The 55,266-nt window shown below is 44.3% G+C and carries 63 protein-coding genes, 1 pseudogene, 1 riboswitch and 1 other annotated feature (2 of these 66 only partly in view); of the genes and pseudogenes, 21 read left to right on the plus strand and 43 right to left on the minus strand.

Features of this window, described 5'->3' with window-relative positions:
- Nucleotides 1-546: the end of an ATP-dependent helicase gene (locus RKD52_RS16410; RefSeq protein WP_454100549.1), read on the plus strand. It extends 1,713 nt beyond the left edge of the window; only the last 546 of its 2,259 coding nucleotides appear in the window; its start codon lies beyond the left edge, outside the window; it ends in the stop codon at nt 544-546.
- A gap of 37 nt (nt 547-583) precedes the next feature.
- Here RKD52_RS16410 and RKD52_RS16415 read toward each other — a convergent pair whose 3' ends face one another.
- The 5 genes from RKD52_RS16415 to RKD52_RS16435 all read right to left on the minus strand — a co-directional run bounded on the left by RKD52_RS16415 (nt 584) and on the right by RKD52_RS16435 (nt 2,089).
- A complete protein-coding gene (locus tag RKD52_RS16415) occupies nt 584-838 on the minus strand; it encodes a stage VI sporulation protein F (protein WP_029282521.1) in 255 nt (84 codons plus the stop codon).
- 141 nt (nt 839-979) lie between these two features.
- A complete protein-coding gene (locus RKD52_RS16420) occupies nt 980-1,114 on the minus strand; it encodes a YjcZ family sporulation protein (RefSeq protein WP_081414023.1) in 135 nt (44 codons plus the stop codon).
- Nucleotides 1,115-1,209: 95 nt separating this feature from the next.
- The gene (locus RKD52_RS16425; protein WP_454100550.1) at nt 1,210-1,488 is read right to left on the minus strand and encodes a hypothetical protein; all 279 of its coding nucleotides are present in this window, start codon (nt 1,486-1,488) and stop codon (nt 1,210-1,212) included.
- A 45-nt stretch (nt 1,489-1,533) separates the two neighbouring features.
- Entirely contained in the window at nt 1,534-1,677 is a 144-nt protein-coding gene (locus RKD52_RS16430) for a hypothetical protein (protein ID WP_158001587.1), read from the minus strand.
- An 88-nt stretch (nt 1,678-1,765) separates the two neighbouring features.
- The gene (locus RKD52_RS16435; RefSeq protein WP_454100551.1) at nt 1,766-2,089 is read right to left on the minus strand and encodes a hypothetical protein; all 324 of its coding nucleotides are present in this window, start codon (nt 2,087-2,089) and stop codon (nt 1,766-1,768) included.
- A 212-nt stretch (nt 2,090-2,301) separates the two neighbouring features.
- On the opposite strand from RKD52_RS16435, the gene RKD52_RS16440 reads away from it, so the two are divergent.
- On the plus strand, nt 2,302-3,015 hold the full coding sequence (locus RKD52_RS16440) for a BMQ_0737 family morphogenetic spore coat protein (protein WP_454100552.1): 714 nt from the start codon (nt 2,302-2,304) through the stop codon (nt 3,013-3,015).
- 105 nt (nt 3,016-3,120) lie between these two features.
- A complete protein-coding gene (locus RKD52_RS16445) occupies nt 3,121-3,918 on the plus strand; it encodes a hypothetical protein (RefSeq protein ID WP_454100553.1) in 798 nt (265 codons plus the stop codon).
- Between the two features lie 92 nt (nt 3,919-4,010).
- Here the strand turns inward: RKD52_RS16445 and RKD52_RS16450 are convergent, their stop codons facing one another.
- Entirely contained in the window at nt 4,011-4,361 is a 351-nt protein-coding gene (locus tag RKD52_RS16450) for a DUF1360 domain-containing protein (RefSeq protein ID WP_454100554.1), read from the minus strand.
- Nucleotides 4,362-4,513: 152 nt separating this feature from the next.
- On the opposite strand from RKD52_RS16450, the gene RKD52_RS16455 reads away from it, so the two are divergent.
- Genes RKD52_RS16455 through RKD52_RS16465 form a run of 3 tightly spaced genes read left to right on the plus strand, consistent with a single transcriptional unit; the run spans nt 4,514 to nt 5,587 of the window.
- Complete coding sequence (locus RKD52_RS16455; protein ID WP_454100555.1) at nt 4,514-4,789, plus strand: hypothetical protein; 276 nt, start codon at nt 4,514-4,516, stop codon at nt 4,787-4,789.
- A 20-nt stretch (nt 4,790-4,809) separates the two neighbouring features.
- Nucleotides 4,810-5,358: a HipA family kinase gene (locus RKD52_RS16460; RefSeq protein WP_454100556.1), complete on the plus strand. Its 549-nt coding sequence runs from the start codon at nt 4,810-4,812 to the stop codon at nt 5,356-5,358.
- A 1-nt stretch (nt 5,359) separates the two neighbouring features.
- Complete coding sequence (locus tag RKD52_RS16465; RefSeq protein ID WP_454100557.1) at nt 5,360-5,587, plus strand: hypothetical protein; 228 nt, start codon at nt 5,360-5,362, stop codon at nt 5,585-5,587.
- Nucleotides 5,588-5,629: 42 nt separating this feature from the next.
- On the opposite strand, the gene RKD52_RS16470 is transcribed toward RKD52_RS16465, so the two are convergent.
- Nucleotides 5,630-6,712, minus strand: a complete 1,083-nt coding sequence (locus tag RKD52_RS16470) for a glycosyltransferase (protein WP_454100558.1) — start codon at nt 6,710-6,712, stop codon at nt 5,630-5,632.
- A 202-nt stretch (nt 6,713-6,914) separates the two neighbouring features.
- Here RKD52_RS16470 and RKD52_RS16475 point away from each other — a divergent pair.
- The 3 genes and pseudogenes from RKD52_RS16475 to RKD52_RS16485 form a co-directional block, all read left to right on the plus strand.
- Nucleotides 6,915-8,204: pseudogene (locus RKD52_RS16475) on the plus strand (UDP-glucose dehydrogenase family protein); the annotation flags it as partial.
- A complete protein-coding gene (locus tag RKD52_RS16480) occupies nt 8,201-9,157 on the plus strand; it encodes an NAD-dependent epimerase/dehydratase family protein (RefSeq protein ID WP_454100559.1) in 957 nt (318 codons plus the stop codon). The pseudogene RKD52_RS16475 and the gene RKD52_RS16480, both read left to right, overlap by 4 nt.
- Nucleotides 9,154-10,296 carry a glycosyltransferase family 4 protein gene (locus tag RKD52_RS16485; RefSeq protein WP_454100560.1) on the plus strand — a complete coding sequence of 381 codons (1,143 nt, stop codon included), beginning with the start codon at nt 9,154-9,156 and terminating at the stop codon, nt 10,294-10,296. Before RKD52_RS16480 ends, RKD52_RS16485 begins: the two co-directional genes overlap by 4 nt.
- A gap of 108 nt (nt 10,297-10,404) precedes the next feature.
- Here the strand turns inward: RKD52_RS16485 and RKD52_RS16490 are convergent, their stop codons facing one another.
- Genes RKD52_RS16490 through RKD52_RS16500 form a run of 3 tightly spaced genes read right to left on the minus strand, consistent with a single transcriptional unit; the run spans nt 10,405 to nt 13,423 of the window.
- Nucleotides 10,405-11,160, minus strand: a complete 756-nt coding sequence (locus RKD52_RS16490; protein WP_454100561.1) for a hypothetical protein — start codon at nt 11,158-11,160, stop codon at nt 10,405-10,407.
- Between the two features lie 13 nt (nt 11,161-11,173).
- A complete protein-coding gene (locus RKD52_RS16495; protein ID WP_454101253.1) occupies nt 11,174-12,241 on the minus strand; it encodes a CotS family spore coat protein in 1,068 nt (355 codons plus the stop codon).
- A 48-nt stretch (nt 12,242-12,289) separates the two neighbouring features.
- Nucleotides 12,290-13,423: a glycosyltransferase family 4 protein gene (locus RKD52_RS16500; RefSeq protein WP_454100562.1), complete on the minus strand. Its 1,134-nt coding sequence runs from the start codon at nt 13,421-13,423 to the stop codon at nt 12,290-12,292.
- A gap of 616 nt (nt 13,424-14,039) precedes the next feature.
- Between RKD52_RS16500 and RKD52_RS16505 the strand changes: the two genes are divergently transcribed.
- A complete protein-coding gene (locus tag RKD52_RS16505; protein ID WP_454101254.1) occupies nt 14,040-15,125 on the plus strand; it encodes a CotS family spore coat protein in 1,086 nt (361 codons plus the stop codon).
- A 66-nt stretch (nt 15,126-15,191) separates the two neighbouring features.
- On the opposite strand, the gene RKD52_RS16510 is transcribed toward RKD52_RS16505, so the two are convergent.
- From RKD52_RS16510 to mgtE, 13 genes are all read right to left on the minus strand, one after another.
- Nucleotides 15,192-15,611: a CotO family spore coat protein gene (locus tag RKD52_RS16510; protein ID WP_454100563.1), complete on the minus strand. Its 420-nt coding sequence runs from the start codon at nt 15,609-15,611 to the stop codon at nt 15,192-15,194.
- A gap of 78 nt (nt 15,612-15,689) precedes the next feature.
- Entirely contained in the window at nt 15,690-16,139 is a 450-nt protein-coding gene (locus RKD52_RS16515) for an SRPBCC family protein (RefSeq protein WP_454100564.1), read from the minus strand.
- Nucleotides 16,140-16,163: 24 nt separating this feature from the next.
- Nucleotides 16,164-16,751, minus strand: coding sequence for a putative glycolipid-binding domain-containing protein (locus tag RKD52_RS16520; protein WP_454100565.1), 588 nt, complete (start codon nt 16,749-16,751; stop codon nt 16,164-16,166).
- 26 nt (nt 16,752-16,777) lie between these two features.
- Nucleotides 16,778-17,227, minus strand: coding sequence for a GNAT family N-acetyltransferase (locus RKD52_RS16525; protein ID WP_454100566.1), 450 nt, complete (start codon nt 17,225-17,227; stop codon nt 16,778-16,780).
- Between the two features lie 167 nt (nt 17,228-17,394).
- The gene (fabI, locus tag RKD52_RS16530; protein ID WP_369732251.1) at nt 17,395-18,168 is read right to left on the minus strand and encodes an enoyl-ACP reductase FabI; all 774 of its coding nucleotides are present in this window, start codon (nt 18,166-18,168) and stop codon (nt 17,395-17,397) included.
- Nucleotides 18,169-18,255: 87 nt separating this feature from the next.
- Nucleotides 18,256-19,272: a thiazole biosynthesis adenylyltransferase ThiF gene (locus tag RKD52_RS16535; protein WP_454100567.1), complete on the minus strand. Its 1,017-nt coding sequence runs from the start codon at nt 19,270-19,272 to the stop codon at nt 18,256-18,258.
- Nucleotides 19,273-20,040: a thiazole synthase gene (locus RKD52_RS16540; RefSeq protein WP_454100568.1), complete on the minus strand. Its 768-nt coding sequence runs from the start codon at nt 20,038-20,040 to the stop codon at nt 19,273-19,275.
- A 3-nt stretch (nt 20,041-20,043) separates the two neighbouring features.
- Nucleotides 20,044-20,247 (minus strand): sulfur carrier protein ThiS, encoded by a 204-nt coding sequence (thiS, locus tag RKD52_RS16545; RefSeq protein WP_369732247.1) that lies wholly within the window; start codon nt 20,245-20,247, stop codon nt 20,044-20,046.
- Nucleotides 20,244-21,359: a glycine oxidase ThiO gene (thiO, locus tag RKD52_RS16550; RefSeq protein WP_454100569.1), complete on the minus strand. Its 1,116-nt coding sequence runs from the start codon at nt 21,357-21,359 to the stop codon at nt 20,244-20,246. The genes thiS and thiO overlap by 4 nt, the downstream gene beginning before the upstream one ends.
- Entirely contained in the window at nt 21,343-21,963 is a 621-nt protein-coding gene (locus tag RKD52_RS16555) for a thiamine phosphate synthase (protein ID WP_454100570.1), read from the minus strand. Before RKD52_RS16555 ends, thiO begins: the two co-directional genes overlap by 17 nt.
- A complete protein-coding gene (gene tenA, locus RKD52_RS16560) occupies nt 21,960-22,646 on the minus strand; it encodes a thiaminase II (protein ID WP_454100571.1) in 687 nt (228 codons plus the stop codon). The genes RKD52_RS16555 and tenA overlap by 4 nt, the downstream gene beginning before the upstream one ends.
- A 68-nt stretch (nt 22,647-22,714) precedes the next feature.
- Nucleotides 22,715-22,823: riboswitch (TPP riboswitch) on the minus strand.
- Nucleotides 22,824-22,905: 82 nt separating this feature from the next.
- Nucleotides 22,906-24,759 carry a monovalent cation:proton antiporter family protein gene (locus RKD52_RS16565; RefSeq protein ID WP_454100572.1) on the minus strand — a complete coding sequence of 618 codons (1,854 nt, stop codon included), beginning with the start codon at nt 24,757-24,759 and terminating at the stop codon, nt 22,906-22,908.
- A gap of 22 nt (nt 24,760-24,781) precedes the next feature.
- Nucleotides 24,782-26,146, minus strand: a complete 1,365-nt coding sequence (mgtE, locus tag RKD52_RS16570) for a magnesium transporter (RefSeq protein WP_454100573.1) — start codon at nt 26,144-26,146, stop codon at nt 24,782-24,784.
- A gap of 279 nt (nt 26,147-26,425) precedes the next feature.
- Between mgtE and RKD52_RS16575 the strand changes: the two genes are divergently transcribed.
- Both RKD52_RS16575 and prpE read left to right on the plus strand, forming a co-directional pair.
- Entirely contained in the window at nt 26,426-27,601 is a 1,176-nt protein-coding gene (locus RKD52_RS16575) for an FtsW/RodA/SpoVE family cell cycle protein (RefSeq protein ID WP_454100574.1), read from the plus strand.
- A gap of 121 nt (nt 27,602-27,722) precedes the next feature.
- Nucleotides 27,723-28,466, plus strand: coding sequence for a bis(5'-nucleosyl)-tetraphosphatase PrpE (gene prpE, locus RKD52_RS16580; RefSeq protein WP_454100575.1), 744 nt, complete (start codon nt 27,723-27,725; stop codon nt 28,464-28,466).
- Nucleotides 28,467-29,048: 582 nt separating this feature from the next.
- On the opposite strand, the gene RKD52_RS16585 is transcribed toward prpE, so the two are convergent.
- The 4 genes from RKD52_RS16585 to RKD52_RS16600 all read right to left on the minus strand — a co-directional run bounded on the left by RKD52_RS16585 (nt 29,049) and on the right by RKD52_RS16600 (nt 31,863).
- Nucleotides 29,049-29,942 carry an RluA family pseudouridine synthase gene (locus RKD52_RS16585; protein ID WP_454100576.1) on the minus strand — a complete coding sequence of 298 codons (894 nt, stop codon included), beginning with the start codon at nt 29,940-29,942 and terminating at the stop codon, nt 29,049-29,051.
- Nucleotides 29,943-29,949: 7 nt separating this feature from the next.
- The gene (locus RKD52_RS16590; protein WP_282034824.1) at nt 29,950-30,744 is read right to left on the minus strand and encodes an NAD kinase; all 795 of its coding nucleotides are present in this window, start codon (nt 30,742-30,744) and stop codon (nt 29,950-29,952) included.
- Between the two features lie 21 nt (nt 30,745-30,765).
- Complete coding sequence (locus RKD52_RS16595) at nt 30,766-31,401, minus strand: GTP pyrophosphokinase (RefSeq protein WP_454100577.1); 636 nt, start codon at nt 31,399-31,401, stop codon at nt 30,766-30,768.
- A 78-nt stretch (nt 31,402-31,479) separates the two neighbouring features.
- Complete coding sequence (locus RKD52_RS16600; protein ID WP_454100578.1) at nt 31,480-31,863, minus strand: UPF0738 family protein; 384 nt, start codon at nt 31,861-31,863, stop codon at nt 31,480-31,482.
- 131 nt (nt 31,864-31,994) lie between these two features.
- Between RKD52_RS16600 and RKD52_RS16605 the strand changes: the two genes are divergently transcribed.
- From RKD52_RS16605 to RKD52_RS16625, 5 genes are all read left to right on the plus strand, one after another.
- On the plus strand, nt 31,995-32,585 hold the full coding sequence (locus tag RKD52_RS16605) for a CYTH domain-containing protein (protein WP_454101255.1): 591 nt from the start codon (nt 31,995-31,997) through the stop codon (nt 32,583-32,585).
- 14 nt (nt 32,586-32,599) lie between these two features.
- Nucleotides 32,600-33,238, plus strand: a complete 639-nt coding sequence (locus RKD52_RS16610; protein WP_454100579.1) for a lytic transglycosylase domain-containing protein — start codon at nt 32,600-32,602, stop codon at nt 33,236-33,238.
- Between the two features lie 196 nt (nt 33,239-33,434).
- On the plus strand, nt 33,435-33,845 hold the full coding sequence (locus RKD52_RS16615; protein WP_454100580.1) for a globin domain-containing protein: 411 nt from the start codon (nt 33,435-33,437) through the stop codon (nt 33,843-33,845).
- Entirely contained in the window at nt 33,842-34,717 is an 876-nt protein-coding gene (locus tag RKD52_RS16620) for a ClpXP adapter SpxH family protein (protein WP_454100581.1), read from the plus strand. The genes RKD52_RS16615 and RKD52_RS16620 overlap by 4 nt, the downstream gene beginning before the upstream one ends.
- A gap of 375 nt (nt 34,718-35,092) precedes the next feature.
- Nucleotides 35,093-35,269, plus strand: a complete 177-nt coding sequence (locus tag RKD52_RS16625; RefSeq protein ID WP_454100582.1) for a hypothetical protein — start codon at nt 35,093-35,095, stop codon at nt 35,267-35,269.
- Nucleotides 35,270-35,314: 45 nt separating this feature from the next.
- Here RKD52_RS16625 and pepF read toward each other — a convergent pair whose 3' ends face one another.
- The 5 genes from pepF to mecA form a co-directional block, all read right to left on the minus strand.
- Entirely contained in the window at nt 35,315-37,132 is a 1,818-nt protein-coding gene (gene pepF, locus RKD52_RS16630; RefSeq protein ID WP_454100583.1) for an oligoendopeptidase F, read from the minus strand.
- An 81-nt stretch (nt 37,133-37,213) separates the two neighbouring features.
- Nucleotides 37,214-37,408: a hypothetical protein gene (locus RKD52_RS16635; protein ID WP_454100584.1), complete on the minus strand. Its 195-nt coding sequence runs from the start codon at nt 37,406-37,408 to the stop codon at nt 37,214-37,216.
- A gap of 21 nt (nt 37,409-37,429) precedes the next feature.
- The gene (locus RKD52_RS16640) at nt 37,430-38,605 is read right to left on the minus strand and encodes a competence protein CoiA (protein ID WP_454100585.1); all 1,176 of its coding nucleotides are present in this window, start codon (nt 38,603-38,605) and stop codon (nt 37,430-37,432) included.
- Nucleotides 38,606-38,699: 94 nt separating this feature from the next.
- Nucleotides 38,700-40,223, minus strand: a complete 1,524-nt coding sequence (cls, locus tag RKD52_RS16645; protein ID WP_454100586.1) for a cardiolipin synthase — start codon at nt 40,221-40,223, stop codon at nt 38,700-38,702.
- Nucleotides 40,224-40,309: 86 nt separating this feature from the next.
- Nucleotides 40,310-40,981, minus strand: a complete 672-nt coding sequence (gene mecA / locus RKD52_RS16650) for an adaptor protein MecA (RefSeq protein ID WP_454100587.1) — start codon at nt 40,979-40,981, stop codon at nt 40,310-40,312.
- A gap of 322 nt (nt 40,982-41,303) precedes the next feature.
- Here mecA and RKD52_RS16655 point away from each other — a divergent pair, with 322 nt between their 5' ends.
- Nucleotides 41,304-41,978, plus strand: a complete 675-nt coding sequence (locus RKD52_RS16655; RefSeq protein WP_029282607.1) for a TerC family protein — start codon at nt 41,304-41,306, stop codon at nt 41,976-41,978.
- A 24-nt stretch (nt 41,979-42,002) separates the two neighbouring features.
- Here the strand turns inward: RKD52_RS16655 and spxA are convergent, their stop codons facing one another.
- Nucleotides 42,003-42,398: a transcriptional regulator SpxA gene (gene spxA / locus RKD52_RS16660; RefSeq protein ID WP_029282609.1), complete on the minus strand. Its 396-nt coding sequence runs from the start codon at nt 42,396-42,398 to the stop codon at nt 42,003-42,005.
- 260 nt (nt 42,399-42,658) lie between these two features.
- Nucleotides 42,659-43,237, minus strand: a complete 579-nt coding sequence (locus tag RKD52_RS16665) for a GNAT family N-acetyltransferase (RefSeq protein ID WP_454100588.1) — start codon at nt 43,235-43,237, stop codon at nt 42,659-42,661.
- 119 nt (nt 43,238-43,356) lie between these two features.
- Here RKD52_RS16665 and RKD52_RS16670 point away from each other — a divergent pair, with 119 nt between their 5' ends.
- Nucleotides 43,357-43,542: a hypothetical protein gene (locus RKD52_RS16670; protein ID WP_454100589.1), complete on the plus strand. Its 186-nt coding sequence runs from the start codon at nt 43,357-43,359 to the stop codon at nt 43,540-43,542.
- Nucleotides 43,543-43,834: 292 nt separating this feature from the next.
- Here the strand turns inward: RKD52_RS16670 and RKD52_RS16675 are convergent, their stop codons facing one another.
- From RKD52_RS16675 to RKD52_RS16700, 6 genes are all read right to left on the minus strand, one after another.
- Nucleotides 43,835-45,037 (minus strand): putative glycoside hydrolase, encoded by a 1,203-nt coding sequence (locus RKD52_RS16675; protein ID WP_454100590.1) that lies wholly within the window; start codon nt 45,035-45,037, stop codon nt 43,835-43,837.
- Between the two features lie 161 nt (nt 45,038-45,198).
- Nucleotides 45,199-46,137, minus strand: coding sequence for an ABC transporter ATP-binding protein (locus RKD52_RS16680; protein ID WP_454100591.1), 939 nt, complete (start codon nt 46,135-46,137; stop codon nt 45,199-45,201).
- A 3-nt stretch (nt 46,138-46,140) separates the two neighbouring features.
- Nucleotides 46,141-47,184, minus strand: a complete 1,044-nt coding sequence (locus RKD52_RS16685) for an ABC transporter ATP-binding protein (protein WP_369732223.1) — start codon at nt 47,182-47,184, stop codon at nt 46,141-46,143.
- Nucleotides 47,185-47,202: 18 nt separating this feature from the next.
- Complete coding sequence (opp3C, locus tag RKD52_RS16690) at nt 47,203-48,225, minus strand: oligopeptide ABC transporter permease (protein WP_454100592.1); 1,023 nt, start codon at nt 48,223-48,225, stop codon at nt 47,203-47,205.
- Nucleotides 48,225-49,151, minus strand: a complete 927-nt coding sequence (gene opp3b / locus RKD52_RS16695; protein ID WP_426863965.1) for an oligopeptide ABC transporter permease — start codon at nt 49,149-49,151, stop codon at nt 48,225-48,227. The genes opp3C and opp3b overlap by 1 nt, the downstream gene beginning before the upstream one ends.
- A 146-nt stretch (nt 49,152-49,297) precedes the next feature.
- Nucleotides 49,298-50,995 carry a peptide ABC transporter substrate-binding protein gene (locus RKD52_RS16700; RefSeq protein WP_454100593.1) on the minus strand — a complete coding sequence of 566 codons (1,698 nt, stop codon included), beginning with the start codon at nt 50,993-50,995 and terminating at the stop codon, nt 49,298-49,300.
- Nucleotides 50,996-51,411: 416 nt separating this feature from the next.
- Between RKD52_RS16700 and RKD52_RS16705 the strand changes: the two genes are divergently transcribed.
- Both RKD52_RS16705 and trpS read left to right on the plus strand, forming a co-directional pair.
- Complete coding sequence (locus RKD52_RS16705; protein ID WP_454100594.1) at nt 51,412-51,771, plus strand: DUF3899 domain-containing protein; 360 nt, start codon at nt 51,412-51,414, stop codon at nt 51,769-51,771.
- Nucleotides 51,772-51,818: 47 nt separating this feature from the next.
- Nucleotides 51,819-52,033, plus strand: a binding site (T-box leader).
- 54 nt (nt 52,034-52,087) lie between these two features.
- Nucleotides 52,088-53,077 carry a tryptophan--tRNA ligase gene (trpS, locus tag RKD52_RS16710; RefSeq protein WP_454100595.1) on the plus strand — a complete coding sequence of 330 codons (990 nt, stop codon included), beginning with the start codon at nt 52,088-52,090 and terminating at the stop codon, nt 53,075-53,077.
- Between the two features lie 46 nt (nt 53,078-53,123).
- Here trpS and RKD52_RS16715 read toward each other — a convergent pair whose 3' ends face one another.
- From RKD52_RS16715 to opp4C, 3 genes are all read right to left on the minus strand, one after another.
- A complete protein-coding gene (locus tag RKD52_RS16715) occupies nt 53,124-53,609 on the minus strand; it encodes an STAS domain-containing protein (protein WP_454100596.1) in 486 nt (161 codons plus the stop codon).
- Nucleotides 53,610-53,766: 157 nt separating this feature from the next.
- Nucleotides 53,767-54,513 carry a YjbA family protein gene (locus tag RKD52_RS16720; protein WP_369732216.1) on the minus strand — a complete coding sequence of 249 codons (747 nt, stop codon included), beginning with the start codon at nt 54,511-54,513 and terminating at the stop codon, nt 53,767-53,769.
- A 318-nt stretch (nt 54,514-54,831) separates the two neighbouring features.
- Nucleotides 54,832-55,266, minus strand: partial view of an oligopeptide ABC transporter permease gene (gene opp4C / locus RKD52_RS16725; RefSeq protein ID WP_454100597.1) — the 3' portion only. Its footprint extends 483 nt past the window's final position; 435 of the gene's 918 nt are visible here — the last part of the coding sequence; its start codon lies off the right edge, out of view; its stop codon occupies nt 54,832-54,834.

Raw genomic sequence — 55,266 nt, forward strand, 5'->3', positions numbered from 1 at the left:
CCGTTTCAAAAAGCAAAAATCAAGAAAATTGTTCCGCTGTTTAAAAAGCTCCGTCTGATGCGGCCGGCAGCTGCCATAGATGTCATTGAAAAGGAAATGGGCTTTTCTGATTTCCTGAAAAAACGCGGAAATGAAGGCAACGCCATTGAAAAGGGCTCAGATGACCTGAAGGATGTCAGAGTGCTTGCCGGGAAGTTCGAGACGATTGCAGAGCTTCTTGAACATGCAGATCATATGACCGCAAAGTCAAAAGAGTGGCGGCAAAAACGGGATTCCCATGCGGTTCAGCTTATGACAGTGCACCGTGCAAAGGGGCTTGAGTATGAGCATGTCTATATTTTAGGCGCCGTTGACGGCGGACTGCCTCATGACTTTGCCCTTGATGCCTTCCGAAAAGGGGATGAAAAGCCGATTGAAGAAGAACGCAGGCTCATGTATGTAGCGATAACACGAGCGAGGACGTCTCTTGCCGTTTCCGTGCCCCAGTACAGAAGAGGGCGCAGAGCGATACCTTCAAGGTTTATCAGAGGGCTGATTACTCCTTAAATACGCAAAAAGACCTCTCACGCGAGAGGTCTTTTCGCTATTTCTTATTGATCATTTTTGAGATTGTGCCGAAATCAAGTTTTTCTTTGCCGTTTACGATGCTGTTTACAATTTTGTCTTCCATTTCTTTATTAACCGGCTTGTTGGCAATTTGGGATACACGGCGGATGACGCCTCGAACTGTATTTTCATCTTTGAAGTTGGCGTTTTGAAGGGAATTGGCAAGATCAAGAACTTCCTTCATGTTTACACCTGTTTTCTTTTCAAGGTTTTTAAAGAAGTGATTATCCATTTTTGCTGCCTCCTTTATGATGATATATCCTATGAAACTGATTCTTGTGTGTGCCTATCTTTTTTGATAATCGTTTTAATCAGTAAAAAGAGGAAAGTACGGACTCTCGCCCGTACCTTCTGCTCAGTTAAAGCTGTTCAATTAGTTGTAGAAAGAAGCACCTACGATGATCAATAGGATGAACAATACTACGATCAGTACAAATGTTGAACCGTAGTAGCCGCCACCGCCGTAACCGCCGCCGTAACCACAGCCGCCATAATATCCGTAACCCATATCTTAGCCACCTCCCTCTGCCTTTCGTCTATACATCATATGTCAGACAGCTTTGAATGGCTGGACATATTCATCAGGCAATATGCGGAAATTTACTATTTAGGGCGTTTTTCCTGATCTGACATCCATCTTTCTGCATCGATTGCCATCTGTTCCATCCGCTTCTCAAATGAATCAGCCGTTCGCTCGAGGGAACCAAGATCCTTTTCCTTTTGTCCCATCCATTGTGAGTGTTTTTTCTGGATGTCATCATGACGGCCGTACAGATTATCCATAAACTTTTCAAATTCACCGCTCAGCTTGCTCATTTCCTTCACCTCTACCCCCAGCCTATTCCCGCCGACTATACACTGTTCGCAAGAGATCATAGACAAAATAAAAGCCCCCTGAGAGCATCAGGGGACGTTTATTTGTTTCCATTAATCTTTTACAACAATTTTTTTCTTGCCGCAGCCGCAGCCTGCTTTTTTGCCGCCGCTTAATTGCTGCTGACTGTATTGGGAAGAGCCATGGTACACGGCACTGTTTACTTTTGGCGCTTTTGAGCTTTTTTTATAAATCATGCTGATCCTCCCTTTGCTGTTCCTATTTCTACATTATGTCAGAAGAAAGGGCTTTGACTTCAGCGAAAGTACCAATCTTGCTTGAAGCCTATTCTTCTGTCTTTTTATTGTCTATTGCCGCCTGGTTTTTCAGATTGCTGATAAACCAGGAATCATAGTATTTATCCGCATGGACTGCATCATATTCTTCTTCGGAGTTCTTGTTTTTCTTTAAAAGTTCAAATAGAACAAGGTTTTCTCCTTCTAGCAGAGATACCTTTTCCTTCAATTCTTTATTTTCTTTAAGAAGCTCCTGATAAGAACCGTCATCTTCATAGTCAAGCAGCTGTGCCCTTGTATGGGAAAGCTCTCTCTGCAAATAAGTAATTCTTGCTTTAAGGGCTTTGATGTTTTCCGTCTGCTGATTTGTCACATTCCTCTCCCCCATCCATATATTGAATTATTCCCTTACTAATATGAAATTCAGCCAGCAGGCGAATTATGCAGGAAACTGACATTCACCTAAATTTCCGCTCTTATCACGGCACACAAATTGGGAAAAAACATACTATACATTAGTCCCGACACCTAATGTATCTGTTCATTAAAATGGACGGGAGAAATTAAGATAGGAGGAAAACAACAGTGAGTCATTCCAGAAAAGAAAAAGAAAAAGTATGCATCAAAACACGCAAAGTGTATGACTGGGTTACACGTCCAGTGGACCTGCCGCTAATCAGTGTAAATGACTGCGATCTAGATAATTTGTTTGACTGCGATGGCAAGACAGACGACATCTGTAAATTTCTTAAGAAAAAGGGACGTTCTAAGGACGTTACAGTGAACTGCTTCCTAAGCGATAAAGACGGACACCGCATCGAAACAGGCGACGACAGCAAATCATTCCTTTGCATGGAAATTTCACCATATGACAAACGCACAGATGTAACAGTAAACCTTCCAAATGGTGATGAAGTAACGCTGCAAAAAGTAAAAGTTCTTGTAAAAGGGTTTGTAACAGTTGAGCTTCTTGACGCAAATGACGATGTCATCTGTGAATCAAAAGCGATTCCGTTTGCAACTGCTCAAACATTCATCCTTTGCGCTCCAGAAGGAACTGAGCTTGAATGTCACGTAAACTACTTCGAATGTGACGCAACATTAGTCTGCACAGACGTATTCTCTCAGCTTGATGTATCCATTACATTCTGCTTAGACGTACAAATGGAAGCTGATGTGAAACTTGAAGTAGAAGCTAAAATCTGCAAGCCTCGCGAAGAGCTGACAGAAGCAATCAATGTATGTGACATGAAAGACAAATTCCCGCCGCAATGCCCTGATATTTTCCCAGTGCACTAAAAACATAAGATGGCTGTTCTTAAACAGCCTCTTATTTTTTTTGGTTTGATTTGCTCCTTTTCTTCATACATATGCAGTAGGAAGTTCAGAAAGGAGTTTCACGCCATGAAAAAGCAGGATAGCCAAAATGCAGGTGAACGCACGCTGCAGCTGCAGCAGCAAATCCTCCACTACCGTTCTGAACTGAGCCGTATGCAGCAGCTTGTGAACGAGGCAGACAATCAAGTGAAAAAAGAGCTGATCCGCAACCAGTATCTACAGGAAAAGCTGAATGAGGCTCTTCACACTCATACTGATCAGTTTGAAAAAGAAGTGTTCAGGCTGGAAAAAAAAGTTCTGACGCTTGAGGTTTCGCTTGAGGAAGAAAAAAAACGGGCAGCTGATCTCCGGAAAAAACTGCTCATGCAGGAAGAACAGGCAAAACCCGCTGTCATTGAGCCGGTCATCGGGGCATCCGCCCACTTTCAGGCTTCCGTTCTCCTGCCAAAAGATGACGATGAGCCATTGACTGTTTTCGGGGATTTTGTGATAAAAAACATCGGAAATCAGCCCCTTCAGCAGCCGGTCATCTGCTTGCAGATTACGCCTGTTTCCTACGGTTCACTAAGCGGAAAAATCATTCTTCAGCGTAAGATGGAGGACACGAACCTATTTGATGACGCACCCGGACCTCTCTGGAGGCATGTTCATGAAAATTGGCGGGAACGCGTGCGGACAGACGGCCAATACTGGCTGAAACCCCTAAAAGAAAATCTGGTTGAGCCCGGCCAGACGCTCGTCTTTTCAAGTTTTGAAATTTCCTTCCCTTTCCCTCCTGAACGCGCGGCAGCGGTAAACGGATTTGTTTATGCAAAAGAGCTCCCAAATGGAATTCCTTCACTGAATAAAATAAGCATACAATAGCCGGCCGGGAATCCGCCGGCATTTTTTATACAGAAGCGGCAAACAACAAAACAAAAAAGAGCCTCCTTAAAAAGACTCCTTTCCGGATTCTATTAAAAAATCAGTTTTTCAATAATGGATTCAACAATCGCTGCACACCCGGCAATTGCAAGAATCAAAATGAGCGGTGAGGCAAGATCAGGCATGTAAACATAGATTCCGTACAGGAAGGCCGATGTCCATATGCCGGTGCACCAGTAGCAGCTGAGCAATTCACCGATCCACTTCTGAAGGCCCGTTCCCTTTATTTCAATATAGGCAACCGTACTGCCATCGGGAAGCGTTTCTTCTGCTTCCCTGTGAAAAGGACGTCTGATGAAGGCCGTTATTTTATCGTATACAAGCAATCTTGTAAGCCTGAAGCCCGCAAGAAACAATAATAGAAAATCGATCCATGCTATCATAGATGTCTCCTTTTCTTCAAGCGAATGATGTTACATTTTATGAGCTGCTTTAGTGTTTATGCCGAAGTTATCTGTTTACTGGTCAAATATCCATACTTTCCGGTGCTTACCTACATATACTGTTTAGTAAATGGACGTTTGAGGAGGATATTATGAGAAAAGTATTGTTTTTCAACAATGAAAGTCAGGATGATATTTCTATGAAGCTTGCAAAACTTGCAGCAGGCGACGAAGTGAATGTCCACGCCGGAGAAAAAGTCTATTATGAGGCAGCCTTTGAATCTTTTGATGAACAATCCGGCACAGCCTCTTTCTTAATTGACCGCTTTTATAAAAATGGAGGAGAAAGCGTTTCTTTTGATCTGGATGAAATCACCGGCATTGAAATGCCTCTCGGAGATGAAACGGTCGGAAGCGAAGACGAGTAATCGCTTAAGGGGGATGGGATATGTCTCACCAGGGGGTTCAGCCTGTCAAATACGTAAAGACACTTGAAGGAAATTATGCTCATCTGTTTCAGTTCACTGATGATGGTATGTATGTTGTGAAATTTTACAAAGTGCGGGAATATCGGAAAAGGGAAGTTGTGAATGAATGGCTTGCGGCAAAGCTCGGGGAGATTCTCGGGCTTCCCGTCTTGCCCGTTGCTGCAGTAGATATGCCTCAAAAATCACTTCAGGAAATCCCCGAAAGCAGCCGGGGAACGTACCGGGCGGGAACACATCTCGCCATTCCTTATTTGAATCGGGCGAAATCCTATCTGGATCTTCATCAGCCCCAAGCGTCCTTAAATGTGCTAAACGCAAATGACCTTGCCGGCATGCTTATTTTTGATCAGTGGCTGAATAACAACGACAGAAGCCGCACGAATATTCTTTTTGAAGAAAAGAAGGATAATAGCGTTTTCTTTTGGATGATTGATCATGGCAGGTGTTTTCCCGGCATGTACAGCTGGGATGTGCAGACTCTTTCAGGATCCGCCTGTCTACCGGGTTGATATGCCTGTTTACAAATGGGCCAGTTCTCTGCTCCCTGATGCTGATCCGCTGCATGAATTTGCAGAAAAAATTATGCAGATGAACAAACAGAAAATAGCTGAAATCATTCACGCCATACCTGAAAATTGGGAAGTGACAGAACGGGAAAAAGAATTGCTGACGGCTTTTTTAACACGCAGGGATATCTCTGACCTTCCAGATTTAGTGATTGGGGCAAACCGGAGCTGATTAAATGAAAACGCAAATAAACGCAGCCTCCGGTCTGCGTTTTCATTTGCTCATCTTCAAAAACCGCTCATACATTTCGTGCTGTCTGATCAGCTGCTTCCTTAAATCGAATTTCTCCTCAATGACCGCTCTTGCTGCATGTGTATACTCTGCCCATGCATCACTTGACCGCAGAAAGGAAAGCATTCCGTCTGCAAGCTGCTGCACATTTCTTTCCTCAATTAGATACCCCGTCTTCAGATGCGCAATCAGTTCGGGTATTCCTGCATGTCTGGTAGAAATGACCGGGAGCCCGATTGCCATTGCCTCTTTAAGAGCATTAGGTATTCCTTCAACGTCACCGTTTGGAGCCACTTCGCTCGGCAGACAAAATAGATGGGCTTTTTTCAACTCTTCCGCAATGTCATACAGGCTCATTTTCCCGGGAAGCGTAACCGCCTCTTCCAGATTCAATTCTCTTATCAGCGCTTCAAGGTTCAGCCGTTCTTTCCCGCCGCCAATAATTTTTAGCTTTATCTTCGGAAATAGGTCATGGGCTTTTTTAAAAGCACGAATCAGTGTTTCATGGCCCTTTTTTTGGACTAGCCTTCCGACCGATATCATGACAAATTCGCCGTCCTCAGGCGGAATCCGTTTTTGAAACGGGAACACATCCAAATCGATTCCTCCGTAAAGCACATTCATCTTACCCTTTGGCACCCCAAGCTTCAGAAGCTCGTTTCCAAGGTATTCGCATACAGGAACAAACAGGCTGCTGTAAGCAACCATCGTCCGGTAACGAGAAAAGTTCTTATTATATAACACCTCACTTTGAGAAGATCCGTCTGATCCCCGAATGCTGATAATAAAAGGAAGCTGCTGCTGCATGGCAAGCGGAAACACATCCACTGCATGCTTTCCGTGATGTGCATGGATGGCGGCTACTTCCTGTTCCTTGAAAAAAGTCGCCAAATCTGAAATTTCATTCAGATTATAGAAATGGTCCATTGGAAACTCGGTATCTTCCTTTCTCTGAAAAGGCCCGATGACAATTGACCGGTATTTTCCCTGATAGACCATCTGATTGTAGATAAACCGCTGATTGACCTTCACATCTTCCATAAGATAGTGCGCGATCGTTTCCATCTGGAACGTTTCACTCCTCCTCTTAAGTGCACAGCTGTGCCTCTTCACTCATCTTTTATGCTGTCAGCCTATTCATCTATGGACTTTGGTGCATATTGTCCAGAGAAAAAGCACCCATTCACAAGTTTTTATCCTGATTCAGTAACGTTTTATGCATGTTTCATAATAGGTTATGGGAGAAGGTTTTTAGAAAGGGGTTTCTACTATGAATGTGTGCGTGATTGGTGCAGGCTATGTGGGCCTGACAACGGCAGCCGTTCTTTCAAGTCTTGGCCACCGGGTATCATGCATCGACCAGGATAAAAAGAAAGTCACCATGCTGCAGGCCGGAAGGATACCCATTTATGAACCTGGACTTCAGGATCTGATTGAAGAAAATAAAAACAGGCTCCGTTTTTCTGATGATCTCGCTTCAGGTATAAACCAGGCCGACATAATCGTTCTGGCAGTCGGAACACCTTCCCTTCCAGATGGCAGCTCAAATTTAAGCTTTCTTTATAAAGCGCTGGCAGATGCTGCTGCAAACATTGCAGCCTATAAATTAATCCTCATTAAAAGTACTGTTCCACCGGGAACGAACCGGGCTGTTCTGAACTCACTCAGAGAAAAAGGCTACGGCCCTGATCTTCTTGACATTGTTTCTAATCCCGAATTTTTAAGAGAAGGATCTGCCCTGAAGGATATGCTTTTCCCCGACAGAATGGTCTATGGACTATTTGAGGAAAATGAGCGGGTCCTGCAGCTGCTGAAACAGCTGTACGCAGGAATTGATGCTCCTGATGTAGTCACGAACTATGAAGGGGCTGAACTGATCAAATACGCATCCAATGCCTTTCTTGCCGCAAAAATCAGCTTTATCAATGAAATCTCAAGAGTATGCGAAAAATATGGAGCGGATATTACGCATGTGGCGAGGGGAATCGGCCTTGACAACCGGATTGGACCTGCTTTTTTGCAGGCTGGAATCGGCTACGGAGGTTCGTGTTTTCCGAAAGATCTTCAGTCATTAAGCTACACAGCTAAAAGCAGCGGCCTGGAACCGCTTATTCTTGATGCTGTTCAATCAGTAAATGCAAGCCAGCTGACAATATATATTGAAAAACTGAAATCACTTTTTCCGGCATTCCCGGCTGTGAAGACCGCAGTTTTAGGTATTGCCTTTAAACCTGAAACAGATGATATCCGCGAATCTCCCGCTGCAGCACTGATTCATGCCCTGAATAAAGCGGGGTGTGAAGTATCTGCTTATGATCCGAAAGCAGCTCTTCCTGAACACTTGAGCGGCGTGAAACAGACCAGTGATCCGTACGATGCGGTTACAGGAGCAGACATCGTGATTCTTGCAACGGACTGGCAGGAGATCAAGAATCTTGACTGGCAGCGGGTTAAACAGCTCATGAAAGGCGAGACGCTTCTGGATGCGAGAAATTGCCTTGTGCCGGAAGTGATACGCGCAGCAGGACTTACCTACGAAGGAGTTGGGCGCCTATGAACATTCTTGTAACCGGCTGTGCAGGCTTTATCGGATCTCATTTATGCGAAAAACTGCTGGAAAATGAGGCAAATACCGTTACCGGCATTGATTGCATGATCGGACCTGTGCCGGAACCTTTAAAACACATAAATCTGCACAGCCTTTTAACCCATCCCCGGTTTCAGCTCATTAGAAAATCAATCATGGAAATTGACTGCAAAAAGCTAATAGAAAAAGCGGATGTAGTCTATCATCTGGCCGGAATCCCCGGGGTTCGTTCAAGCTGGGGAAAAGATTTTAATCCTTATGCAGAAAATAATATTCTGGCAACGCAAAAACTGCTGGAAGCGGCAAAAGATACATCACTTAAAAAATTCATCTACGCCTCTACCTCCTCCATTTACGGATACAAACATGGAAAGGTCTCTGAGGACGCAATGCCTGATCCGCTTTCCCCCTATGGCGTCACAAAGCTTGCGGGTGAGCACCTGTGCTCTGTCTACAAAAACAATTTTGGAGTTCCTGCTGTGATTCTCAGGTATTTTACCGTCTACGGTCCGCGGCAAAGACCTGATATGGCCTTTCACCGCTTTTTTAAGCAAATCATGACAGATCAGCCGCTTACTCTGTTTGGGGACGGTTCTCAAACGAGGGATTTCACTTATATAGATGATTGTGTAAAAGGAACGGCTGCTGTGATGCATGCTGATCATACAATTGGCAAGATCTTTAATATCGGGGGAAAAGAAAGGGCATCTGTGATTGACCTGATCAGAGAGATAGAGCTGATTACAGGCCGGAAAGCAGATATTCATTTCCTGGATGCGGCAATCGGCGAACCGAAACACACCCATGCAGATATTGCTCTTGCAAAAAATGTGCTCGGCTATTCCCCGGATGTGCCACTGAAAGAGGGGCTGCGAAAAGAATATGACTATATGAAACGCATCCTGCATGGGGATCCGCTATGAAGATCGCCTTTATCTGCACAGAAAAACTGCCGTCCCCTGCTGTAAAAGGGGGTGCCATCCAGCTTATGCTCGATGGCATTCTCCCTTATTTCAGCAGGAATCACGACGTTACGGTCTACTCCATTACAGATCCTCTGCTGCCTGATTCAAATGAACATAACGGAATACAGTATATCCGGTTTCCAAGACCAGCCTTTCACGAACAAACAGCCAACGATATCGAAGGCAAATTCTTTTCTCATATTCACGTCTTCAATCGGCCGGGCGAACTGTGGCGATACAAACAAGCTTCTCCGAAAAGCAAGCTGTTTGTCAGCCTTCACAACGACATGTTTTCCACAAGAAAATTGAAGCGGGAGCAGGCGCTTGAGGCATTGAGCATGTGCGACGCCATTACGACAGTCAGCGAATATATCAAGAGGACGGTCACTTTCCGCTATCCGGATGCAGAGGCTAAATCACACGTGGTTTATTCAGGCGTTGATTTCTCTTCCTTTTTGCCAAGGGAATCAGCGGAAGGAGAACAAAAACGAGCTCTCTGGCGCGAGAAATACGGACTGAACGGAAAAAAAGCCATTCTCTTCATTGGCAGGCTGAGCAGAACGAAAGGTCCTCACCTGCTGATCAGAGCGATGAAGCAAGTGATCCGGGAACACCCCGATTCCGTTCTTGTCATCGTTGGAGGCAAGTGGTTCAGCGAAGACGGCATCAACGACTATGTTCAGTTCCTGTACGATGAAGCAGCTAAATTAGGCAATCATGTACTGTTTACAAAATACATTCCATCCGAAGACATTCCTAACATCCTGCTCATGGGTGACCTTCTCGTCTGCAGCTCCCAGTGGCATGAACCGCTTGCCCGGATTCATTACGAAGCCATGGCAGCAGGCCTTCCGATCATTACAACCGACCGCGGAGGCAATGCGGAAGTGATCAATCATCATGTGAACGGCCTCATCATCCAAGAATACGACCAGACAAATGCCTTTGCTGAAGCCATCTCGCAGCTGCTTGCTGACAGCACCGGCGCCGTTTCTTTAGGGAAAAACGGAAGGCAGTATGCTGCGAAGAACTTTACGTTTCAGCATACTGCGGCAAAACTTGAAACCATCTATGTGAACGCGCAGAAATTCGGCTGAGAGCCGTTTTTTTTTGCATCCATTTTCAACTGCTTTTCCACCAGGACATGAACACAACTAAGAAAAAAAGCACACCATGATGATGTGCTTTTTTTGAAATCGTTCTTCTTACATAAATAACACTCTATTTTTTCTCGTTGAGCTGCGGTGTTTTGATTTTCTCTTCGATCTGAACCGTGACTCCTGCTTATCATCTGATTCACTTTCGCTGCTGAAATGCTCCTTCTTATTGAGCGCGCTGAACATCTCAATTAGACTCATGGAGGTATTGATTGTGTTCTGAACTTTTTCTATTTGATCTTGTAAAACAGTATCTGACATTGAAATGATGTCTGCTACTGCTTCCTGTGTTTCTTTCTGAATAGCTGCTATAGGAACGGCTGCTTCTGCTTCCGGCGTTTCTTTCTGAATAGCTGCTATAGGAACGGCTGTTTCTGCTTCCGGCATTTCTTTCTGAATAGCTGCTATAGGAACGGCTGTTTCTGCTTCCGGCATTTCTTTCTGAATAGCTGCTATAGGAACGGCTGTTTCTGCTTCCGGTGTTTCTTTCTGCATAGCTGCTATAGGAACGGCTGCTTCTGCTTCCGGTGTTTCTTCCTGAACGGCTGCTGCGGCCAGGTCCGTTTCTGAACGTGCCAAGACGTATGCTTCCTGCGGCTTTCTCGTCTTTATGGGAAGTTCGATCAGTTCAACGTCTCCCGTTGGCGGCTCTGCTTTGCGGTACTTATTCTGCGAAAGAAACGTTTCCGGATCTTCGAGCATCGTTTCATACTCTGCAGCACTCCATCCCATCGGCCCGGGAGGAGAAAAAGAGAAGTTTACAAGCTCGACTTTAGGAATCTCCTGAAATTCATTTGTACTCATTGTATCACCCTCCCTACGCCTTTATCTTAGAATAGAATTCTTCAAAGTTAGATAGAAATGCCTGTTTGGACTGTTCAACAGAAACGATGTTCTGCAGGGCCCAGATATATTTTTCATCCGACCATGAAGTCTTTTGTCCAAGAAAATATTTATGGACAATAGAACAATAGAGATGAGGGAACTTCAAATCGGTCCACAGCACTTTGTACTGATCTTTCGTCAAAGGATGAATGCTGTCATAGGTTCTCAAAAGTTCAATGACAAGTTCTGAATCCCAGACTGACATCTTTTTCATCATTTTATTTAAGATGACTCTCAGATCTCTTGACGGCAGATCAGATGTAATCGAGTGCAGTTCTTTCATCGAAAGGCCGTCTTCTGTTTCAATGAACCTGGCAAGCGTAAAATCCTGCTGGCAGAACATTCTTGATTCGATGCATTCAAGCGTCCATTGATCGTACTGACCTGCATCAAGTTCCTCGAGTGCCTGTTTTCCCCGCAGAATCATGTCATCGATTGTTTCAATAACCATTTTTGAAAAAGGATCCTGAAGCCATGTCTGTTCTGCATCCGGATCAATTACAGCAGGCGCCGGCAGATTATTTTCCTGGTCGGATTTAAGAGCCAGCATTTTATTGCCTTCAAGCTCCTGAAGCTTCCATCTGAAAAGCTTATGCCATTTGCCTAGTCTGCTTCTCTTTTTGCTCATCTCATCCGGCATATATCCTTGTGACGTATGGTGGAACGTTCCAATAAACTCCATAATGTTAAGCATCTGCGCTTTATCATAGTAAAGTACTTCTTTCCCCTGCTGCAGGTCATAAAGGACATAGGCGGATTTTCCGGCGCCAACACAAATGGCACCCGCTCTGGTCCGGTGAATTCGGGCGATCGGCAGTCCTTTTTCCTGCAGATGTTCATGTGCTTCTGCAATAAGCAGCATTCTTGCAGGCTTCATCACAACGCGTTTTAAAATTTTTACACCCTGGGCGGTTTCAACCTTCCACGTTGTTCTTCCGCTTTTATTTGTCAGCAGGGTGATCGACTGCACCTCAAACGGGTATAAATTCATAATGTTCATTTGCAGTTCATGCTGATTGACTTCTGTATCCAAAATGCTTCCCCCTCTCTATCTTCTATTCTCATATACACTGAGCAAATTGCCTGATACATTGCTCCAGCTGAAATCCCGCTCCACTTTTGAACGGCCGTATTTCCCCATGTCATTCCGCTTGCCCTGACTGTCCAGAAGAGAAATAATGGCTTGTGCGTAAGCATCGGGATTTTCAAAATCCTTAATAACATTGCCGTTTCTGCCCTCATCGATCACTTCAGGATTTCCTCCGCGGTTGCTCGTAATAATCGGCAAACCACATGCCATTGCTTCATAGTGGACACGTGCAAGCGGCTCCTGCCACTGCGAAGAGCAGACAAAAATATCGGACATGGCGTAAAGAGTCGGAATGTTTTTCGGCTGCACAAACTGAATAAACTGAACATTTTCAGGATACATGGCGCCAAGCGTATACAAATGCCTTACATAGTTATTTACTTCATTATCCCCGAACCATTTTGATCCGATAAAGACCATCACTGTGTCCGGATGCTTCTTTAAGATTTCAGGCATGGCCTGCAGAAGAATATGAGGGCCTTTTACCTTGCTCAGCCTTCCTACAAACAAAATCACTTTCTGGTTTTTCAAATTCAGCTCAGAGCGGACTTTTTCTTTCAGCCTGCGCCCTTCAGTCGTCCAGTCCGGAAAATAAGTCTTTAAATCCACTCCGGAGTAAACGGTTTTCACCTTGCCTTTTGCCTGTGGAAAACGGTCTGTAATCGTTCGTCCGATATAGTCGCTTACCGTCACAATCTGCGACACAGCTGCAATACAAGCTTTTCCTTCTTCATCAGACATTTTTTCAACAGCGAACATCTCGTTGTGTACGCTTAAGATCCAGCGCGCGTTTGGTGCTGCTGCCTGCAAAACAGGTACCCACGCCGGCCTGTTGCATAAGTGAATCACATCATACTTCACATTTTTCAAGTGCGCGCCAAGCGAAGATAAATACTCGCCTTCAGCAAATCGGATGTATTGAACCCCGTTCCGTGTTTCCTGATCAGGAAGATCCTGATGAGTAATGGAAAGTATAGTCACGTCATGCCTTTGAGCAATAAGAGGAGCAATGGCATCCAGATAAATCTGTATCGCTCCCCCTTTTATCGCGGGAACAGGAAGTTTTTCTGTTGCGATTAATGCAATCTTCATACGTTACCTCCATTCATCTAGTAAGCCCTTATCCTAAAATACGGAAACACAGGAGGCTGTGTGCCTTTCTCTGTGGAACTATTTTAAAAAAGGCGGAATCCCTATTAAGCTGAATCATTTTTAAAAAAGGACAGCTCATCAATAAAACGCCGGCATTTACCCCATGACAAAAACCGGCTTTGTTTCATAGTCTATGAAATAAAAGGATGGGATGGTGACCATATTGGAGGAAAACAAAAACACAAGATTCTCGAAGTCTTCAGAGGGAACGGTCAATGTTTTTTCACTCATTGACCGTAAAAACACTCCGCAGCGGACGGTAACTCCAGAAGAAAAGGCGGAACCTGGTGTTGAGGAAGAGCAGCTGATGACCGAGAGAAAAAGAAAAGGACAGAAAAACAAAGGAAAAAGCAAATCCAGAAAGAACGCCATGCTGCAGTTTTCTCCAGAGTCAGAAGAAGATGTACCAAAGGCGGAAGTTCAGAAGGAATCTATGCAAAAGAGCAGCATGACTGCAGAGAACGTCTCCCCTGCAGCAGAGGAAAAACCAAAGCAAAAAAAAGAAAAAAAGAAAAAAAACGCTTTTCCGCTTGAGGCGGCTAAAAGTAAAACCGTAATGGAACCCAAGAAAATAAAAGCGGAGAACAAGGAAGAAAAAGAAGAAGAAGACGTGTATGTGATGTCTCCTGAAGAGGAAGCAAAGCTTGTTAAACTCGCTGAATATATTATCACAAGCTGGGACGTGTCTGTCGACCGGATAGAAGTTATTCAAGGCGGCCAAATGGCCCTCGTATGGAAAATTCATACTCCAAATGGACCCGTCTGTCTTAAGAGAATTCACCGCCCGGAGAAAAAAGCTCTTTTTTCCATCAATGCTCAAAACTACTTAGCAGAAAAAGGCGGAAGGGTTCCCGGCATTATACGAAACAAAAACGATGTGCTTTTTACTAAACAGGGGCCGTTTTTGTTTGTTTTGTATGACTGGATTGAAGGCGGAGTATTTGATTTAGCCGTTGATCCGGACCTTGAAGTGGTCATGAAGGGTCTTGCTGAATTTCATCTTTGGTCAGAAGGCTATCATCCGCCTGAAGGGATCCCTGTCTTTAAGAAGCTCGGACGCTGGCCGAACCATTACATTAAAAGGTGCCAGCAGCTTGAGTCATGGAAGCTCATCGCACAAAGCACTCCAGACAATCCTTTTTCCCAGCTGTATCTTCAGGAGATTGATTACTTTATCCAGCAGGGACGGGAAACGCTTGACCGTCTGATGAACTCCAAGTATGTTCCGTGGATTGAACAGCAGTCCGCTAACCCTACTCTGTGCCACCAGGATTACGGGGCAGGCAATACGGTGCTCGGAAATGATGGTAAAATATGGGTAATTGACCTTGATACAGTCTCATATGACCTGCCGATCCGCGACTTGCGCAAAATGATTATCCCTCTCCTCGATACAACAGGCGAGTGGGATGAAGCGAGATTTCAGCTGATGATGAATGCATATGAAAGCGTCAACCCGCTGACTGACGAACAGAAAGAGGTTATGTATATCGACATGCTTTTCCCGTATGAAATGTACGACATTGCCCGGGAAAAGTTTGTCAGAAAAACAGATATGCTGCCGGAAGAACTTGCTCAGGCATTTGAGTACGAAAGAATTAAGGAAGCACATTTGAATTCCATGATCAAGTCAGGACAATAGCATGGCAAAGGGCGCCGGAAACGGCGCTCTTTTTTGCAATAAAAAAAGCGTCCCGGCAGGACACTTTTATAAGCCTTTCAGCGTAATAGACTGAATGTCTTCAAGCTTTACTTTTTCACCGTTTATTGTTGCGCAGTTATCTTTAAAATCTGTTACCTTGCCTATATAGGTCTGCTTATTGGTGGAGATGCTGCAGTTTAGTCCCGATAAGCGTTCCGGCAAATGAAGAAGCAGCTGCAGTTTTTCCTCGTTTGATAAGTCATTGAAGGAATGCAGGGGCTTTGAGAGTTTTTGCTCTTTTTGAACCGGCGCATCTTTTTTTGCTGCCTCATTCGCTGCAGGCTCTGCAGGCACAGGAGCAGCCGCTTCGGCCGGCGGATTTTTTCTCATCACATAGGTTTTCTGCATGGACGTTAGCACTGGCTCAAATTCCGGCTGAACAATATACAGCAGCGGGGGATTTTTCACAGATTGATGTTTTTTCAACAGGCTTCCCTCCCGGTTTAAATGCTTTACAAGAAAGTATATGCGGGGTACCAGGGTTTATGATTATAAAGGGGCTGACTATTCGCTTTGCTTTTGTGCTTCTATCGCTTTTTTCAGATGTTTCAAATGATCGCCGTCTTCTTTTTTCATGATTTTCGCAAAGACAGGCTTGATCAGTTTCATTTTGAACGTCTTTGCAGTGATTTCGCACACAAAGCGGATGACAGTCTGATTTCCCGCCTTGGTAAATGTGTAGTGATACTCGGTTTCCATTCCGTTCATTTCACTTTTTACGGAAAATTTTGCACTGGGTACGTATTCTGTAAATTCAATAACAGCAGATGCCCGTCTTCCTCTTATTTCCCGCGTTTCCCTGTACTGTGTTCCTTTTGCAGCAGGCCCGTCTGTCAGCTTTTCAACTTTTATCACGTTTTCCATGAACTGCAGAGCATTCTCCGGATTTGCTGCGAATGCAAATGCTTCTTCAATTGGGGCTTCAACGGTTACTTCATCATGAAATGCGCTCATTGTTGGTCCTTTCTATGCGGGTTTTTATCTTATTCTATCAAACTCTCCTGCTGGGATGTCTGACTTGCGTATAAATAAATCCGGATATTCAAGTACAAAACCATCAGTGTCTACATAAATCAAAGACTCAAAATCCCGGCACTGATAGGCAAATGTTCTCGTACTGTCTATCTGTTCAAGAAACGTGTACGTTTGTGATACTTTAAATAAGCGCAATTGGGGAACATCCACATAGACCATTTCAAAATTCCTTTTCTGGCCAGGCTCCCACTCATTCCGGTTAATCGGGAGAGAATTAGTAAAAGGTGTGACGGAAAGATCTACATCGATTGCACCGTTTAACTCCCCTATTTCCTTTCTATCAGGCCGAAACCAGCGTCCTTCACCGTCTGAAAGGATCTCGAGTTCTCCTGCGCCGGAAGCCGCTATTTTCACGTTCCTTGTCCGCCAATTTGAGTCCAGTTCTACAGCATAATTGACATGAAAAAGGACATTTCCCTCTTCATAAGTAACTTTTCCATATCCGCGAAAAAGCCCGCCTTCGCGAGCCAAACTGAAATGCTCTGTCCCAGACGAGTCTATCTTGTTCCAACTAACAGCTTGCTGCTGCATGTTCTTCCCCCTCTGCAGTTATTCATTTATACATTCTTTTCAAAAAACGTTAAGGAGATCTGTTCATTTACAATGACTTCTTTCACTTTCTGAAATCCATTCTTTTCGTAAAATCTTACTGCCGGCGTATTTTTTGAACCAGTTGAAACGCTGATTCTTTTTATCCCTTCCTGTCTTTCAGCATAATGCAGCAGGCTCTGGGCAATTCCTTTTCGAAAGTAGTCAGGGTCTACAATCAAACGATGGATATCCATTTCTTCATTTTCTATTTTCATAGCTAGTGCCCCGCATAGCTTATTTTCTGAAAAATAGCCATAGAAGCATTCTCCGCATCGCTGCAGGGTATCAATTGTATCTTTTAATGGAGGTATGTCATAAGAGCCAATTAATTTTGCCTCAACTTTATAAGAAGGGATTTGAATCGTTAAAACTTCTTCAGCTGTTTTTTTATCTGTTATATCCATTTTTATAATCATGTCTATCACCCATTCAATTGATTAGCTCGGCTGTTTCCATTTTATCACAATTCCCCATTAGCAAAGGTCATGCTGCCGGATTAAGCGAAATTGTTTGTACCGAACGCTCATGTTATAAAAAAGAACACAAAAAAGCCTCCCGCACACATGCAGGAAGCTCTGATCTTTTATCCAAGAATATGATAGCCTGAATCAACATGAAGGTTTTCTCCGGTCATGCCGCGTGCAAGGTCACTGAACAAAAACAGCGCAGTGTCGCCGACTTCTTCAGGAGTCGTTGTGCGGCGGAGCGGGGCACGCTCTTCAATGTCCTTAAGGATTGAGTTGAAGTCGCTGATGCCTTTTGCTGAAAGAGTGCGGATTGGTCCCGCTGAAATGGAATTCACTCGGATGCCGTCTTTTCCAAGGTCGCTTGCAAGGTAGCGCACGCTTGCATCAAGCGACGCCTTTGCCACACCCATTACATTGTAATTCGGAAGAACTCTTTCTCCTCCAAGATACGTAAGTGTGACGATGCTGCCGCCTTCTGTCATCAGGCCTCTTGCCGCTTTTGCAACAGCCGTGAGGGAATAGGAGCTGATGTTGTGGGCAAGCAGAAATCCGTCACGAGTCGTATTCATGTATTCTCCGCTTAATTCTTCTTTATGGGCAAACGCGATACAGTGCGCAATGCCATGAATAACGCCGACTTCATTTTTAATCGCTTCAAAACATGTTTCAATCTCCGCATCGTCTGTCACATCGCACGGCAGAACGATCGAATCGCTGCGGTCAAGCGTCTCAACGAGATCACGCACTGATTTTTCAAGACGTTCCCCTGCATATGTAAAAATAAGACGCGCTCCCGCTTCGTGAAGAGAACGTGCAATTCCCCAGGCAATGCTTCGTTTATTTGCGACGCCCATTACGACAACATTGCGTCCAGCTAATGATAAGTTCATTTGGAATCCTCCCGATTAATACATGTTATTAGTACCTGGTTATAATTATAGCATGTAATTGAAGCGGGAACAATCTCGCGTTGCTTTCTAACCCAAATACTTCTGATAAATCTTCCTTGCTTCAGCCGGGTCTTTTGTGCCGTGAATAAGCGCCCGGCCGTCACGAAAAACAACCACCCGGTTTTCACCTGCCTGAAAAGAGAGCAGATACGGATTGGCCGTTATCTTTTGGGCCGCACGTTCCAGCTGTTTGGCGAGACTTTGAAAATCAAGGCTTCGGGCTTCTGCGGGCCTGATCTGAACTGTATCCCTTCCGCATAGAACGGATGCTTTTGCGCTCTTGTCCCAGGTCAGATATGGATAGAGAGGATCTTCTCCGCACGAAGGACACGATGGACTTTTCACTTTGGCAACGCTGATTTTGCTGAATTGATTACGCCAGACATCAAAGGAAAGAAGCTCTCTTCTCATCGCTGATTTTTCTCCTGTCAGCCACTTCAACACCTCTGCCGTCTGGTAAGAAGCCGTGATTTGAACGGCAGGACTGATAATTCCCGCCGTATCGCACGTCTGGCCTTCCATCGGAATCTGCTTAATCAGACAGCTCAGGCAGGGACCCTCCCCCGGTATAACTGTATAGGTCAGCCCGTAGCTTCCGACACATGCCCCGTAAACCCAGGGAATTCCCTGCTTCAAAGCAGCATCGTTGATCAGCATGCGGGTTTCAAAATTATCCGTCGCATCCAAAATCATATCCGCATCATGACAGTAATCAAAGATGGAATCCGCCGTCACATCATCAATAACGCCCCTGATTTTCACCTCACTGTTGATGGAGGCAAGTCTCCGTTCAGCAGCTGCTGATTTCGGCATCCGTTCTTTTGCATCCTGCTCTGTATAGAGCTGCTGGCGCTGAAGGTTGCTCCACTCGACGTAGTCACGGTCAACGATTGTGATTCGGCCAACGCCTCCCCTGACAAGCATTTCAGAGCTGGCTGTGCCGAGTGCACCGGCTCCAATGACGAGCACATGACTGTTTATGATTTCTTTCTGGCCTTTTTCCCCAATAGGGGCGAATAGTTGCTGTCTTGAGTACCGTTCCATTTACGTTGTGATCATTCCTTCTTCAGGACTGCTTGCAACAGCATAGGATTTAACAGGGATACGGCCTGCTTCATAACTCAGCCGTCCCGCTTCGACCGCAAACTTCATGGCTTTGGCCATTTTCACGGGATCTGCTGCTCCGGAGACAGCCGTATTCAGGAGCACGCCGTCAGCACCAAGCTCCATCGCTTTCGCTGCATCAGCGGCAGATCCGATTCCTGCATCCACAATAACCGGCAAGTCAGTCTGTTCGATAATAAATGTGAGATTGAGTGGATTGATGATTCCCTGCCCTGATCCAATTGGGGATGCCCCGGGCATGATGGCGTGGACGCCTGTCTCTTCAAGTCTTCTGGCAAGTACAACGTCATCAGAAGTATAAGGAAGAACGATAAATCCTTCTTTTACGAGTTCTTCGCTTGCTTTAAGCGTTTCCACCGGATCCGGCAGGAGTGTTTTCTGACACCCAATCACTTCTACTTTTAACATATCACACAGACCTGAAGCTTTAGCGAGCTTTGCAATTCGGACGGCTTCCCCGGCCGTTTTGGCGCCTGCCGTATTGGGAAGCAGTGTGTATGCGGTCAAATCAAGCTTCTCAAGCAAGTCTGGCTGAGACGGCTCGAATACATTCATCCTGCGGACAGCAAACGTCAGGATCTCCGCTTCTGACACTTCTGCCGCTTTCTTTTGAATGTCAAAAGACGGATATTTCCCTGTTCCAAGCAAGAGCCGTGATTTAAACGCTTTCCCTGCAATTTTTAACATGTGTCATCCTCCTCCTACAAAATGAACCATTTCAAGAACATCACCGTCATTTAAAATTGCGCGATGATAGCATTCCTTATCAAGGATTGTTTCATTATGCTCAATCATGACCGTTTTATGGCTCAGCTGATAAAATGCCAGAAGATCTTCAATTGTCTTTATGTGCGAATCCAGCTCAGCTGTGCTGCCGTTCAATTTGATTTTCATGATTTCACCTCTGTCCGCCGGTTTAATCCAAACTCTCTTTCATACTCTTCCTTGACCGGGCGATTCAAAAACAAATCCCTTACCATTTCGCCTGTTTTCGGAGCCAGCAGAATGCCGTTCCGGTAATGTCCTGTTGCCGCATAAAGATTTTTCATTCCTTCATGCTTAAAAATATAAGGTTTTTCATCCTGTGTTCCCGGTCTCAGTCCTGCCCATGCTTTTTGGAAAACACCCTTTTTTATGCACGGCATAATGGAAACAGCCTTCTCCATCAAGGAAGCCATCCCCTGAATTGTAGGCTCTGCCTTCCAATTCCCCTCTTCCATCGTCGCGCCGATGATGATGCTCCCGTCAGATTTTGGGACAAGATAGCAGCTGTCATGAAAGACCGTTGACGCTAAACGGAACCCATCCGGCATGATGGAAAGACATTCGCCTTTAACAGGATGAACAGGAGCTGAGATGCCTAATTCCTTAAACAGCTGGCCGCTCCATGTCCCGCCCGTAATCACAAGTGCTTCACAATAATGAGTCTCTCCTGCAGCTGAAACTTCATAGTGAGAAGGCTCTGCCCGCTGTATACGTCCCGCTGCAGCTCCTTCAAGTATGGTTCCTCCGTTTATTTGTACCGCCCTTGCCAGCGCCCGGCAAAGAGCGGAAGGGGAGACCTGGCCGTCTTTTGCAATGAACAGGCCGCCTTGAAGATCCTCTGTCAGGTTGCTTTCTTTCTTTAGGACAGAATCCCTTGAGAGCCACTCAACATCCGGTTCTTTCCCTGCTCTATCCCTAAGGGAAGCAGCTTCCTCAGCCGTCATGGCAAGTTTCAGCATCCCATTGTAAACAAGCTGAATATCTATGCCTGTTTCCTCAAGTAATTCGGCTGCAAGCCTAGGATAAAGAGCCGCGCTCTCTTCGGCAAAACGGAAAAAGGCATCTGCCCTTTCCGTTTCTGTATGAGCCCCAAGCATGCCTGCTGCAGCGGATGATGCCCCGCAGCCGATCTTCCCTTTTTCAAATACAGTTACTTTCATACCTGCCTTTGACAGAAAATAGGCAGACATCAGGCCGATGACTCCTCCCCCGACAATTCCAGCATCATAAAATGTCCTCAACCGCCGTTCCTCCTTTCAGCTTTCGTGCAAGCTCTTTTGCCGCCTCCACGGGTTTGTCTGCTGAAAACACATAAGACATGGCTGCTGCTCCTGCGATTCTCAGCTTTTTCAGTTCCGGCAGCACACCAGGAGTGATTCCTCCAATTGCATAGACAGGGATGGATACAGATTCGCAGACTGTTTGAAGAAAAGAAATTCCTTTCGGCTCAAGACCGTTTTTTGAATTTGTCTGAAAAACATGTCCGGCAATCAGCCAGTCTGCTCCTTCTTTCTCCCTCTCGATTGCCTCTTTTGCTGAATGAACTGAACATCCCGCCCCGAGGTAAGGGTAGTGCTCTTTAACAAACTTCACAGGCAGCCCATGTGACGGAAGCTGGACTTTTGCCAGTCCCGACCGCACCGCTGCATCCACCCTGCCGTTCATGATCAGTTTTGATTTTGGAACCCCGCTGCTCGCAAGAAGCTCAACCAGCTCCACCAGTTCATCAGCTGACATCTTTTTTTCCCTTATATGAATGGCATCCGCAAATTTATGTACGTCTGTGATGATGGAAACCAGTGATTCTGCAGAATGCCTTCCATCCGTTACAAAATGAAGCTTCACTTTTGAAGCTGCAGCGAGTCTGCACGGCCCCACGCTTCAAGGTTTTCAGCCATATCCCAGAAGCGGTATTCATACATGGAGCTGATCAGGAAGTGTTCTTTCATCATCATGCGCTCATGCGCGCTTGCTTTTTCGGCCAGTTCATCAAAACGGTTCACCTGTTCAAGGACAAGCTCTTTAAACCAGTCGCCATGATAGGTCTCAATCCATTTTTCATAGACGGCATCATCAGGCTCACAATCCTTCAGACGCTCTCCCACTTCGTAATAAAGCCAGTAGCACGGCAGCAGCGCAGCTATGATTTCACCGAGATTTCCGGTCGCGACTGCGCGGTACATATGAGACGTATAAGCATATGCTGTCGGCGCCGGTCTAAATTCCTCGCGTTCTTTCTCTGTAATTCCGAGCAATTTTGAAAACTGCTGATGAAGGGAAAGCTCTGCTTCATAGGTTCCCTGAGAATGAACGGACATTCTGAACGTCGTATGCAGATCCGGGGCCATTGCACCGGCAAACGCCTGCACTTTTGCAAAGTGGGTCAAGTAATACGAATCCTGCATCACATAAAATTTGAACTTTTCTTTCGACAGCGTCCCGTCACCGATTCCTTTTACGAAAGGATGGTGAAAGCTCCCTTCCCACCACTCGTTTGCGTACTCCCTGCATTCTTTTGAAAATAGCATGACGTCTCCTCCATTTCTTTTTTAAACAGCAAAAAACCACTTTTCGCATAGAAAAGTGGTGTATGAAATAGACCCTTACACCACTTCCCTACGCTGGTGTTAACCAGATCAGGTTCTGAGGGTCTCGGTGGCAAACTCCGATCTCAGCCCTTCTGAAGGGCTCCCCTAGCGGTTTATCGTATAAAATTTTCTGAATGTTTTACATGCCCATCATACCACGATAAAAATATCTTTCAAGGCTTTTTCAGGAAATTCCTGCTTAATTTTTGTGAAACTCAAGCTCCTGCCTCAGTTCATCGATATACTCGGATGATCCCGTCAAAATCAGAAGATCTCCCCGTTTCAGCTCCGTATCGCCGTGAGGAACAATGGACTCATTCTCCCGGAAAATCCGGACAAAAATGACATCTCCCGTGAACGGGAAGCTTCTGAGAACCATGCCGTCATAACGTCTGTTGTTCATTTTGATCTGATAAAGGGCAGATTCGCTGTGCGTCAGGATTTTCATGATGCCCGGCGCTTCGATCAGGGCTCTGAGCAGCGTTTTGGTCGAGAGCAGAACAGAGAACACATCAATGTTCTTTGCTTTCAGCTGCTCATCAAGCAGGGGCGAAGCAATACTTGCAATGACCCTGTCGACTTCAAGCTCTTTTGCCATCAGGGCTATTTCCGCATTCGCATCCTCATCGCCTGTTGCTGCAATCAGAATATCCGATTCAAATACCCCTTTTTCCTGAAGCGTCTCAATCGAATAATCTTCAACCTCTTCGATTTGAAAAAGAGATTCGGCAATCTGCTGTTCGTTTTTATCAACATGCGTATGATAGATGATGGTCTCATACAAGTTCGGATTCAGTTCTCTTGTAACAGGCAACGTCATTTGGTTGGCCCCTATGAACGCAACCTTCAGTCTTTTCTTGGAACCAAGCTTTTCCGGGAAAAGCTTTTTAAATCCAATCGGCGTAAAGATGCTTGTCAGAACTGCCGTCAGAATGAGCGCCCCGGACATCTGCGAGTCAATAACATTCACCCGTTCTCCAATCGTCGCTGCGGCGATAACAAGCGACAATGTGGATGTAAGCAAAAATCCAGCAGCAAGAGTCGTTTTCGTATCGTACCATCTTTTTAAAAGATAAATCGGCACAACTTTTGATATCAGCAGCGCGATAAACAACAGCGGAATCAGCATAAGAATTTTAGGTTCTTTAAACAGCGACCAAATATCAAGGTCCACTCCAACCATGACAAAGAATATCGGAATCAGAAAGCCGTACCCGAACGAATCCATTTTCTGAACCATTTCCTTGTTCGGGGAAAGAAGAGATACGAGCACGCCTGCTAAAAAGGCGCCGAGAATGTTTTCTGCACCAATCGTTTCTGAAAGCGCAACAAGCACAATAATCAGCGTAAAAACAGCTCTTGTCCCAATTTGAATCGTGCCTTTAGAAAGCGTCTCGATAAACGATCTGCTCTGAAAGGTTTTGCCGATAAAATAAAGGGCAACACCAGCTCCGAACAAAATGAGCATCAGCCACATATTCGTATTTTCCCCGCCATAAATCGACGCAAAAACAGCAAGCAGAATCATCGTCACCAAATCGGCAATGACGGCGACAAGAAGAATAATCTGTCCGATGTTCGACTTCATGATGCCTGCATCCTTAAGCGTCGGCACGACCACCCCGAGTGAGATGGTCGAGATGATCAGCGTCATCAGGAACGCATTTTCAATAAATCCGATCAGAACAAACAGATAAGAGAGCAGCAGGGAAAGAATAAAAATGCCGACAAAAACAAGAAAAGAGACAAGGAACGTATTCGGCGCCTCTTTTCCGGATGGCAGCACCTCTTTTTTCCTGCCCCCGATAAATGCTGTGAAATCAATTTCAAGACCGCTCAGAAACATGAGAAAAATAAATCCGAGCATAGACAGCGTTTCGAGCCACATATCCTGCTGAACAAGGTCAAACCCGCTTTTGCCGATCACAATACCCATAATTATTTCTGCTACGACGACCGGCATCACTTTTATTTTGAAGCGGTGCAGTATGAGCGGAGTGATAAAAGCTGCGAGCAGGACAATAACAAGTGATGAAAAAGAAGCTCCGTGCAAGGTTTTTCCCTCATTTCTGTAGTTAGATTAAGTACTGCATAAACATAGTGGCCATTCCAAAATAAATAAGGATGGAAATAATGTCATTAATCGTTGTAATAAACGGGCCGGATGCAACGGCCGGGTCGACCTTCAGCCTGTGCATGATAAGAGGCACAAACGCTCCGGCAATTGTCGCGACAGTCAGCGTGGCAAGAATGGATACTCCGACAAGCAGACCAAGATACAGATCCTGTTTCCAGAAATACACGACGCCCGTTACAAGAACTCCGCAGACAGCACCGTTAATCAAACCTGTTCCCGCTTCCCGTACAATGATTTTGAAGTTTCCTCCTTCTTCATCCCCCATGGCAATTCTGCGGACGGCAACTGCCAGTGCTTGCGTGCCTGTATTTCCGGCCATTCCGGCAATTAATGGAATGAAGACAGCAAGAATTGCTACCTTATCAAGGGTCTCTTCAAACTGCCCGATCAGATTGGCCGTCAGCATCCCGAGAAATAAAAGAATCACGAGCCATGGCAGTCTTTTTTTAGCAGCGGAAAGAGGACCTCTGTCAATAGAGTCCACATCCGAAACCCCTGCGAGCTTGGAATAGTCATCAGATGCTTCTTCATCAATAACGTCCACGATATCATCAACCGTAATAATTCCAAGAAGGTGATTTTGAAAATCAACAACCGGCAGCGCAAGAAAGTTGTAATCCCGCATTTTCCGGGCAACTTCTTCCTGGTCTTCCCCAACACTGACGGAAAACACACGCTCACTCATGATTTCGCCAATCATCACATCGTCGTCACTCACGATTAAATCTCTGAGAGAGATAACTCCCGCCAGGTGCTTATCTTCATCAATGACATACAGATAATAGATGGTTTCAGCATCAGGAGCCTCATGCTTAAGGATATGCATCGCCGATTTGACGGTTTGATTCGCCTGAATCGCGATAAATTCCGTCGTCATGATACTTCCTGCTGTAAACTCTTCATAATGAAGGAGCTCGCGGATTTCCTTCGCTGCTTCATCGTCCATAATGGTCAGGTAGCTTGCAACCTGATCTTTGTTGAGCTCATTCAGAACATCTACCGCATCATCCGCATACATGTGCTCAAGCATTTGCGAAGCAAACCTTGGATCCATTTCTGACAGATACATTTCGTAGTTGTATTCTTCATCTTCGATATTTTCAAACAGGGCAGCCATCTCTTCAGGAGACAAATACTGATAGACCCTTGAACGCTCTTCCTGTTCGAGCTTTACGAACATTTTTGCCTGGTCATATGGATGCTTCTCCAAAAACAGCGAGCGAAAACCGTCAAAGTCTTCATTCTCTAATGCTGTCACGAGCGCTTCTGTCTCAATGACAACTTTTTCTTTTTCTTCTGACATAAAGAATCTCCTCCTCTCCCTGTCGCTAAATCACCGGGAAATCAAAATGTCATGAAATTGTGATACAAATCGTCTATTCGCTGTGAACATGCGCCGGTACGGCATTCTGCAGTCTTCACAACCGTTTTTTCATTGTGATAAGGTATCATGTTTTTGACTGATTTACAAATGAATCCTTTGCAAAACCGTCAATTTTCGCTAAGATTGTAAAAGATGATTTTCGCTTGCAAGCTAAGCACAAACCATATAATGACTGAAAGTACAAGAAAGGGATCCCGTATGAACACAGATAAATCCCCACAGCAGCAATTAGATTACACGCTGATTTTTATTATGTTTTTAATGGCACTGACCAGTGCCGTCGCCATAAGCAGTGCCCAGCCTACTTTACCCGAAAAATTGCAGAATATAAACTTTGCGTTTCTGCAGCTCAGATGGTACATCATCGGTATTATCGCCGTCATTGGAACGATGATTATCGACTTTGACCGCTTCAAGCAGCTCTCATGGTATTTATATGGATTCGGGATGCTTTTGCTCATCGGCCTTGAAATTCTTCCGCCGCCGATTGTAGAGCCGATCAAAGGCGCGACAAGCTGGTACACACTGCCCGGAATCGGAAACTTCCAGCCTTCTGAATTAATGAAGATCTTCATGATTATTGTGCTCAGCAGAATTATAGCAGATCACAGGGAGAAATACGCAACCAATACTGTGAGAGACGACTTGCTCCTATTAGGTAAAGTATTTGCAGCAGCCGCACCTCCCATACTCCTGCTGATGAGACAGCCGGATACAGGGATGACGATGGTTTTTTGCGCCATCATCGGATCACTGATCCTCGTTTCTGGCGTGAAATGGAAAATCATTCTCGGCTTCGTTTTTTCAGGTGCTGCCGTTTTTGCCATGGGAGTCGGCATCTATTTTGCCTTCCCGAGTTTTTTCAACACGTATATTCTTGATACGAACTCGTACAAGCTGGACCGGATTTACGGCTGGCTGAACCCTTATGAATACTCTAACGATATCGGATTTCAGCTGATTAAATCGCTCCTTGCCATCGGCTCCGGAGAATTATACGGCAAAGGCTATCAGCAGCTGGAAGTATACCTGCCTGAAGGACATACGGACTTCATCTTTGCGATCATCAGTGAACAGTTCGGTTTTATCGGCGGAAGTATTGTCATATCTCTGTTTTTCCTTCTGATCTACCGGATGGTTCACATCGCACTTGAAAGCAACGACCCGTTCGGCAGCTTTCTTTGCACGGGCGTAATCGGCATGATCACATTCCAGGTTTTCCAGAATGTCGGCATGACCGTCGGCCTCCTGCCGATTACAGGACTTCCGCTCCCTTTCATCAGCTACGGAGGAAGCTCGCTTGCCACTTACATGATTGCCATTGGAATTGTGCTGAATGTCCGCTCAAGAACGAGAAAGTATATGTTTGATTAACCCGCTTTGATGAGCGGGTTTTTCTTTATAATGGGATGCAATTGTGCATTTAATGGAAGAATAAATCCAGATTCTTTTTTTGATAAGATGAAGAAAAGAGAAAAGTAAGGAAGTGGCAGGTGTGAAGCTCGATATTATCGGAGATATACACGGATGTTTTGATGAGTTTAAAAGCTTGACGGAAAAGCTTGGGTACGACTGGGCCGGCGGATTTCCGCTCCACCCTGACCGGAAGCTTGCGTTTGTAGGTGATCTTGCTGACAGAGGACCAAAGTCGCTCAAGGTTATTGCAACCGTTGTGGCTTTAATAGAGAACAATGCAGCCTATTATGTGCCCGGCAATCACTGCAATAAACTGTACCGTTACATGCTCGGGAACAAAGTCCAGGTCGCCCACGGACTCGAAACTACCGCAGCAGAGCTTGAGTCCCTGGAAGAAGAAGAACGAAAACAGATCTATGCAAGCTTCATGAACCTGTACGAACAGGCTCCTCTCTATCAGGTGGTTGACGGTGGTGCACTGGTCATTGCCCACGCCGGGATCCGGGCAGATTACATAGGAAAAACGAACAAAAAGGTCAAAGAATTTGTTCTGTACGGAGATATTACGGGCCAAACGAATCCGGACGGCACCCCTGTCAGACGAGACTGGGCCAAGCTGTACCGCGGAAAACCCTTTATCGTGTACGGACATACGCCGGTGCGCAAAGCCAGATTCGTCGGGAACACAGTCAACATTGACACCGGAGCAGTATTTGGCGGAATGCTGACAGCCCTCAGGTACCCGGAAAAAGAGACGGTGACTGTGCCCTCTTCCATGCCTTACGTTGAAACACGTTTCAGGGAGCTGGACGGGACGGAGTGAGGGGATGAAGGTGGAAGTATATTGTTGTGAAAGGGTATCATTTCTATGAAAATGGTGCCCTTTATTTTGGATGCGGCGAATTATAGGGTTTCGTATTGGTGTAATGGTGTCTTATATTTTTGCGGCAATCTTTTATAGGGCAGCGTTTTAGGGTTTTGTTGGCCTATTTTTCAGATGGAGCATTTTATAGGGTTGCATTTTCATGTTTTGCTGCCCTATATTCCGGAGGGCGCATTTCAATAGGGTTTCTTTTCAGCAATCCAAACTCTTTTCAGGCACACTAACTACCTCTTTTTCTAGCAAGATCTTGGGCATTTTTCAGTTGATTTGCGTCCCTGAATGATGCAAGTCAGCTAAATCCTAGGGCTGGTGCAGATCCGCTCTTCTGTGCAGGATGCATTACTGCCGACAATCCGGCAAACACAACCAGCTTCATCCGATTTACAACTAACTATCCATGCATAACTACCAACTTTCCCTGTTTTACTACCAACCCTCTTTAAACCAGCATTTCTGCCAATTGACTCTATAGAATCCAACTATCAAAAACCGCCGGCATAATCGACGGCGGTCTTCTTTCAATTATAAACCTTTCAGCACTGCCTGCATATCTGCTGGAATCTCCGCTTCAAACGTCATTTCCTTCTCAAGAAGCGGGTGAAAAAAGGAGAGTACTCTGCTGTGCAGCGCCTGTCTCCCGATCAGGTCCCTGCTTCCTCCGTAGAGGCTGTCTCCGCAAAGCGGGTGCCCGATATAAGCCATATGCACCCGGATCTGATGAGTGCGGCCGGTTTCGAGCCGGAGAGTTACAAGGGTGTACTTTTCCGCAGTAGACATCACCTGATAATGCGTGACTGCATCCTGTCCGTCTTCCCGCACAGTCCGTTCGATGATGCTTTCCTCTTTGCGTCCGATTGGTGCATCAATGGTTCCGCTCTCCTCGGTCAAAGCCCCTTCTACTAAAGCGGCATATGTCCGCTTAATGCTTCCCTGCTTTTGCATGGAAGAAAAGAGCGAATGGGCAAAACGGTGCTTCGCGACAAGCATGAGTCCCGAAGTATCTTTATCCAGGCGGTTCACAGCATGAATGGTTGCAGCGATTCCGTTTTCCCGGTAATAGTCCAGCAGACCGTTTGCAAGTGTTCCGCCCGGGTGTTCTCTGGACGGGATTGTGGGTACAAACGGAGGTTTGTTGATCACAAGGCACCATTCATCTTCATACACAATATCCAAATCCATTTTTTCCGGAACAATCCCTGCGCTTGGCTCTTCAGGAGGAAACGTCACCTTCAGGTCATCTCCGGCAGAGAGCGCTGCACGGACTGTTGCATGTTCCCCGTTCAGCAGAATGCTTCCGCCTGCAAACTTGATGTCGGTTAAGGCACGCTTTGAAATTTTTTTCTCTTTCAAATAGTCTTTGATGGTTTTGCCTTCGTCTTCAGAAGGAATCGTCCATGATAATAAAAACGCGTCCACAGGCATGTCACTCCGATATGAATGAATCGCGGACACGCTTCCAGAATGGAAACGGTCTGAACCGCGCAAATCTGATTTTTTCATTGGCTACCCTGCACTGAATCGATTTTACATCTTTGTGGAGAAGTGTTAAGTGATCGATTGTAATTTGAAAATCCACATCGTTAACCGGTTTCAGCAGGCATGTGTGATGGTCCGGCAGCACAAGCGGCGAACCTACCGTTCTAAACACTCTGTTGTTGATGGAAGCCATTTCAGCCACTTGAATGGCAGGGATAGAGGGATGGAGAATGGCTCCTCCAAGGGCTTTATTATAGGCTGTCGAGCCGGATGGCGTTGACATGCAAAGCCCGTCTCCTCTGAACGTTTCAAAAAGCTGGCCTTTGATTTCTACATCCATAACAAGAGAGCCTTCTATGGCCTTCACGGTGCATTCATTGAGAGCAAGGTATCTTGCTTCTCGTCCGCCGTCATTATGTCTGATGATGACCTCAAGCAGCGGATATTCCACTACCTGATAAGGCGTTTTGGCAATGGCGATCACAAGCTTTTCAATTTCATCAGGGACCCAGTCTGCATAGAACCCGAGATGTCCCGTATGCACCCCTACAAAAGCCGTTTTATCAAGTCTGCTTCGGTATCTATGAAACGCATACAGGAGCGTTCCGTCTCCTCCTACAGAAATCACAATATCAGGCTTGTCCTCGTCATACTCAAGCTGAAAGTCCATCAAGTAGGCTTTCATTTTATGCATCAAAGTATTTGATACCGTGTCACCTTTAGATGTTACTGCAAATTTCATAGCAGTATGCCCCTTTTTTCATCATTTATCATTCTTGTCCGTTTTCCTTGAAAAAATGACTTGTGCATCCCGTATCTCCCCGCGGATTTTAGACATCTCTTCATCAAGCAGAAATGCTGCCTCCGCAGAGCTTTTCAGCCTGATTTTAATGTCCTCCGGAAAATTCCCGCTGTATTTGTAATTCAGGGAATGCTCAACGGTCGCCCAGAAGTTCATCGCAAGCGTCCGGATCTGAATCTCCACAAGGATGCTCTTCTCCCCTGAAACCGTCTGGACAGGATACTCTGCCACCACGTGATAGGAGCGGTATCCGCTTGCTTTTTTCTGTGTAATGTAATCCCGTTCTTCAATGATTTTAAAATCGTTCCGCTTCCTGAGCATCTCCACTACAATTTTAATATCATCAACAAACTGGCACATCATGCGGATGCCTGCAATGTCCTGCATATCGCGTTCCAGAGCGTCAAGCGGAATTTCTTTTCTCTTCGCTTTATCCAGAATGCTCGCGATTGGCTTCACCCTGCCGGTAACAAATTCAATTGGGGAATGCGTCCCTTCTAATTCATACTGAGATCTGGTTCCTCTCAGCTTTACTTTCAGCTCATCCACCGCCTGGCGGTACGGAGCTAAAAACACTTCCCAGTTTCTTCCGATCATAACCTTCCCCCTTTTGTAAAAAAACGAAGCTGCAGCGTGCACTGCATTTGATCTCTTTTTAAGAAAATCCCTTATGTATCAATCTTCCAAACCGAACGTTTCTACTGCTTTTCTTTCCATTTCTTCCCCGTAGTTTGCATTTCCTTTTATGTTTTCAAGCAGGGCTGATAATTCATCATGAAGATCCTTAAGCTCAATCGTCAGCCCATTGACCGTCAAATATGCCGGTATGTTGCTGTCGAGTGTTTGTTTAAGCTCCGGCCAAATCTTTGAAGGAAGATTAGCGTAGATGAATTCTTCTTGATAATCCAATATGTATATAAATGAAAGCTGATCCGAATCTGCAAGCACCTGGCCCACGGCAGTAAGTCCTGCAAGGTCTGACTCTTCAAAAGGCTGTGCCTGAAAGATCATCCGGTCATTTTCGCGTACTGCCCCTGTTACTTCAATTCTCTGTTTCATAGCAATCTCCTTCCAAATCAATTCCACGTCTATTCTAACATATTCCCCCTTTACATGATAAACATTGAAAACCCGTTTTTTAATTGCGATAATGGAAGAAGATAGTGTCAGAACGGAAAGGAACATCGTATATGAACCAGGAAATTGAAATTGAATATAAGAACCTGCTTACAAAACAGGAATTTGACAGATTGACCGATTTTTTCGGCTTTACAAAAGATGCATTCAGCCTTCAGGAAAACCATTACTTTGACACGCCTGATTTTCAGCTGAAAGCCTCAAATGCTGCCCTGCGCATCCGTTTTAAAAATGGAAGCTATGTGCTTACACTGAAAGAGCCTGCAGAGATCGGACTGCTTGAAACACACCAGCAGCTGCACAAAGAAGAAGCGGAAGGGCTTTTGTTTTCGAATGAACGGCTGAGAGAGGGAGCCATTACAAAACAGCTCCAAAACCTCGGAGTAAATTCAGGTGACTTGAGGTTTTTCGGGACGCTGTCCACCTCACGGGCTGAAAAAAACACAGATGAAGGCTTAATTGTGCTTGATCACAGCCGATATTTAAATAAAGAGGATTACGAAATTGAGGTTGAAGTGACAAATGCGGAAGAGGGATATCGTTCTTTTCAGAACCTGCTTGCCTCTCAACAAATTCCGGTTCGCAAAACCCCTAATAAAATCAAACGTTTTTACGACCAAAAACTTCTGACGGAAAACAAGTAAGGAGTAAAAAGCAAATGGATATCGCCCATCTCAAATCAGCCCTGCAGCTGCAGGCATTGCGGAGTCTTTCAGGAGAAGAAACAACGGTTTCCCCCCTGTCCTCCCATTCTTATTTCAAGGATGTTTTTCAGTCTTTTATCAATGAGGACCAGAAAAACGATTCCGTTGCTGTCCGTACGCCAATTGGACTGCCGGTCCAGCTGACTCAGCCAGCGCCTTTACTGAAAGATCACGTTCAAATAGAGAGTGCTCCAAAGCCTATGCCGGAAAATAAAACCTCACATATTGACGGCATTATTTCTGAAATGGCAGCCAAATATGGTGTGGACGAGAAATTGATCCGTTCAGTCATCAGACAGGAATCAAACTTCAATCCGGATGCGGTCAGTCATGCGGGGGCGGCAGGACTCATGCAGCTCATGCCTGCCACCGCCCGGTCACTTGGCGTATACAACGCTTTTGACCCGGTTCAGAATGTGGAAGGCGGCACGAAATACCTGAAGCAAATGCTCACGAAATACAGCGGAAACGTATCGCTTGCTCTCGCTGCCTATAATGCAGGGCCGGGGAATGTGGATAAATACGGCGGAATTCCCCCTTTTAAAGAAACACGCAGCTACGTTCAAAAAATTACAGATGCCTATTACGCCTGATGAAGAGCTGATTCCAATGAATCGGCTTTTTTTAATGCTGTTTCAAATACAGGACAGACCAGAAAAATCCCTGTCGCCTAAAAGCATAATTCCTTATATAATGAGAAAGAACTAAAGACACTCAGAGCAGTTTGTTTGAGCAATGGCAAGTCAGTTGTTACAATAAGCTTATTACGAAATAAAGGAGATCACTGGAATGGCTGATCAATTTGCAACACCGTACGAGGCGATCGGAGCAGATGCACTTTCGCAGCTGGTTGATGCCTTTTACCTAAGAGTGCATAAGCATCCTCTGCTCTCTCCGATTTTTCCGGATGATTTATCGGAAACAGCCAGAAAACAAAAACAATTTTTAACGCAATACTTGGGCGGACCGTCTTTATATACAGAAGAACACGGACATCCCATGCTTCGCGCCAGGCATTTGCCATTTGAAATAACGCCTGAGAGAGCACGCGCGTGGCTGTCCTGCATGGAAGAAGCAATGGACGAACTGGATCTGGATGAACGATTTCAAGCATGGTTTTTTGAACGGCTGGAGCTGACGGCCCGGCATATGGTGAACACACCTGACAAAGAGCTGCAAGAGAAAGGGATACACCAATGATGATAAGCCACAGTGAGAATACGGCCCCTTTTTTCTCTCACTGCCAGGGAAATTCAAAGAAACCGCTTGAAATCTATATGTTTGTCGATCCTTTATGTCCTGAATGCTGGGCTCTTGAGCCGATTATTAAAAAACTTCAGATTGAATACGGGCGTTTTTTCACTTTGAAACACATTATCAGCGGCCGTATCAACACGCTTAATCAATTCAAAAAGAGAACACCCGTCAATCAGTCAAAAGCATGGGAGAAAACGGCCAGTCTGACCGGCATGTCCTGCGACGGCATCCTTAAGTCAGAAAGCAGCATTTCAGCACCTTTTGCAGCATCCCTGGCGGTTAAAGCTGCCGAGCTTCAGGGAAGAAAAGCCGGAATCAAATATTTGCGGAAGCTTCAGGAAGTTCTGTTTCTTGAAACGAGAAATATTTCAGAAGAAAGAGTACTCCTGGAGATTGCAAAAGAAGTAGGACTGGACGAAGATGAATTCATAAGAGATCTTCATTCGCCAAGCGCCGCGAAAGCACTTCAATGCGATTTGAAAATTTCTTCCGAGATGGAGGTTCAGGAAAATCCCACTCTTACGTTCTTCAATCAAAATGTGGATGAAGAAGGACTGAAGATAAGCGGAATCTATCCTTACGAAATGTATGTAGGCATCCTGTCCGAAATGATCGGGGACCTGCCGAAAAAATCTGTCGCTCCCCCTCTTGAAATCTTTCTGAGCTATTACCGTTTTGTAGCCACAGCCGAAATTGCCGCTGTCTACAATTTGACCCATGAAGATGCGGATAGGGAAATGAAAAAGTACATGCTTGCTCAAAAAGCAGAACGTGTCCCGCTCAAACACGGCACTTTCTGGAGATATATCGGATGAACGGACCCTGTACATATGTACGGGTCTTTTTCTTATTCCCTTTGGACACCTTTAAAAAACCAGATGATGTGCAGGATCCAAAAAGAGTTCAGCGTCACCTTAGATAGAAAGCGCTTACAATACAAACATTAAAAAGACTCCGCACGGGTAATACGGAGTCTTCTGTATGTCTTAACGACAACAAAGGGGATGGGAGAAATTTTTCACGGTCAAACAAAGGGGTAAATGTTTGTTTGTGATTAATTTCACATCTATAATATATCAGATTCTGTCGACTTATGACAACCCATTGATCTTCATTTCACAAATTTGTCACAAACATAAAAATGCCCGGCACTTCATAGTTTTTTAAAAAGGTCAATCCGGGAGGAGATTATGAATAACCGCATCCCCTTGCTTATCAGCTTCGTAATCCTGCTTATCAGCTTTTTCCTGAACGTTCTTGGGCTGATGGAAATGTTCCCGCTGCTGATTTCTTCGCCGCTTTTGTTTGTTTCCATTTTTGTAACTCTGTACTTTGTGAATCACCGGAATACGTTTAAAGGGTTTTAGATGAAAGCAGAAAACCTGCAGCAATGATCGCTGCAGGTTTTTCTTTTATTCAGACAGAAGCTGTTCCATTTCGTTCAGTTTCTCTTCAAACACCTTCAGCGCCTCTTCAATCGGCTCTTTTGAAGTCATGTCTACGCCGGCTTTTTTGAGGACTTCAATCGGGTAGTCAGAGCTTCCTGATTTGAGGAACTCAATGTATCGTTTAACGGCAGGCTCCCCTTCTTCAAGGATCTGTTTGCTGAGCGCCGTAGCTGCACTGAACCCTGTTGCATATTGATAGACATAGTAGTTGTAGTAGAAATGAGGAATTCTTGCCCACTCAAGCCCGATTTCTTCATCTACAGTCAAATGTTCTCCGAAGTATTTTTTATTCAGATCATAGTACAGTTCAGTCAGAAGATCAGGAGTCAGCGGCTCTCCGTCCTGTGCTTTTTTATGAATGGCATGCTCATATTCCGCAAACATCGTCTGGCGGAAGACCGTGCCTCTGAATCCTTCAAGGTAATGATTTAAAAGATACAGCTGTTTCTTCTTATCATCGATTGTTTTCAGCAGGTAATCATTCAATAGTGCTTCGTTGCAGGTAGATGCCACCTCTGCCACAAAGATTGAATAGTGCCCGTACTGATAAGGCTGTGAATTGCGTGTGTAGTAGCTGTGCACAGAGTGCCCGAATTCATGTGCAAGTGTAAAGAGATTATTTACGTTATCCTGCCAGTTCATAAGGATATAAGGATTTGTTCCGTATGTGCCTGATGAATAGGCGCCGCTTCGTTTTCCTTTGTTTTCATGAACATCGACCCAGCGGTTTTCAAACCCTTCGTTTAAAATAGCGATGTACTCATCGCCAAGAGGAGCAAGGCCTTTTAAAAGGTAATCCTTTGCTTCTGCGTACGGTACCTTCATCTTCACTTCTTTTACGAGCGGTGTGAACAGATCATACATGTGCAGCTCTTCAAGTCCAAGAACTTTTTTACGGAGCTCAATATACTTGTGCAACAGGTGAAGGTTGTCATTCACCGTTTTCACAAGGTTTTCGTATACTTCTTCCGGAATGTTGTTGTTGCTGAGTGCCGCTTCGCGCGCAGAAGAATAGTTTCTTACTGTTGCGTAGAAATTATCTTTTTTAACGGCTCCGCTTAACGTGCTTGCGAATGTATTCTTGTATTTGTCATACGTGCCGTATACAGCTTTGAATGCATCTTCTCTTACCCTGCGGTCTTCGCTTTCAAGAAAGCGGATATAGCGGCCGTGGGTGACTTCCACTTCTTCGCCGTCTTCATCCTTGATGGACGGAAATTCAAGATCTGCGTTGTTCAGCATTCCGAATGTATTGCCTGAAGAACTGAGAACATCCGATGCTTGAGCAAGCATGGCTTCCTGCTCGGCTGAAAGAACGTGCGGGCGCTGGCGGTTAATTTCATCCAGTGTATGTCCGTACACCTTCAGTTCTTCTTTTTCCTGAAGGAATTCTTTGATCTTCACTTCATCCATTTCAAGGATTTCCGGTATCATGTAGGATGACACGCTGCTTGCCTGCGTATAGAGGTTTGCGGCGCGGTCGTTCAGTCCCTGATAGTGGGAGTTCCCTGTATCCTGATCGTATCTCATGTGAGCGTATGTATAAAGCTTGCCAAGTCTCTCCATTACTGAATCCTGATACGTTAAGGCCTCAAGAAAGGCATCTGCAGAATCTCCAAGCTTTCCTTTAAACTCTTCCATTTTCGGCAGGGCTGCTTTTACTTCTTTAAATTCCGCTTCCCATGCCTCGTCGTCTTTAAAAATATCTTCAAGTCTCCACGTGTCTTCTACAGCAATTTCAGACCGTTTCGGCAACGTTTTTGCAGCTGTTTGTTCTGTCATGGAAATATCCCCCTTTTAAACATGATTACTCCAATAATATTCTATATTTTCTATCAAATCAATTGAAGAGTCTTGCTATTTTCACTCAACATCAGACATTTCCCGACGGGGTCCGTCATTTTCTCCCTCGTGTTTCTGCATCGATTTTGCAAGGATGTAGGCAATGGCTCCCGTGCTTGCTGCTGTTACAGTAAAATCAAATAAAGTCGCTTTCTTTTTCTTCTTATAAAACATACTCATTCCTCCATTTTTCGTTTTGTCCTTAGGTTGCTGCATCTCCCCCCTGTTCATACTCATTTATCTTTTGTTTAAAAGCTCATTGTCTCTTTTTAAAAGCTCCTCCTGATTCTGAGTCCAGTTCAGCTCTGCCGTTTTTCTGTATGAATAGGTGGTTTCCTTTTCGATCAATCCTGTTTGAGTCAGCGCCTCAAGGTAAGCCCGGACAGGTGCTCCGATGGATACGTGCTTCAAATGGCTGATATCACGTCTTACAATCTGGCGGTCACGCTTTATTTCATTTCCTGCATCTTGCAGCTGAAAGACTGAACGCACAGATAAAGAGTCTATAAAAAGCAGGATCTTTGTCTGCCAAACGTAAACAGCTGTATGAAAAAGATATCCAGTCGCGACAGGAATGAAGGCTTCTGAAGGAAGACATGACAGCGGAATTTGCTTTTTTTCATAGAGAGTTTGCTGAAGGGATTTCAGTTCTTCTGATAAGTGGATGTGCGGCTTAAGCCGGTGCATTTTGACGAGGTTCAGCCACTGTGTCCAATTTTTTGGCGATGGCGCTGCCTGCGGAGTTACATCGTGAAGGGAGATATGACGGATGGGTTTGACTGAGGGAATGGATGTGAACACTTGCTTGGAAAATGGGATGAGGTGTTCGATGAGAAGAAAAGCCTGAAGGGACGAACAATAAGACAGGAGATATGGTGGACCAAGAATATCAGGCCCCTGTTTTGCAAAAAGCCATTGAAACGGAGAGATGCGAAAGGTGCTGCTGCTTAATCTTACCGCGTTTTTTGCTCCAAGAATCCAGAGCGGTTCAATATTTGCCTGCTTATACTGCGAAGTTCGTTTATAAAACTGGGCGGCAGGTAGGGCTGAACACTGAAATTCGACGGCAATTTTTCTTTGCCCTGTGTCTGCATAAACGTCCGGCCTCTGCATAATCTCAGGAAAATAGCGTTCCATTTCTGTTTGGACCATGTTTTGACTTTTCAGCCACTCGTACAGCTGGATCTTACCGTTCAGGTGATAGTCTGATTCAGGCTCGTGGTCGATGAGGCAGGATTTCAGTTTCTGATGGGCAAAATGAGGAATGTTAATGCTGCCCGCTTTCAGGTCAAGGGGATGTTCACACACGGGACAGTAATGCGTTTTTCCGCGCATACGGTGCAGATCTGAATGACCGTTCCTTATCGATGTCAGATTGATCAGTCTGCCATCAGCATCTTTGGCTATCAGCATGTTTATCTATCAGCTCCTATTTAGAATTCTTTTCCATTATACAATATACAGGAGAAAGAAAGCACAAAAAAAGACACACCTCTTTAGGTATGCCCTACAACAATGGCGAAAGCAGCCTTGACATGGATTCAAACAATTTCTGTTTGAACGGCCGTTTTTCAAATTCATCCATGATAATCTCATGAGAGTCCAAGATATCTTTTTCATAGTCATTGACCAGCTTCTGTGTGCTTCGTGTTCTGTACAGGAAAGCGTTGACTTCAAAGTTCAGATGAAAGCTTCTCATATCCATATTTGCCGTTCCGATTGAGGCAAGCTCATAATCGACGATGACAATTTTGCTGTGCATGAAGCCTTCCTTATATTCGTAGATCTTTACTCCTGCTTCAAGCAGTTCAAGGAAATACGACCTTGATGCGTAAAAGACAATTTTTTTATCGGGACGGCGCGGCACGAGGAGTCTGACATCCACACCGCTTAAGGCTGCTACCTTAAGCGCAGATAGAATATCCTCATCCGGAACAAAATAAGGTGATGCAATCCAGATGGAATCCTTGGCAGAGATAATCATGGAGAAGAACAGGTTTTTGATGACTTCCCATTTATTATCGGGCCCTCCTGCAATAATCTGTACTCCGCCTTCATGTTCTTCCAGTTGCACAGTCGGTGTCATGTACTCCTTCTTCACAAGGTTTTCTCCGGTCATATAGTACCAGTCCTGCAGAAAAATCATTTGAAGTGTGCGGACGGCTTCTCCGCGCACCATTAAGTGCGTATCCCTCCAGAAGCCGAAGTACGCATCTTTCCCCAGGTATTCATCTCCGACATTCAGCCCGCCGACAAATCCTGCAGTTCCGTCTATAACGACGATTTTTCTGTGATTGCGGAAGTTAACTTTATTATTTAAAAACGGCATTTTAACAGGCAAAAAAGAGACCACATCGATGCCTGCCGCGCGCATTTCTTTTATGTAGGATTTAGACAGCTTCCAGCTGCCGACTGAATCAAATAAGAAGCGGACTTCAACACCCTGCTTCGCTTTTTTGATCAGGAGATCTTTGAGCTTGCAGCCTACTTCATCGTGTCTGACAATATAGTATTCCAAGTGGACATGATGCTCGGCTTTTTCGATTTCGCTGAAGATATGGTCGAACGTTTCTTTCCCGTTCGTTAATGTTTTTGACCGCGTTGCAAATGAAATCGGTGTATGGCCGAGCCTATGGGCCAGATTAAAAAGCATTTGCTGGTGGTCTCCCATTAAGTCGATCTTATCTTCATAAGAGCGCTGATTCCCTTCAATTTCAAACATGATTTTTTCATCAACAAGCGCCTTTCTGTCAAACAGTTTCCGCTTCCTTACATTCCTTCCAAACACAAGGTAGAACAAAAAACCAATCAGCGGAAAGCTTCCAAGGACAACGAGCCATGTAATCGTCTGCGATGGCTTGCGGTTTTCAAGAAAGATAACAAAGCCGATGAAGATAATCGAAAATGTAAACAAAACAGTCACAGCCGTCAGAAGCCATTCGCTTGAAATACTGCCTGTCACGTTTTGAAGAAGGTAGATGCCTATTCCTATTAATGCTGTAAATAAAAAAACACGGACTGTATTCTTCATGTGATTCCCCTGACTCTATAAAGGTGATGGCCGCTATTGGCTAAAAAAAACCGACTTCAATCAGAATGAAATCGGCTTTTAGATCTTCAGCTGAAATGCTGCTTAATAACACTCAATGCGTTTTCGGCAATAATTTGTTTGCCGTATTCGGCAACGCGGTGAACCGTCATGCGTGATTCTTGTCCATACTCGAGTATAACACTGAGCATATTTTCAATGTCTTCGTCTGAGTGCTCATCGTTGAATTCCACAAAGAGGTAATACCGGTTCTCCATGGAATAAAGCGCGTTTGTAAACCCGCTGAGCTGTACTTTCGACAAAGAAATAAGGTGTTCAAAATCATTGAATTTCACAAGGAACTCAAGCTGCTGTTCCTCCTCATCCTGCGAGCTGTCTGATTTTTCATCAAGGTCATCGCTGAAATGATGATCGAGGATGGATTCAATATTTTCATCAACAGGCAGTTCTTTTACTTTATCTTCAGACAAGGGAAGCTCAATTTTCTGGCCGTCCTTTGAAAGCTGGGCTCTTGTCACGATTACTTCAAGCCCTTTGTCGAGCGCCTGAACCTGAATCCAAAGCGGTCCTTCGACCATAAAATCTTCTTCGTCATGCACTTCGTCCATCATTTCCCAAAAAAGCTCTTCGCTTCTTTCGCGGTTGTACCAGATTTCATCTCTGTCAAAACCGCGCTCTTCTATATCAAGATATGAAATATAAAACTTTACGGTATATTCATTAATACGTTCTATCTCCATCTTTACAACCTTCCCTTCTTTATATGATGTTGAAGGGACAACTAAACCCCTAAATAAGTTGCACTTTTTTACACTTTACCCAAATCAGCACCTATTTAATCGTCAGCGCAGCGCATTGCAGGCGTTTAAAACTTGTCTTGAAATTGAGACTTGCCTTTCAAGCTTCTTGTACTCCTATTTTATGATAAAACTGCTCTGAATGAAATAAAAAAACCTCAGGATTTACAAAAACAGTTATTTGCCCAGAAGGATAAGCTCATATTTCATCTTTTCGTTCATATACTTGGTACGAGCAGTCAATTACACAGAAAGAGGTACTTGAATGGAACAGGAATTTCTCATGTCTTTAGTTATGATTATCGGCATTGATCTACTGCTCGGCGGGGACAATGCGATTGTCATTGCAATGGCAAGCCGCAACCTTCCGCCAAAGCAGAGGAAAAAAGCTGTGGTGCTCGGGACGGTTTTTGCCATTGTCGTCCGGATTCTGCTTACAACAGTCGCGGTCTATTTGTTTCAAATTCCATTCGTACAGCTGATCGGCGGGATTCTTCTTCTCTATATCGCCTATCATCTTATTGTCGGGTCAGAAGAGAAGGAAGGAGAAATTAAAAGCCACCAGTCACTGAGAAAAGCCGTGCAGACGATTGTGGCGGCGGATATGCTGATGGGCATGGACAATGTCATTGCCGTTGCAGGTGCTGCAGGAGGGAAAACGGTGCTTGTCGTCATCGGGCTCTTAATCTCCATTCCTATTATGATCTGGGGGAGCAATTTGATTTTAAAGCTGTTGGACAAATATCCCGCTCTCGTCTACATCGGGGGAGGCATGCTTGCCTATACAGCCGGTAAAATGATTATCCATGAGCATAAGCTTGCACCAATCTTCCATACCCATCCAAGCATGGGCACGCTGCTTCCGTACTTGCTTATCCTCTTCCTGACAGCTGCTGGCTTTATCTATCAGCGCATGGAAAAAAAAGAAAACCTTCCTTAAATGATAAGGAAGGTTTTCTGTCAGTTAATTAACTAAACGCTGTGCTTCGCGCAGCTGGTATGTGCGTACTTTTCTTGGAAGGAATCGTCTGATTTCATCTTCGTTGTATCCGACCTGCAGACGCTTTTCATCAATAATGATCGGGCGTCTCAAAAGACCAGGATGCTCCTGAATCAGATCATACAGATCTTGAAGAGGCATCGTTTCAACGTTTACGTTCAATTTCTGGAAAATCTTCGAACGAGTTGAAATGATTTCATCCGTTCCGTCCTCTGTCATGCGCAGAATTTCTTTAATTTCGTCTACCGACAAAGGCTCTGAGAAAATGTTGCGCTCTGTATAAGGAATTTCATGTTCTTCCAACCATGCTTTAGCTTTACGACAAGAAGTACAGCTTGGTGATGTATATAACGTTACCATAAACCTTTCACTCCTTTATGTGTAAATGAGCATACTGCTATATAAGTAAGATGAATTGTATTTAGATTGAAATTACTTTAATTAAGTAATATCTATAAAGGATTATACTATAGAAAAGTAAGTAAGTATACACTTTTTAAATACAAATGTTTGACAAAACAGTTACAATTCCGTAAAGTGGCGGGAAAACTCTCTTTACACTTGCCAATTCCTGCGTTCTGCAGGTTTTGTCATTCGCAAGTGGACAGCAGGATTCTCAATTAATTCAGATTATCAAAAATGTCTTTTGAATCATCCCGGTCGTTTATCGACAGGACATCCTGAACATCCTGATATTTTTTCCCATAGAATTCTTTGTCTTTGTAAGTATGAATAAGCAAATACGTCTTTTTCATCGCTTCATAGATCTTCTCTTCGCTTGCATCATCAGGTGACCAGTACAGAATTTCCATTGGATTGACTTCATTCGTTGCGAGGGATTTTCTTCTGTATCCAATCGCTTTTGCATGCTGAAAGCCTTCTCTCTGGTAAAATTTCAGCCGCTTGCCTGTATCAAGTACATCTTCATCCACAGGTTCCACCTCTAAAAGTATTGGTTTTCCGAGTTCTTTCAGTTTCGCAATCAGCTTATGGCCCAGTCCCTGGCCTCTTGCTGACTTGGCAACAAATAAGTAATCAATGAAGATAAAATCATCAAGCTCGGCATACATGAGAACGTGGTGTTCCCCTTCATCTTTATAATAAATATCACCCCGCTCTTTCAGAAGAGTTTCCATATGTTCTTTTGATTTCATTTCCTCAACAGGAAAGTACTGATTAAGCTTCTCATACCAGTTCATTGACCCGCTCCTTGCTGTTCGTTAACGTTCGTTTCTCTCTAAATTAGATATACCCTCTTTCCTTAGTGTTAAACATGAGCTACTATAAAAATATAGTAAATAATGGGATGGTGATGGATTTGGCTGAATATGCAATAGATTTTCTGATTGTGGCAGCACTCGTTATCGGAATTACCGCCTTTATGGGAGTTATGGCAAACGGAATTGGAGAAACCATCTTTGCCGGAAAAAAGAAGAATGAACACGTGGATCACACCCTGAAAACACAGGCCGGCTGGAGAAAAGTCGGCGGACGGAAACAATAGGTAAAGGGATTTAAGGCGGATTAGAGCACTTTCTAACCTCATAGTACATGAGAAGTTGTTATTAACAGCGGATTAGAACATTTACCGGGTTCAATAGACGAGGCAAAGTGTTGTTAGAGGCGAAATAGAACGTGTGCCACAAAAAAGGATCCACCTACCATACAATTGGCAGTACTCGTGATAAAACACCACAAATACGGATCCATTCCTAGTCTTTTAACACGAAAAACCGAACTGGCTATGGCTAGTTCGGTTTTTTCATGACTAAAACAGTTACGTCCCAGCCTCTTTTTTACGGAGTATAATCAACGCCCTTTGTATAATTGTTCCCTGCGTTCCATATGAGATATTCATCGATTCCCTGATCCTGAAGCGCCTTGATTTGGGCTTCCACGTCTTCTTTTCCGTACTTTTTATAATTGCCGGAGCCAAGCCACGAGGCGGTAAAGTCCTGAAGCCAAGGCCTTGAGACGGGACTGTTTTTCAGCTCTGCCAGCTTTTTCTTTTCAAGTTTCGCATATTCTGTAATCAGCTCATAAGGTTTCAGATCGGGTTTTTCTATGCCGAAATAGGCCGTCCAGTGGCTCGGATAAATCATAGAGGAGATGACATCTACATGGCTTGAAATTTTCGAGAAGTTCTGCCCGATGCCCGGCGCTTCCGGAAGGGTTGCTGTATATCCGAAAATATCAACAGAAACCTTGACGCCATATGGCTTCAGCTTTTCTTTTGCATAGGCTACAAAATCCGTTACCGCTGTTACCCTTTTTTGAACATTATCCTGTTTTAACTGACCATATTTTCCCTGACTGTAGGTAAGGGCTGCATCTTTGTTTTCAAAGCCTTCCGGAAACCGGACATAATCAAACTGTATTTCCTGGAAGCCTAATTTAGCTGCCTCGATGGCAATATTCACATTATAGTCCCATACTTCCTTCATAAATGGATTAACAAATGATTCGCCCCTGCCGTTTTTCCATACGCTGCTGCCGTCCTGAAACGACCACTCGGGCTTCTGCTGCGCAAGTACAGAATCTTTAAATACAACGACCCTTGCAATCGGATAGATGTTCTTCTTCTGAAGCTGTTCAAGCATGGCCCGCGGATCTTTTATGTATTGCTTGCTGATCCCGATATAAGGCGACGTTTTTTCAGGCATGTAGGTCAGGTTTCCAAAATCATCTTTCACATCGATAACCATAGCATTTAAATCTGTCTTATCAATCAGGTCTGTGAGCTGGCTGAACTTGCTGCCTCCTGCTGAATGGCCTGTCACATAAATCCCTCTGATTGCATCAGGGTACTGAAACACGAGGCCTGAATCAAACAGAAATCGGAACATTTCTTCCGGAAGCTCTTTCAGCTGATGAACGATTTCTTTAGACTCATGAACGGATGCGGTTAAAACGGAATCCGCCTGTGCCTGATGTCCCCCTGCTAATACAGGTATGAACGCAAGCAATGCGGCAGGAAAAATCTTCCTATAAAAAGCCACGTTACCACCCCTTTTTGGCTAGTTTCTTCTTATTATAAATGACAGGTATAGAGGTTCATACATGTAATGAGACTTATTTTTACAAATTCCAACAGGATTTGCCAACCACTTCCTTGAAATATAAAAAAGCGACCTCTTTAAAAGAGGTCACTTCAACATAGCTAGTTCGTATATTTTGCCTGATATTGTTTGAATTCCGCTTCTGAACACATAACGAAATGTCCTGGTTTTACTTCGCGGAACTGCGGTTCATCTCCTGCAGTGTATTGATGCTGGGCAGGATCATATTTTTTTCTGATGCGCGTGCGCTCATAGTCCGGATCCGGAAGCGGAATCGCAGACAATAGAGCCTGTGTATAAGGATGAATCGGATTGTTGTAAAGCTCTTCTGCATCTGCAAGCTCTACAAGCTTTCCGAAGTACATAACACCGATGCGGTCACTGATGTATTTTACCATGGAAAGGTCATGGGCAATGAACAGGTACGTAAGACCTTTTTCCTGCTGAAGCTTTTTCATCAGGTTGACAACCTGAGCCTGAATCGAAACATCAAGCGCTGAAATCGGCTCATCGGCAATAATGAAGTCAGGATCTACAGCCAGCGCGCGGGCGATTCCGATACGCTGGCGCTGTCCTCCGCTGAACTCATGAGGATAGCGGTTCGCATGCTCCCGGTTCAAACCAACTGTCTCAAGCAGCTCATATACCCGCTCCATGCGCTCTTTGTCTGATTTCGCAAGACCGTGAATATCAATTCCCTCGGCAATAACGTCAGAAACCTTCATTCTCGGATTTAATGAAGCATAAGGATCTTGGAAAATCATTTGCATTTTACGGTTAAAGATTTTCAAATCAGCTTTTGATTTTTTTCCGTGGACATTGACTCCGCCAAACTTCACTTCTCCGCCGGTTGCTTCATACAGACGGATGATTGAACGGCCTGTTGTCGATTTTCCGCATCCGGATTCTCCGACAAGTCCAAGTGTTTCGCCTTTATAAATGTCAAACGAAATACCGTCAACAGCTTTCACTTCATTCGATTTTCCTACATTAAAGTGCTGTTTCAGATCTTTCACTTCAAGAAGTTTTTCTTTTTGCATGTGTTATTTTCCCTCCTTGATTTCAGGGAACTTGCGCTGGCGCAGTTTAACAGCTGCCGGCGGTTCAACTTTAGGAGCGTCCGGATGGAGCAGCCATGTTGCCGCATAATGGGTATCGGACACTTTAAACATTGGAGGCTGCTCTTCTAAGTCAATCTGCATCGCATATTCATTACGGGCAGCAAATGCATCACCTTTTGGAGGGTTTAGCAAGTTCGGAGGCGTACCCGGAATGGCATACAGTTCCTGGTCCTGAGAATCAAGACTTGGCATCGAACTGATTAATCCCCATGTATATGGATGCTGAGGATTATAGAAAATTTCATCGACTGTGCCGATTTCAATAATCTTGCCGCCATACATGACTGCTACCCGGTCAGCAACGTTTGCCACGACTCCAAGGTCATGCGTAATGAAAATAATGGATGTATCGATTTTCTTTTGAAGATCCTTCATCAGCTCAAGGATCTGGGCCTGAATCGTAACATCAAGAGCTGTTGTCGGCTCATCCGCAATTAAGACTTTGGGATTGCAGGCAAGAGCAATTGCAATTACAACCCTTTGTCTCATACCGCCTGAAAATTGGTGCGGATATTGCTTAAAGCGAAGCTCGGGCTTTGGTATCCCTACAAGACGAAGCAGCTCAATCGCTCTCTCTTTCGCCTGTGATTTGCTCATATTCTGGTGCTTCACAATTGGTTCCATAATCTGTTTGCCGACAATCATTGTCGGGTTCAAAGAGGTCATCGGATCCTGGAAAATCATAGAGATGTCTTTTCCTCGAATCTTCTGCATTTGTTTATCGCTCAGCTTGGCAAGGTCTTTGCCGCCAAAAAGGATCTGGCCTTTTTTTATGTCAGAGTTGCTTTCAGGCAGCAGACGCATGATTGACTTAGTCGTAACCGATTTCCCTGACCCGGATTCACCTACAATGGCAAGTGTCTCTCCTTTTTTCAGGTCAAAGTCAACTCCGCGGATTGCCTGTACTTCTCCTCCAAATGTATGGAAGGAGATGTGCAAGTCTTTTACTTCAAGTATTTTTTCCATCGTCTATTCACCTGCCCTCTAGTCTCTCATTTTCGGATCAAGCGCATCGCGCAGTCCGTCAGCAATCATATTGAATGCAACCATAATGACACTGATTACGATCGCAGGGTAAATCATTTGATATGGGAATGCTCTCATTGATTTGAATCCTTCATCAATCAGCGTTCCAAGTGAAGCAATCGGATCCTGAAGTCCAAGACCGATAAAGCTCAGGAATGCTTCAAAGAAAATCGCATTCGGAATCGTGAACATCGTATTGATGATAATGACACCGACCAGGTTCGGGATTAAATGTTTAAAGATAATTTTCGAATGACTTGCACCAAGCGTTCTGGAAGCAAGAACGAATTCCTGATTTTTAAGTTTAAGAACCTGCGCACGCACGACCCGCGCCATTCCGACCCATCCAGTTATCGTCAGGGCTACAGTGATTGAGATAATACCAGGTTTCAAAATTAAGATCATGAGAATAACAACAACAAGGTTCGGTATTCCCATCAGTACTTCAATAATACGCTGCATGACATTGTCAATGCGTCCGCCGAAGTAGCCTGAAATAGCTCCATAGGCAACTCCGATTACCATATCAATAAAGGCTGCAAGGAAGGCGATGTAAAGAGAGATCTGCGTTCCTTTCCAGATACGCGTGAACTGATCTCGTCCAAGGTTATCTGTTCCAAGCCAGTAGTACTCTTTAATTTGTTTTTGCTCGTACACATTCACTTCTTCTCCATTATTAAGGGTTCTTGTCCCGTCGAATGGAAGCCAGCTCACATTTTCAAGTCCCTGAATGCGGGGCGGCAGGTTGGAGTGCGTCGCTTTTTGGCGGGCTGAATCATATCCGCTGACAGCAGGCCCGATAAAAGCAAGCAGCGTCAATAATACGATGACAACTAAGCTTGCAACTGCAGCTTTGTTTTTTCTTACGCGAAGCCAGGCGTCCTGCCAGTAGTTTAAACTTGGTTTGTTAATCTCTTCACTCTTAGAGGAATCAATTTTAGCGGGCTGGAACAATTCTTTGCTGATTTCTTTTTCTGCCATTATTTTTTACCTCCCGCTAAACGAATTCGTGGGTCAATGATGCCGTAAAGGATATCGACAACAAGAATGATGACGACAAAAAGGAATGCAAACAGCAGGGTTGTACCCATGATGACCGGATAATCATTAACAGTGATCGATTTAACGAACTGCTCTCCAAGACCCGGTACAGAGAAAATCTTTTCAATGACAAGAGATCCTGTCATCAAACCTACTGCAAGAGGTCCAAGAACCGTTACAACAGGAATCAGCGCGTTTCTGAGCGCATGTTTAAACGCAATTTCAAAGTAGCTTGCACCTTTTGCTTTGGCAAGCGTGATGTAGTCAGAATTCAAAACATCGATCATTTCCGTTCTCATAAAACGGGCAGCAATCGCAATCGGGAACATCGCAAGAGCGATCGTCGGCAGAATGCTGTACTCAGGCCCGCGCCAGAATGCAACAGGAAGCCATCCAAGTTTAACGCCAACGTAATATTGAAGGAGTCCCGCAAAAACGAATGACGGAATGGATTTTCCTATGACAGCAAAAAATGTTGCTCCGTAATCCACCCAGGTGTTTTGCCGCAAAGCACCAATGACACCTAGAAAAATCCCAAATAGTGTTCCTACAAACATTGCCTGAAATCCGAGGGTTGCAGAAGGGGCGATACGAGCAGCCAATAGCTCAGATACCGGAGTGTTGTCGAATTGGAAAGATACTCCAAAATCACCTTTTACAATATTGGTCATATAGGTGATATACTGCACTGGTACAGGTTCATCCAGCCCGTATTTTTCTTTCATAATCTCAATTTGCGAGTCAGAAAGCTTGGCACTGTTAAATGGAGTACCGGGGATCAGTTTCATTAGGAAAAATGTGAAAGAGGCAATTAATATCAATGTGATTAACATGTAAATCATGCGTTGCCCTAAATATTTGACCATGTGTGCACCTCCTGGAACTATATAAAAATTCAGAATCATCTACATAATTCGACAATTCTTTAGCAGGTAAAAAGAGAGTATATCGGATATACTCTCTTCTTATTCTTTTTGATTATAATCATTTTTCTGGTAACTGCAACAAAAAATTACTCAGCGTCAGTGATTTTAATCCACTTGTAGCTGTATTCAGGTCCTACAAGGTGGTACGTAAAGCCTTCAACCTTTTTGTTGATCAGAAGGTTTGAAGCACGCTGATACATAGGAGCGATACCCGCATCTTCTTCTAATAGTACTTTTTCAGCTTCTTGAAGAGCAGCGAAACGCTTAGCCGGATCATTAGCTAGAGTTGTTTGAGCGTCTTTTAGAAGTTTGTCATATTTTTCGTTTGAATATGCCATTCTGTTGTTTCCGCCATCTGTGATCCATAGATCAGAGAATGAGATCGGGTCTAGATAGTCAGGACCCCATCCAGCAGCCTGGATGTCGTAATCCATCGTTTTGTCACGGTCAAGACGCACGCTGAAAGGTACGCTTTGAACGTCGATTGTTAAACCAGGAAGCGCGTTTTGAAGCTGGTCTTTCATGTAAGAGTCAACTGTTTTAGATGTTTCAGTGTCTCCGCCAAGGTATACAAGCTTAACTTCTTCCTGGCCGATTTCAGCTAATCCTTTTTCCCAAAGCTTTTTAGCTTCTTCAGGGTTGTAAGTCAGAAGATCCTTGTTAACTTCACGGAAATCTTCGCCTGTTTCAGGGTGTGTAACAAATTCAGCAGGTACTGCATAGTTAGCCGGTTTAGAACCGTTGTTAAGAATTTCGTTCGTTAAATCTTCTTTGTTGAATGCCATAGCAATTGCTTTACGGATGTTCACGTTAGCAAGAGCTTCGTTCTTTTGGTTTAATTTCAACCAGAAAATTGTAGGCTCTAACCATCTTTTCAGGCGGTCGTCACCATCGTATTGAGCGATAACAGCAGGTGTTGAAAGCTTAGGAGTTACATCAGCTTCTCCAGCTTCAAATGCGTTTGCTGCAGCTTGAGGATCTTTAGATACGTTGAACGTAATTTTCTCAAGACTTACATTTTTTGCATCCCAGTACTCAGCGTTTTTCTCTAAAGTCCATTCAGTATCAGCAGGTCCTTCCCATCCAGCGATTGTGAATGGTCCGTTGAACACTAAATTTTCAGACTTTTTACCGAAGTTTTCGCCTTGCTCTTCAACAAACTTTTGGTTTTGCGGGTAGAACGTTGGGAATGCCATTAATGACTTGAAGAAAGGAATCGGTTTTTCAAGAGTGACAACAAGTGTCTTTTCATCTTGAGCTTTTACTCCAAGATCTTCAGGTTTAGCTTTACCATTATATAATGCTTCAGCATTTTTGATTTTACCCATCATCATGTATGGACCGTAAGCAGATCCAGTATCAGGGTTAAGAGCGCGCTGCCATGCAAATACAAAGTCATTTGCTGTTACAGGCTCTCCGTTTGACCATTTAGCATCTTCTTTAATTTTGATTGTGTACTCAGTGCCGTCTTCGTTAGCTTCCGGCTCGCCGTCAGCCATGCCCGGGATCGGCTCCTGGTTTTCATCAATACGGTATAAACCTTCATTCGTATTGTTTAATTGAGATAAACTGATTGTATCTTCTGCAAGAACTGAGTCCATAGATGGAATCTCAGAAGATTCAAGTACTTTCAGCTCCTGAGGAACATCAGCTGCTTCTTTAGAGTCTTTGTCTTTTTCTCCTCCATCAGAAGAACTGGATCCGCCTCCGCCGTAGCAAGCAGTTAAGAAAACGCTCAGTACAAGCGAAAGGACTAAAAGCAATGAAAATTTTGACTTTTTCATTTATTACCCTCCCTTTTATTTTTAAAAAATTCTTACAAACACTATTATACAAGCTTTCGAATTTTTGTACATTCATTTTTTTAATAAAATTTACACAAATGCAATAAAATTAAGACTTTTTTAAAGCAAAAATAGTTCTTTATGCCTATATTATCTACGGTATTTCTTCATGATATTTCATTCATTTAACATAAAAATGGCCAGAAGCACTGCCTTTGTAAAGATTTTAAATTGTAAGTAAAATTAAAAATGTATACAATATACAACAATAGCTAATAAACTATTTTGCAGGGAAACTGACAATATTCTGAGTAGTATTACTTTTCTCACAATAATTTTTTTTATATATTTCAATATAAAAAAACTATTGAACATCCCCGTAATTTAGTAATATAAAAAGAAAAAAGAGGGTATTTATGAATCGAAAATTATTTTTATCAGCCTTCACCGTGTCATTTGTTCTAGTCTTTCTGCTTTCACTGCTTTTCTATCAGGAGATCAGCCTGCTCCATTATATCAATATTTCATTTTACATTTCCGGGGTTCTGCTCTTTGCTTCCCTATTCCTTTTAGTGGCTGAAGGCGGATTCTTTGACGGCATCACTCAAGGGTTCAGAAGAACCTTTCAATCCAAAGGCCGGGACCTTGAAAAGAAGGAAGTAGAGGAAATGAGACTCTTTTCGGAACTCCTGCGGGTTCAATATACACCGTTCCTGCTTGCCGGACTGCTGCTTGCGGCCACGATGCTTGCATCTCTTGCTGTTTATTATTTATGAACAGTTGAAAATCACAGCGCAAGCCACTATAATGTAGGAAATAACATGTAAACGCGATGAGAAAGAGTAGTACACAGTGACCTTATTTTTCAGAGAGTCTGCTGCCTGGTGAAAGGCGGACAATAAACACTGCGGAATGGACTTTTGAGCAGCTGACTGAAATTTAAAGTAGGATCAGCCGTTTCGTCTTGCGATAAAAGACGTCAAGTGATTTCTATTACAGAAATAATCAGGGTGGCACCGCGGTCCATTCGTCCCTTTTAGTTCAAGGGGACGAATGGGCTTTTTTGCGTTATTTTAAGAAGGAGTGAGGAAAATGAAGACCATTTTTTCGGGCATCCAGCCCACAGGTAATGTTACGTTAGGAAACTATATCGGAGCTATGAAACAGTTTGTGGACCTGCAGAATGACTATGACTGCTATTTTTGCATTGTCGACCAGCATGCAATTACACAGCCGCAGGATCGTCTGCAGCTCCGCAAAAGCATAAAAAGCCTTGCAGCACTATATTTAGCTGTTGGACTTGATCCTGAAAAAGCAACATTGTTCATTCAGTCAGAGGTTCCGGCGCACGCACAGGCTGGATGGATGATGCAATGTGTGGCCTACATCGGCGAACTTGAGCGAATGACTCAGTTCAAGGACAAATCGGCTGGCAAAGAAGCCGTTTCTGCCGGTCTGTTAACCTATCCGCCTCTAATGGCAGCCGACATTCTACTATATAAAACGGATCTCGTTCCAGTCGGCGAAGACCAAAAACAGCACCTGGAGCTCACAAGAGACTTAGCTGAACGCTTTAATAAAAAATACAATGACATCTTTACCGTCCCTGAAGTGCGTATTCCAAAGATCGGTGCAAGGATTATGTCCCTTGCAGATCCGACGAAAAAAATGAGCAAATCAGATCCAAACCAGAAAGCTTTCATTACACTGCTGGACGATCCTAAAGTGATTGAAAAGAAAATCAAAAGCGCGGTTACCGATTCGGAGGGCATTGTAAAATTTGATAAAGAGAACAAACCGGGTGTATCTAACCTTCTCTCCATCTATTCCATTCTTTCAGGCATTTCCATCGAAGACCTGGAGAAAAAATATGAAGGAAAAGGCTACGGAGATTTTAAAGCGGATACCGCTGCTGCCGTGATTAACGCCCTGCAGCCTATTCAGGAAACATACTATGCCCTTGTTGAATCAGATGAACTTGACGAAATCCTTGACCGCGGGGCTGAACGTGCAAACGCACAGGCAGGAAAAATGATTAAAAAGATGGAAAGCGCTATGGGTCTTGGAAGAAAACGAAAATAAAAAAGGGAGAGTGCTCAATAAAGAGCTCTCTCCTTTTTTATACCTGCTACATTTTTTCAAACTCCATGCCTTTTTGCACCATTAAGTACTGCAGTGCCGTCCGGAAGGTTAAGAATGTCTTGATGTCCTGGCCGTTTGATAAGCCAGATGAAATTAACAGCTGGATGACAGCAGGGCCAAAACCGACGAACAGAATCTGAATGCCCATGAGCCTTACAGCGGCCGTCAACTGCTGGATATAGGATCCAAACAGTTCTACCTCCCCGATTTCCCGTTCTGATATGGCGGTAAAATCGATGATGACAGTAGCGACTTCATTTGCGTGAGATGTTTCCAAGATTTTAGACGTAATCATATCAAACCGTTCTGATGAAAGCTTCCCGGTAATCGGCACAAGAATGGTCTCCGGTATGATCGAAGGAATAATCGGAACAGAAATATCTCTGATCAGTTCTTCCTGTTCCCGAAGCTGCCTTTTCAATTCGATAATCTCTGCCTGCAGCTCTTCCACATTTACTTTTTCACTTATCATATATGCCCTCGCTCAAATGAATGACTTTTTTTCATTTTACCATTGTTTCAGCTTTTTACCTATTAAATAGAAGTTTTGGAATGGTTTTTCCGGTTTTTTATTTAGCAGATTACAAAAACAGAAAAAGAAGCCAATTCCGGCTTCTTTTAAGCTTGTCTTAATTTACTTTTGATTCATGCTCCATATCCCACAGTTTTTCAAAAAAGGGCTGGCCTTTAATCAGGTTTTCTGTAAGAATCATGTGTTTTGGGCTCCAGCCTGAAACAGTCTCATTGTAAAGCTTTTGCCACACATCCTCAAAGCTCAGGTCCTGAATGGTTTCGTACATAGACGGATTCCACTCTGTATACCAGTATTTCACTTCAGCTGCATTCTTTGTTGACTGAAGCTGATCCAGGGCCATAAACAGCAGCTGCTTAAGCTGTCTCTCCTTGCGGGTAAGCCCGCTCATTTGAGATGGACTTGGCGAGAGGATGTGAAACTCTTTTTCAAGAATTTCTGCCTCGTATGTATATTCTTCAGCTTCTACATCTTTTATCATTTCATATACCAGCTGTTCCTGCCTTGGAATGAGACGGCTTTTGCGGACGGGAATACTGTAGCCGATTGTATCAACGGCAAGAATTCCTTCGCCGTCTGTAACGACAAAACAATAATCAAGCTGAATCCGCTCATGATTTTTTCTGATATATGCCTTTTGAAAGGCGTCCTTCAGCAGTCCCTGTGGCAGTTCCGACAAATCATTTTCAATATAATGGAATAAAACTGAATTTACTCTGAACAGAGGAACCTGGTCTAAAAGCTCAACACTGTCGTCTTTTCTCCATTCGTGAAAATGACACACATTGTACCCGTTTTCTTCACCCTCGAACCAATTCACCCATACATCATGAAGAAACAACATTTCTTACCCCTCACTTCCGATGCTTTTGTCTTTCAGTATAGGCAGGGAAAAGAAAATATATTCCATTTCGTTCATTTTATGGTTGTTTTCTTTCGACAAATTCCAAAAGCGGAAGCGCCAAGACCCGCTCCGATAGGCAGATAAGAATCCGACAGAAAAGTCCGGGTTTAACTTTTTTGTCGGATTTGTTCTGACAGAGGATCTAGGCGCTGTAGCTGGTCGTTGTTACTTTGTTATGTGTTCCAACGCCTTTTACACTTCATTAATTCCTTTACAATAAAAAATAGCCAAGAAACAATGTCTTGGCTGTTCTTCTTGTTATTCGTTTACTTTTGGATCCAGCGCGTCTCTTAACCCGTCCCCTACAAAGTTGAAGGCAAGAACTGTCAGGAGAATTAATGAACCCGGCAATAGCGGGTACCAAGGCGATGTCAGCAGAATGGTGAAGTTCTGTGCATCCTGCAGCATATTGCCCCAGCTTGCTGTCGGAGGCTGAATGCCAAGACCAAGGTAGCTGAGCGTTGACTCAGCAAGAATAACTCCGCCTACTGAAAGGGTAGCAGAAACGATGATCGGCCCAATCGCATTCGGAAGAATGTGCGAGAAAATAATCTTAAAGCTTTTCGTTCCAATTGTCTTAGAAGCGAGAACGAACTCGCGTGTGCGCAGCGACAGGAATTCACCGCGGACAAGACGCGCAGTTGTCGTCCACCCAAGTACGGCAAATATGATGATCAGCTTGTCTACACCCGG

It is taken from the genome of Metabacillus sp. SLBN-84, from assembly GCF_053629595.1.

What these genes read in the sequence shown, in the direction of transcription:
- RKD52_RS16415 (WP_029282521.1), bottom strand. Translation starts at nt 838, where the DNA reads ATGGATAATCACTTCTTTAAAAACCTTGAAAAGAAAACAGGTGTAAAC.
- RKD52_RS16420 (WP_081414023.1), bottom strand. Translation starts at nt 1,114, where the DNA reads ATGGGTTACGGATATTATGGCGGCTGTGGTTACGGCGGCGGTTACGGC.
- RKD52_RS16430 (WP_158001587.1), bottom strand. Translation starts at nt 1,677, where the DNA reads ATGATTTATAAAAAAAGCTCAAAAGCGCCAAAAGTAAACAGTGCCGTG.
- RKD52_RS16445 (WP_454100553.1), top strand. Translation starts at nt 3,121, where the DNA reads ATGAAAAAGCAGGATAGCCAAAATGCAGGTGAACGCACGCTGCAGCTG.
- RKD52_RS16450 (WP_454100554.1), bottom strand. Translation starts at nt 4,361, where the DNA reads ATGATAGCATGGATCGATTTTCTATTATTGTTTCTTGCGGGCTTCAGG.
- RKD52_RS16455 (WP_454100555.1), top strand. Translation starts at nt 4,514, where the DNA reads ATGAGAAAAGTATTGTTTTTCAACAATGAAAGTCAGGATGATATTTCT.
- RKD52_RS16460 (WP_454100556.1), top strand. Translation starts at nt 4,810, where the DNA reads ATGTCTCACCAGGGGGTTCAGCCTGTCAAATACGTAAAGACACTTGAA.
- RKD52_RS16465 (WP_454100557.1), top strand. Translation starts at nt 5,360, where the DNA reads ATGCCTGTTTACAAATGGGCCAGTTCTCTGCTCCCTGATGCTGATCCG.
- RKD52_RS16470 (WP_454100558.1), bottom strand. Translation starts at nt 6,712, where the DNA reads ATGGAAACGATCGCGCACTATCTTATGGAAGATGTGAAGGTCAATCAG.
- RKD52_RS16480 (WP_454100559.1), top strand. Translation starts at nt 8,201, where the DNA reads ATGAACATTCTTGTAACCGGCTGTGCAGGCTTTATCGGATCTCATTTA.
- RKD52_RS16485 (WP_454100560.1), top strand. Translation starts at nt 9,154, where the DNA reads ATGAAGATCGCCTTTATCTGCACAGAAAAACTGCCGTCCCCTGCTGTA.
- RKD52_RS16490 (WP_454100561.1), bottom strand. Translation starts at nt 11,160, where the DNA reads ATGAGTACAAATGAATTTCAGGAGATTCCTAAAGTCGAGCTTGTAAAC.
- RKD52_RS16495 (WP_454101253.1), bottom strand. Translation starts at nt 12,241, where the DNA reads ATGAACATTATGAATTTATACCCGTTTGAGGTGCAGTCGATCACCCTG.
- RKD52_RS16500 (WP_454100562.1), bottom strand. Translation starts at nt 13,423, where the DNA reads ATGAAGATTGCATTAATCGCAACAGAAAAACTTCCTGTTCCCGCGATA.
- RKD52_RS16505 (WP_454101254.1), top strand. Translation starts at nt 14,040, where the DNA reads ATGGAACCCAAGAAAATAAAAGCGGAGAACAAGGAAGAAAAAGAAGAA.
- RKD52_RS16515 (WP_454100564.1), bottom strand. Translation starts at nt 16,139, where the DNA reads ATGAGCGCATTTCATGATGAAGTAACCGTTGAAGCCCCAATTGAAGAA.
- RKD52_RS16520 (WP_454100565.1), bottom strand. Translation starts at nt 16,751, where the DNA reads ATGCAGCAGCAAGCTGTTAGTTGGAACAAGATAGACTCGTCTGGGACA.
- RKD52_RS16525 (WP_454100566.1), bottom strand. Translation starts at nt 17,227, where the DNA reads ATGATTATAAAAATGGATATAACAGATAAAAAAACAGCTGAAGAAGTT.
- fabI (WP_369732251.1), bottom strand. Translation starts at nt 18,168, where the DNA reads ATGAACTTATCATTAGCTGGACGCAATGTTGTCGTAATGGGCGTCGCA.
- RKD52_RS16535 (WP_454100567.1), bottom strand. Translation starts at nt 19,272, where the DNA reads ATGGAACGGTACTCAAGACAGCAACTATTCGCCCCTATTGGGGAAAAA.
- RKD52_RS16540 (WP_454100568.1), bottom strand. Translation starts at nt 20,040, where the DNA reads ATGTTAAAAATTGCAGGGAAAGCGTTTAAATCACGGCTCTTGCTTGGA.
- thiS (WP_369732247.1), bottom strand. Translation starts at nt 20,247, where the DNA reads ATGAAAATCAAATTGAACGGCAGCACAGCTGAGCTGGATTCGCACATA.
- tenA (WP_454100571.1), bottom strand. Translation starts at nt 22,646, where the DNA reads ATGCTATTTTCAAAAGAATGCAGGGAGTACGCAAACGAGTGGTGGGAA.
- mgtE (WP_454100573.1), bottom strand. Translation starts at nt 26,146, where the DNA reads ATGTCAGAAGAAAAAGAAAAAGTTGTCATTGAGACAGAAGCGCTCGTG.
- RKD52_RS16575 (WP_454100574.1), top strand. Translation starts at nt 26,426, where the DNA reads ATGAACACAGATAAATCCCCACAGCAGCAATTAGATTACACGCTGATT.
- RKD52_RS16590 (WP_282034824.1), bottom strand. Translation starts at nt 30,744, where the DNA reads ATGAAATTTGCAGTAACATCTAAAGGTGACACGGTATCAAATACTTTG.
- RKD52_RS16595 (WP_454100577.1), bottom strand. Translation starts at nt 31,401, where the DNA reads ATGATCGGAAGAAACTGGGAAGTGTTTTTAGCTCCGTACCGCCAGGCG.
- RKD52_RS16600 (WP_454100578.1), bottom strand. Translation starts at nt 31,863, where the DNA reads ATGAAACAGAGAATTGAAGTAACAGGGGCAGTACGCGAAAATGACCGG.
- RKD52_RS16605 (WP_454101255.1), top strand. Translation starts at nt 31,995, where the DNA reads ATGAACCAGGAAATTGAAATTGAATATAAGAACCTGCTTACAAAACAG.
- RKD52_RS16610 (WP_454100579.1), top strand. Translation starts at nt 32,600, where the DNA reads ATGGATATCGCCCATCTCAAATCAGCCCTGCAGCTGCAGGCATTGCGG.
- RKD52_RS16615 (WP_454100580.1), top strand. Translation starts at nt 33,435, where the DNA reads ATGGCTGATCAATTTGCAACACCGTACGAGGCGATCGGAGCAGATGCA.
- RKD52_RS16620 (WP_454100581.1), top strand. Translation starts at nt 33,842, where the DNA reads ATGATGATAAGCCACAGTGAGAATACGGCCCCTTTTTTCTCTCACTGC.
- RKD52_RS16625 (WP_454100582.1), top strand. Translation starts at nt 35,093, where the DNA reads ATGAATAACCGCATCCCCTTGCTTATCAGCTTCGTAATCCTGCTTATC.
- pepF (WP_454100583.1), bottom strand. Translation starts at nt 37,132, where the DNA reads ATGACAGAACAAACAGCTGCAAAAACGTTGCCGAAACGGTCTGAAATT.
- RKD52_RS16635 (WP_454100584.1), bottom strand. Translation starts at nt 37,408, where the DNA reads ATGCAGCAACCTAAGGACAAAACGAAAAATGGAGGAATGAGTATGTTT.
- RKD52_RS16640 (WP_454100585.1), bottom strand. Translation starts at nt 38,605, where the DNA reads ATGCTGATAGCCAAAGATGCTGATGGCAGACTGATCAATCTGACATCG.
- cls (WP_454100586.1), bottom strand. Translation starts at nt 40,223, where the DNA reads ATGAAGAATACAGTCCGTGTTTTTTTATTTACAGCATTAATAGGAATA.
- mecA (WP_454100587.1), bottom strand. Translation starts at nt 40,981, where the DNA reads ATGGAGATAGAACGTATTAATGAATATACCGTAAAGTTTTATATTTCA.
- RKD52_RS16655 (WP_029282607.1), top strand. Translation starts at nt 41,304, where the DNA reads ATGGAACAGGAATTTCTCATGTCTTTAGTTATGATTATCGGCATTGAT.
- spxA (WP_029282609.1), bottom strand. Translation starts at nt 42,398, where the DNA reads ATGGTAACGTTATATACATCACCAAGCTGTACTTCTTGTCGTAAAGCT.
- RKD52_RS16665 (WP_454100588.1), bottom strand. Translation starts at nt 43,237, where the DNA reads ATGAACTGGTATGAGAAGCTTAATCAGTACTTTCCTGTTGAGGAAATG.
- RKD52_RS16680 (WP_454100591.1), bottom strand. Translation starts at nt 46,137, where the DNA reads ATGCAAAAAGAAAAACTTCTTGAAGTGAAAGATCTGAAACAGCACTTT.
- RKD52_RS16685 (WP_369732223.1), bottom strand. Translation starts at nt 47,184, where the DNA reads ATGGAAAAAATACTTGAAGTAAAAGACTTGCACATCTCCTTCCATACA.
- opp3C (WP_454100592.1), bottom strand. Translation starts at nt 48,225, where the DNA reads ATGGCAGAAAAAGAAATCAGCAAAGAATTGTTCCAGCCCGCTAAAATT.
- opp3b (WP_426863965.1), bottom strand. Translation starts at nt 49,151, where the DNA reads ATGGTCAAATATTTAGGGCAACGCATGATTTACATGTTAATCACATTG.
- RKD52_RS16700 (WP_454100593.1), bottom strand. Translation starts at nt 50,995, where the DNA reads ATGAAAAAGTCAAAATTTTCATTGCTTTTAGTCCTTTCGCTTGTACTG.
- RKD52_RS16705 (WP_454100594.1), top strand. Translation starts at nt 51,412, where the DNA reads ATGAATCGAAAATTATTTTTATCAGCCTTCACCGTGTCATTTGTTCTA.
- trpS (WP_454100595.1), top strand. Translation starts at nt 52,088, where the DNA reads ATGAAGACCATTTTTTCGGGCATCCAGCCCACAGGTAATGTTACGTTA.
- RKD52_RS16715 (WP_454100596.1), bottom strand. Translation starts at nt 53,609, where the DNA reads ATGATAAGTGAAAAAGTAAATGTGGAAGAGCTGCAGGCAGAGATTATC.
- RKD52_RS16720 (WP_369732216.1), bottom strand. Translation starts at nt 54,513, where the DNA reads ATGTTGTTTCTTCATGATGTATGGGTGAATTGGTTCGAGGGTGAAGAA.